The sequence below is a fragment of the Gramella sp. AN32 genome, from assembly GCF_023718305.1.
Classification (GTDB): Bacteria; Bacteroidota; Bacteroidia; order Flavobacteriales; family Flavobacteriaceae; genus Christiangramia; species Christiangramia antarctica.
Genome location: NZ_QEYO01000008.1, coordinates 115,343 through 173,013 on the forward strand (window position 1 = coordinate 115,343; position 57,671 = coordinate 173,013).

Consider the following 57,671-nt stretch of genomic DNA (forward strand, 5'->3'; position numbering starts at 1 on the left):
TTTCAGAAAAGAAAAAAGGGGATACCATCTCCAGAATTACTGCTGATGTAAATGAAGTTCAAAATTCATTTCTTTCCATTCTGGAATTGATTGTACGGGAGCCGCTTACGATTATTTTCACTGTTATCGCCATGTTAACGATGAGTGTAGAGCTCACGGTTTTTGTTTTCGTTTTCCTACCAATTTCTGGCTTTATCATTTCTGTTATCGGGAAACAACTTAAGAAGAAATCTAATTTGGCCCAGGAAGAAAATGGCCATTTTCTTACCATTGTAGAAGAAACCCTTTCCAGTTTAAAGATTATTAAAGGTTTTAATGCCGAAGAAAAATTTTATGCGAGATTTCAGGAATCCACGAATAGGTTAAAAAACATTTTGAACAGTCTGGTAAACCGTCAAAACCTTGCTTCCCCCACCAGTGAATTTCTTGGCATTTTTGTAATTGTAATTATCTTATGGTACGGCGGACATATGGTTTTGGTTGAAGGCACTTTAAATCCTGAAACTTTTATCGCTTTTATGGCTTTGGCCTATAATATTTTGACTCCGGCCAAACAAATTTCCAAAGCCAGTTATAGCATCAAAAAAGGGAATGCCGCTGCGGAAAGAATACTCTCCATTCTGGAAACTGAGCCAACGATTATAGATCAACCCAATGCGGAAGAAAAAGAAAGTTTTGAAGAAAAAATTGAAATCGAAAATATCAACTTTAAATATGAGGATGAAAATGTGCTTAAAAACTTTAGCATAAATGTTCCAAAAGGAAACACGGTTGCTTTGGTGGGTCAATCGGGTTCTGGAAAATCTACTATTGCCAATTTAATCACACGTTTCTATGATGTAAATGAAGGGTTCATCAAAATTGACGGAAAGGATATTAGGGATATTAAGAAGAAGTCCCTTCGAAATTTAATGGGACTGGTAACCCAGGATTCTATTCTCTTCAATGACACGGTACGAAATAATATTGCTCTTGGAAAGACAGATGCTACTGAAGAAGAAATTATTGAAGCTTTAAAAATTGCTAATGCCTGGGAGTTTGTAAAAGATCTACCCAAACAGTTGGAAACCAATATTGGTGACAGCGGGAATAAATTAAGCGGTGGCCAGAAACAGCGATTATCGATCGCCCGGGCGGTACTTAAAAACCCGCCAATTATGATCCTGGACGAAGCAACTTCAGCTTTAGATACAGAAAGTGAAAAGCTCGTACAGAAAGCCCTGGAAAACATGATGCGTAACCGTACATCCATTGTTATCGCGCATAGGCTCTCCACAATTCAAAATGCAGACAATATTATAGTAATGCAAAAAGGAGAAATTGTGGAACAGGGCAGGCATGCAGAATTACTGGCAAAAGATGGTACCTACAGGAAACTGGTTGAAATGCAGTCTTTTGAATAAGCCGGACAGGCTAAGTTTTTTTTAATTCCTCGCTACGCAGGGCCTCCTGATAGTCGGCTTTTATCGAAGCAAAACTACCGAAGAATTTTTTACCATCGGCCCGCTCCAGAACTACTGTGATATTATTTTTTTTGGATCGAACCGCAGTGACCACTACAGATTTCCCAATTAATTGATCATAATTTAAGCGGCCATATTTTTTGATGATAAAATTAGCCTGCGGAAGATCCAGATGTCGGTAACCAAATTGCATAGAATTACCTATGGTTAATTCGTCTCCTATTTTAGGAACGCTTTGCTCCTGGGCTTCAGACGAAAAACACATTATCATTAAAAAAGAAAAAAATTGTAATATTCTCATAACTAACTTAAATAATTATAAATATCGCAAATTTTGACAAATAAAAAAATGGATGATAGTAGGTATCATCCATTTTTTAGTGAAACAATTTACATTTTGGGGCAAACGTAAATTATAAAGATTCAAAAAATTAAGTTTGGGGCAAAAAAAGATTAAATCCTTATTTCTCTGGTAAAGATAAGTCAAAAATTGAATTAACAAAATTATTTATGCTTTTTATCTGTTTTTTATCCTTTTTATCGGATAAATAAAATATTTTGTAATATTTTTCCTTCATGCAAGTTCAATTGAATTAAATTTTATTCGTTTCCGCTTTTAATTACCTTTATCCCATTCATCAATCATGTTTTTACCATAGGAAGTTTGAGTGCAACTGAAAACTTATTTGTTCTTCGATTAAAAGATAAGTCTACTTCCCAGGAAGCCTTCCGGGAGTTGATTGGTATCTACAAGGAGCGTTTGTACTGGCATATTCGAAATATGGTTAAAAACCATGAAGATGCAGATGATGTGCTTCAAAATACATTTATCAAAGTATACAGGAATATCGATAAATTTAAAGGTGACAGTAAATTATATAGCTGGATGTATAGAATCGCCACCAATGAATCTATTACCTTTTTAAATAAAAAAGCGCGACTGTTTCAAATTACATCAGAAGAGCTTCAGGATCAAATTATTAATAATCTAGAGTCTGATGTTTATTTTGAAGGCGACGAAATACAGCTAAAATTGCAAAAGGCGATCGCCACATTACCTGCAAGGCAACAACAGGTTTTCAATATGAAATATTTTCAGGAATTAAAATATCGGGAAATGGCAGAGATTTTGGATACGAGTGAAGGTGCTTTAAAAGCATCTTATCATATCGCTGCCAAGAAAATAGAAGAATACTTAATCACTAATTAAACCTTTTACGGAAAATAGAGTCAAAATATTGTAATGAAAGAGAATAAAAACATATGGCCAGATAAGTCGGGATTTAATATCCCTACAGATTATTTTGCAAATATGGAAGAGCAAATCCTTTCAAAAATTTCTGAAGAAAATTATATTATCACGGAAAAAAATGAATCTGGCTTCAAGGTTCCCGAGGCCTATTTTGACAATATCGAGGATTCTATTTTGCAAAAAATAGGATCGCCAATTCAAGTTGATAATCAGAAAAACGAATATTTATATATGGCTGCGGCTATTGCCGCAGTGGTGCTACTTTATTTTGGCATCAATATTGAAAAGTCCAGTACGAGTTTAATAACCTGGGATTCAGTAGAACTTTCTGCAATTGAAAATTATATCGATGAGGGTTATGATATGGGATATATCGATTTGAATACACCTGAATATTCCGAATTTTTAGATGTTAACAATATTTTAGTTACAGATGAAGATTTCAAAGAGGTGAACGAAGATGTCGCTTTAGATTATATAGAGGGAAATCTTGATAATTCTGATTTCATTTTAGAATAGCATATGAAAAAAACAGTTTTAATATTATTTATTTTCGCACTAATGCCTACCGTGAACGCGCAGGACAAAGACCGTGAAGCACAGTGGGAAAGGATAAAAGCACTTAAAGTAGCATTTTTCACCCAGGAACTTAATTTGACCGAAAAGGTGGCGGAAAAATTCTGGCCGGTTTATAATGCCTATGAAAAGAAACGTTATGAATTGCATGAACGTGAACGTATAGACCCCGAAAAAGTTGAATGCATTAACGAAGCTGAAGCCAATGACCTTCTAGATGAATTTTTGACTGTAGAAAGCGAAGAATATAAATTAAAAAAACAGTTTTTTAAGGATATGAAAGCGATCATTTCTTCTAAAGATATTATCAAACTGCAAAAGCTTGAGGATGACTTTCATAAAAAATTAATTAAAGAGTATAGAAGCAAAAAAGGAAATAGAAATTCTAGTAGTAACTAGTTATTTATTCAAATTTAGTTTTTGGTTGGTTAGTTAAATAAACCGTTTAGAAAATCTAAGCGGTTTATTTTTTATCTAAATCTTATTCTGGCTATTCTCCCCTTCCCTGCCGCATAGGCTGTAGAATCATTCAAAAACCGCATCGTGTAAAATCCTTCATCGCTCATATGTTGCCAGGATTTACCAGCATCCCTGCTATATTCTATTCCAGTAAAACCGGTGGCAATTAAATGTTTTCCACTGGAATTTGGCACATATCGTATACTGCTTTTATAACCCGGATTAATACTATCTGCGACTAATTGCCAGGTTTTTCCCCCATCACTGGTTATAGACTTGTTTGCAATATTTCCGTTGGGTTTTGTATAGTCCCCGCCAATAATAAAACCGTTTTTATCATCATAAAAATCTAAACTATACCCGCCCTGTGTGGGTTCCCCCTGCAAAATAGGAGTATCAAAAACTTCCCAGCTCTTGCCTTTATCTTCCGTATAAAAAATCCTTGACTTCACTCCGCCGGTCAGGACCCACGCTTTATTACCTTTAATTGCGATATTTGAATTACTCGCGGCAAAGGCTGCCTCGCCTTCTGCAGCTTCCGGTAAATTTTCACAGGCAATTTTATTCCATGATTTGCCACCATCACGGGTAATGATGATAGAAATGCAAGTTTCAGTAGGATCACCTATAGCAATTCCTTCTTTATCATTCCAAAAAGCAATAGCATCATAAAAGGCTTTTTCATCATTTTCCTGATAAACCAGTTCCATATTTCCATTATCCCCGGTTTTATATAAAAGTGCAGGACTTCCCACGCTTAGCATAAAAAAATCATTTGCAGTAGAAGCTACTGCTCTAAATTCAGGTGAAAATTCTTCAAATTTTTGGGTATTTATTTTCCAGGTATTATTTGCAGCATTATATAATCCATAAGTTCCATTATTGGCTGCAAAAGCTACATTATTTCCAATGATTTCAATTGCCCGCACGCTTAAAGAATCCATCTCCAGGATAGGTTCAATTTCTATAGTGGAATATTCAGCAACCTGTTTTAGTTCTTCATCAATCACATCAATCTCCTTCTTTTCTTTTTTACAGGAAGAAATGATCAGAAGCACCAAAATCAATACTTTTTTCATATGTAGATATTAATTGTTTTTAATGGTCTTCCCAGCATCAGGAGCAATTTGCAAATTTTTAACGACGTTCATTTCATATTCCTGTTCAGGCAACTCTCATAACTTGAATTTGAATCAAATATAAATTAATCCCGTACAAAAAACCTTAACTTTGCGGCTTTAAAGAACAATATGCGCTTACATAGAAATCTCGTTTTTGCCAGTATCGATGCTTTAGCTGAAATTTTTAACGATGGAAAATATGCCGATAAGACTATTCAAAAAACCTTAAAGCGGGATAAAAGATGGGGCTCGCGAGACCGAAGTTTTGTTGCTGAAACGATTTATGATATTGTTCGATGGAAAAGACTTTATGCTGAAATTGCTGAAGTAAAGCAACCTTTTTCCAGAGAAGACCTATTTAGGCTTTTCGCGGTATGGTGCGTTCTTCGCGGAGTGAAATTACCGGACTGGCCTCAATTAGAAAAAACGCCGGAACGACGTATAAAAGGCCGTTTTGATGAATTGAGCAAGATTAGGAAATATCGGGAATCTATTCCAGACTGGATGGATGAAGTTGGTGTTAAGGAATTGGGGGAAAAAGTCTGGACCAAAGAGATACATGCTTTGAATGAACAGGCTCCGGTTGTAATTAGGACCAATAAACTCAAAACCGATCCAAAATCTTTAGCTGATATTTTAAGGGAAGAAGGGATTGAAACTTCAAATCTTAATAATTACCCCGAAGCTCTTGAATTAAAAGAACGTTCCAATATTTTTAGAACAAAAGCATTTCAGGATGGTTTGTTTGAGGTTCAAGATGCTTCTTCACAACGTGTCGCCGAGCTTTTAGACGTACAACCCGGGATGCGGGTCGTGGACACCTGTGCCGGTGCCGGGGGAAAAGCGCTTCACCTGGCGGCTTTGATGGACAATAAAGGGCAAATTATCGCGCTGGATATTTATGGCAATAAGCTTAAAGAATTAAAGCGACGGGCAAAAAGGGCCGGGGCACATAACATTGAAACCAGGGAGATCGACTCCACGAAGGTGATCAAAAAACTTTATAATTCCGCAGATCGTGTTTTGATCGACGCGCCATGTAGCGGATTGGGAGTTTTAAGTAGAAATCCTGATGCAAAATGGAAACTTCAACCAGAATTTTTAGATAGCATTCGAAAGGAACAGGCTGAAATTCTTGAAAAATACTCCAAAATTTTGAAGTCTAAAGGAAAAATGGTCTACGCGACCTGTTCCATCCTTCCTTCAGAAAATCAACAGCAGGTACAAAAATTTTTAAAAACCGGTGAAGGCGCTAATTTCACATTACTTAAGGAGAAAACTATTCTTTCCAGTGAATCTGGATATGATGGTTTTTACATGGCTTTACTGGAGAAAAAATAGCCGCGAATTAGTGCAAAGGTGCTACCCGTTTTTCAGTTAAAAAATTATAAATTTGTTGCTTTCTTAAACAACACAAACACATCATAATGATCCTTTTCTTCGGAAACCAAACCATGAAAGTTTTTGCAGTGGAAACGCACTCACAACTTTCAGCCCAGGAAATTTCCAAATTAAACTGGCTTTTCGGAAACACTCAACAAATATATAAATCTGCCCTGGCAGATTTTTTTGTTGGTCCGCGTGCCGCCATGATCACTCCCTGGAGTACAAATGCTGTGGAGATCACTCAAAATATGGGAATTCACGGTATTATAAGGATCGAGGAATTTATGCGGGTAGACGAGCATTTTCACGATTACGATTCCATGCTCTCTCAGAAATACAAAACTTTGGATCAGGAGATTTTTGATATTCATGTTCATCCTGAATCTATTATTGAAGTTGATAATATCACAACTTACAATGCTGAAGAAGGCCTTGCCTTAAATGCTGAAGAGATTCAATATCTCGAAGAGCTTTCTGAAAAATTAGGCAGGAAACTAACTGACTCCGAAGTGTTCGGGTTTTCCCAGGTAAATTCTGAACATTGTCGCCATAAAATTTTCAATGGAACCTTTGTGATCGATGGGGAAGAAAAGCCGGTTTCATTATTTAAGTTGATTAGGAAAACTTCAGAAGAAAACCCGAATGATATAGTTTCTGCTTATAAAGATAATGTTGCTTTTGTAAAAGGTCCACGAGTCCAACAATTTGCTCCTAAGTCTCCGGATGTGCCTGATTTTTACGAAAATCAAGATTTCGATTCGGTGATTTCTTTAAAAGCTGAAACCCATAATTTTCCCACTACGGTAGAACCTTTTAACGGAGCAGCGACCGGGAGCGGTGGTGAGATTCGGGACAGGCTTGCCGGTGGAAAAGGTTCACTTCCATTAGCTGGGACTGCAGTATATATGACATCTTATTCTCGTCTCGAGAAAGATAGAAAATGGGAAGAAGGGATGGCAGAAAGAAATTGGCTGTACCAAACCCCCATAGATATTTTGATTAAAGCTTCCAATGGTGCTTCAGATTTTGGAAATAAATTTGGCCAGCCTTTAATCGCCGGGTCTGTGCTCACTTTTGAACATACTGAACATGATCGCAAACTGGGGTTTGATAAAGTGATTATGATGGCCGGTGGGATTGGATATGGCAAAGCGGATCAAGCCTTAAAAGATACCCCTGAAAAAGGTGATAAAATTGTAGTTCTTGGTGGGGAAAACTATAGGATTGGTATGGGCGGTGCAGCGGTTTCTTCAGCAGATACCGGTGAATTAAGTAGCGGGATTGAATTAAACGCGATCCAGCGATCAAATCCTGAAATGCAAAAACGGGCAGCCAATGCCATTCGGGGAATGATTGAAAGCGACGAAAACACCATCGTTTCCATTCATGACCATGGTGCAGGCGGCCATTTAAACTGTCTTAGTGAATTAGTGGAGGAAAAAGGCGGTAAAATTGATCTGGATGCCTTACCGGTTGGGGATCCTACCCTTTCATCAAAAGAAATTATAGGTAATGAATCCCAGGAACGAATGGGATTGGTAATAAGCCCAGAAGATATCCCGAAATTAAAACGTATTGCAGATAGGGAACGCTCGCCAATGTATGAAGTTGGCGATGTAACCGGAGATCATCGCTTTACCTTTGAAGGGAAAAAATCGGGAAAAAAACCCATGGATCTGGAACTTGCCGATATGTTTGGAAGTTCTCCCAAAACGATCATGAATGATGTTAGCATTACCCGGGATTATTCTAATCCTGAATACAACGCTAAAAATCTTCAGGATTATTTAAAACAGGTTTTACAATTGGAAGCAGTTGCCTGTAAAGACTGGTTGACCAACAAAGTTGACCGCTGTGTAACCGGAAGGGTTGCTAAACAGCAAACTGCCGGTCCGCTACAATTACCCCTGAACAACGTTGGGGTGATGGCTCTGGATTATAAGGGAAAGAATGGTGTGGCAACTTCTATAGGCCACTCCCCTATTTCCGGTTTAGTAGATCCGGTAGCTGGTTCAAAAAATTCTATTGCAGAATCATTGTCGAATATTATTTGGGCACCTTTAGAAAAAGGTCTAAAATCTATATCACTATCTGCAAACTGGATGTGGCCATGTAATAACGAAGGTGAGGATGCCAGACTATATGAAGCAGTAAAAGCAGTTTCTGAATTTTCTATTTCTCTGGGGATAAATGTGCCTACCGGAAAGGATTCACTTTCCATGAAGCAAAAATATAAAGATGGTGAGGTGCTTTCACCCGGAACGGTAATAATTTCAGCGGCTGGTCATTGCGATGATATTTCTAAAGTGGTTGAACCCGTATTAAAGAAAAACGGTGGCGACATTTATTATATCAATCTTTCCCAGGATAATTTTAAAATTGGGGGATCTTCTTTCGCACAGATTTTAAATAAAGTTGGAAATGAAGTCCCGTCAATTAAAAATGATGAATTCTTTAAAAATGCTTTTGATACAGTTCAGGAATTAATTCGAAAAGAATTAATAGTTGCCGGGCATGATATCGCTTCTGGCGGATTCATTACCACGCTATTGGAAATGTGTTTTGCCGATAATAATCTTGGGGCAAATCTGGATCTTTCAGCCTTGGGTGAAAGTGACATTATAAAATTATTATTCAATGAAAACTGCGGAATCGTTTTTCAGGCAAAGGATGGTTCAATTGAATCTATTCTGAAAGAAAAGAAGATTGAATTTTTCAACATTGGAAAAGTTACTGAAAGTGATATACTTTCCATAAAAAATAATTCCGAAGAATTTAGTTTCGATATCAGGGAATTAAGGGATACCTGGTATAAAACTTCTTTCCTGCTTGATAAAAAACAAAGCGGAATAGATAAAGCAACCGAGCGTTTTCATAATTATAAAGAACAACCGCTCGAATTCAAATTTCCGGAGCATTTTACCGGTAAACTCCCTGTCATTTCGAATGCAAATGAGAAATCTCAACCCAAGATAAAGGCAGCGATCATTCGGGAAAAAGGATCAAATTCAGAGAGGGAAATGGCCAGGGCCATGCACTTAGCCGGTTTTGATGTAAAAGATGTTCATATGACCGATCTTATTTCAGGTCGTGAGGATTTGGAAGATATCAGGTTTATCGCGGCGGTTGGAGGATTCTCTAACTCAGATGTTTTGGGAAGTGCCAAAGGTTGGGCTGGAGCATTTCTTTACAATGAAAAAGCAAAAAAGGCCCTGGATACATTTTTTCAACGAGAAGATACGCTATCCCTGGGTGTTTGTAATGGCTGCCAGTTATTTATAGAATTAGGCCTGATTAATCCAGATCATGAACAGAAGCCAAAAATGCTTTATAATGAATCCCATAAATTCGAGTGTAATTTTACTTCCGTAGAAATTCAGGAGAATAATTCGGTAATGCTATCAACACTTGCTGGTTCCAAATTGGGTATTTGGGCAGCCCACGGTGAAGGGAAATTTAGTTTTCCATATGAAGAAGAAAAATATAAGATCGTTGGAAAATATGGATATGAAGGTTATCCTGCCAATCCTAACGGATCTCATTTTAATACCGCAATTTTAACTGATGATTCCGGCAGGCATTTGGTGATGATGCCGCATTTGGAACGTTCTACCTTCCAGTGGAACTGGGCTCATTATCCTGAAAATAGGAAAGATGAAGTTTCCCCTTGGTTAGAAGGATTTGTAAATGCCAGAAAATGGCTTGAAAAGAAATAATTCCCTCTAATTTTCTAAAATAGTTGAAGGGATGCTAATAACATCCCTTCTTTTTTGAATTATCCATTTGAAGTAGCCCGCTTTTTTGCTATTTTGCAAGGTATATGCAAACCGGCTACCACAATGAACGATATTAAAAGACTTTTCGATTTTCCCTATTATCAGCTTAAAAATTTTCCTTTAGATAAAGCTTTCGGAACTAAATATAATGGTGTATGGAAAACAATTTCTACCCAGGAATATATAGATCAGGCAAATACAATCAGCCGGGGGCTCTTAAATTTGGGGGTGCAACCCAATGATAAGATCGCGATTATTTCATCATCCAATAGAACTGAATGGAGTATCATGGATATTGGGATCATGCAGTTGGGGGCTCAAAATGTGCCAATTTATCCTACCATTTCTGAAGAAGATTATGAATATGTACTTTCTCATAGCGGGGCGATTTATTGTTTTGTTTCAGATAAGGAAGTATTGGAAAAAGTCAACAAAATAAAGGCGAACACGCAAATGAAGGAAGTGTATTCTTTTGACGAAATACCAGGTTGCAAGAACTGGAAAGAAATTTTGGAGAGTGGAGAAAATAAGTCTAATCAGGCTGAAGTAGATGGTCTAAAAGAAAAGGTAACCAAAGACGATGTTGCTACCATAATATATACTTCAGGAACTACGGGAAGACCAAAAGGGGTGATGCTCTCCCATAATAATATTGTAAGCAATGTTTTAGGAAGTGCTCCCCGGGTTCCTTTTGAGACCGGAACCTATGTGGCACTAAGCTTCTTACCGGTTTGCCACATTTTCGAAAGAATGATCCTTTATTTATACCAATATTATTCTGTATCGGTATATTTTGCTGAATCCATTGAGAGTATCAGCGAAAATCTGAAGGAAGTAAAACCACATGTGATCACTGCTGTTCCTCGTCTCCTGGAAAAAGTATATGAAAAAATTATCGTTAAAGGAACTGCTCTGGAGGGAATAAAAAAGAACTTATTCTTTTGGGCGGTAGAATTGGGCCTAGAATACGAACCCTATGGAGCAAATGGTTTTTGGTATGAATTTAAGCTGAAAATTGCCAGGAAAATTATTTTTTCAAAATGGAAGGAAGGACTTGGTGGTAATATTGAATTGATCGTTTCTGGTAGTGCCGCTTTACAACCAAGGCTTGCCCGGGTTTTTGCCGCTGCTGAAATTCCGGTTATGGAAGGTTATGGGTTAACGGAAACTTCCCCCGTTATCGCGGTGAACGACGAACGCGAAGGAGGATTCAAAATTGGCACTGTAGGCCGTGTTCTGGACAATGTGGAAGTTAAAATTGCTGATGACGGTGAAATTCTGGCCAAAGGTCCCAACATTATGAAAGGATATTATAAAGATGAAGATAAGACAAATGAAGTGATAGATGCCGAAGGTTTTTTCCATACCGGCGATATTGGTGAGCTGGATAGTGATAACTTTCTTAAGATTACCGATCGTAAAAAGGAAATGTTCAAAACATCAGGAGGAAAATATGTGGCACCCCAGTTGCTGGAAAATACGATGAAGCAGTCTCGATTTATTGAACAAATCATGGTGGTAGGTGATGGCGAAAAAATGCCCGCGGCATTAATTCAGCCTAATTTTGATTTTATTAAAGACTGGGCCAGGAAGAAAAAGATTGATCTGGGAGATGATTCTACAAAATCTATTGCCGAAAATAATATGGTTAAAGAGCGTATTCAGCAAGATATTGATTTTTACAACGAAAAATTTGGAAAATGGGAGCGGGTAAAAACCTTTGAACTCACTCCCGAAGTCTGGTCTGTAGAAGAAAATCACCTTACCCCTACCATGAAATTAAAACGCAGAAATATTCGGGAACGATATAAAGAATTATATGAAAAGCTCTACGCACGTTAATAGAGAATTACTTTAATTTTTGAAAGACTCTCCTTTTTCAGGGGAGTTTTTGATTTAGTTGTAAATAATCTTCCCAAAATAATATAAAACATAAAATTTTATTATGCATGCATAATATTTTTTTCTAACTTTGATGAACCTTATGAAGGAAAAGACTATTGATTATGTTTTACGGGCCACCTGGATGGCGGTTTCCAAAATGTACAATGAAGAAGCCGGAAAAGCCGGAAGTACTATGGCGACAGGTTTCGCATTGTTAAGCATTGATCCTGAAGAAGGTACGCCTTCAACCTCATTGGGTCCAAAAATGGGAATGGAAGCGACCAGTTTATCCAGGATCCTAAAAACAATGGAAGAAAAAGGTCTAATCATCCGTAAGAAGAACCCAAAGGATGGCAGAAGTGTTCTAATCTATTTAACCGATTTTGGAAAGGAGATGAGGGATTATTCAAAACGGGTGGTGCTAAGGTTCGACGAGGCAGTGAAAGAATCGGTTTCAGAAAAAGACCTAAAAACCTTTAATGATGTTGCTAATACTATTTTAGCATTAATAAGCGAAAAGAAAATCTACACTGAAGAAATCAGTATTAAATAATTAAATATCAAGAAATGAAAAGAAGGATAAATAAAGTTGCAGTTATCGGCTCCGGAATTATGGGAAGTGGCATTGCCTGTCATTTTGCCAATATTGGGGTTGAAGTACTGTTGCTCGATATTGTGCCTCGAGAGTTGAATGATGTCGAAAAGAAAAAAGGCCTGAGCCTGGAAGACAAAGTGGTTCGCAACAGGATCGTGAACAGTTCATTTCAGGAAGCTGTAAAATCCAAACCCTCACCTATTTATCACAAAGATTTTGTCTCCAGAATTGAAACCGGGAATTTAGAAGATGATTTACATAAAGTCTCCAAAGTTGACTGGATTATAGAGGTGGTTGTAGAAAGACTTGATATTAAAAAACAGGTTTTTGAAAAGCTTGAAAAACACAGAAAACCGGGAACTTTGATCACTACCAATACTTCAGGTATTCCTATTAATTTCATGACTGAAGGTCGTAGTGATGATTTTAAAAAACATTTCTGTGGAACTCACTTCTTCAATCCTCCGCGATATTTAAGGTTATTTGAAATTATTCCGGGAAAGGAAACTTCCCCAGAAGTTTTAGAATTTCTCGAAATGTACGGTGAAAAATTTTTGGGTAAAAAGGCGGTTATTGCAAAAGACACTCCGGCTTTTATAGGAAACAGAATTGGTATTTTTTCAATAATGAGCCTTTTCCATATGGTAAAAGATATGGGGATGAGCATAGAAGAAGTAGATAAACTTACCGGACCGATAATTGGTCGCCAGAAGTCGGCTACCTTTAGAACCGTTGATGTGGTAGGATTAGATACTTTGGTGCATGTTGCCAATGGATTGCATGAAAATGTGCCCAGTGATGAGGCTCACGATCTTTATGCTTTGCCAGATTTCATCAATAATATGATGGAAAAAAAATGGCTGGGAAGTAAAACCGGTCAGGGATTCTACAAAAAAGAAAAAAAAGAAGATGGTTCCAGTGAGATCAAATCTTTAGACCTGGATACTTTAGAATATAGAGAACAAAAAAGAGCTTCTTTTGCAACTCTGGAACAAACCAAATCTATTGATAATGTAATTGACCGTTTTGAAGTACTTATAAATGGTAAAGATAAAGCCGGGGATTTCTATAGAAAAAGTTTCTCTGCACTTTTCGCTTACGTTTCTAATAGAATTCCTGAAATCTCAGACGAACTTTATAAAATTGATGATGCCATGAAAGCCGGTTTCGGCTGGGAACATGGTCCATTCCAGATCTGGGATGCGATTGGGGTGCAGAAAGGTATAGAAATGATGAAAGCTGAAGGTTATGAACCTGCGGCCTGGGTAAATGAAATGCTGGAAAGCGGAAGCGACCGTTTCTACACCGTAAAAGAAGGAAATACCTATTACTATAATATAGACGAGAAAAAACAAACGAAAGTTCCCGGTCAGGATGCCTTTATTATTCTTGATAATATCAGGGAATCCAAAGAAGTTTTCAAAAACAGTGGTGTTGTGGTTGAAGATCTCGGCGACGGTATTCTAAATGTTGAATTCCGAAGTAAAATGAACTCTATTGGCGGTGATGTTCTGGATGGAATGAACAAAGCGATCGATATAGCTGAAAAAGAGTATCAGGGACTGGTTGTGGCCAATAGTGGTAAGAATTTTTCCGTGGGTGCCAATATCGGGATGATCTTTATGATGGCCGTTGAGCAGGAATATGATGAATTGAACCAGGCGATCAAATATTTCCAGGATACCATGATGAGAATGCGCTACTCGGCTATTCCCACAGTCGCTGCGCCACATGCTATGACTTTAGGAGGTGGATGTGAACTGTCACTTCATGCAGATATGGTTGTAGCCGCAGCTGAAACCTATATTGGTTTAGTTGAATTTGGCGTGGGCGTGATCCCAGGTGGTGGCGGGACAAAAGAAATGACCGTAAGGGCTTCTGATACTTTTCAAAAAGATGATGTGGAATTAAACCGACTAAGAGAACACTTCCTTACTATTGGAATGGCGAAAGTATCTACTTCGGCGTATGAAGCTTATGACCTGAATATCCTTCAGAAAGGAAAAGATATCGTGGTGGTGAATCCGGACCGCCAGTTAGCCATAGCAAAGAAGCATGCTTTATTAATGGCAGAAAACGCTTATACCAAACCAATTGAAAGAACAGATATTAAAGTGCTGGGTAAACAGGCATTGGGAGCATTCCTTGTGGGAACCGACCAGATGGCGGCAGGTAAATATATCAGTGAACATGATAAAAAGATCGCTAATAAACTGGCGTATGTAATGGCCGGTGGTGACCTTTCAGAAAACCAGATGGTAAGTGAGCAGTATTTATTAGAACTGGAACGTGAAGCATTCCTGTCGCTTACAGGAGAACGTAAAACTTTAGAAAGGCTTCAGCATATGCTGAAAAAGGGGAAACCACTTAGGAACTAGTAGTTAGTATTGAGTAAAGAGTACTTATAAAATGCACAAATTAGAAGGATTAAAAGTTTGGACGAAGGCAATGAAAGTTGCTGAAGAAATCTATGTTTTAAGTTCAGGTTTTCCACCAGCTGAAAAATACGGTTTAACCAGTCAGATTCGAAGAAGTGCTATCTCTGTCGCATCCAATATTGCTGAAGGTGCCGGTAGAAATACGAAAGGTGAATTCAGAAATTTTTTAAGTATTGCCAGCGGTTCTTCTTATGAGCTTTTTACCCAATTAACATTAGCCTATAAATTGAAACTAACTTCTGAAAATCTAGTACAACCTATTTTAGATGAAGTTGTTGAAATCCAAAAAATGAATTATTCTTTAATAAAATCTTTAATGTAATGTTTACTTAATACTCATTACTAAAATCTTAATACTAAGAATATGAAAACAGCATACATAGTAAAAGCTTACAGGACCGCAGTGGGAAAAGCGCCGAGAGGGGTATTCCGTTTTAAAAGACCAGATGAACTGGCTGCAGAAACCATCCAGTATATGGTGGATAAATTGCCTGATTTCGATAAGAAGCGCATTGACGACGTCATGGTTGGAAATGCCATGCCCGAAGCAGAACAGGGATTGAACGTTGGTCGATTAATTTCTCTTATGGGATTAAAGATCGAAGATGTTCCCGGAATGACGGTGAATAGGTACTGTGCTTCAGGATTGGAAACAATCTCTATCGCCACGGCCAAGATCCAGAACGGGATGGCAGATTGTATCATCGCGGGTGGAGCAGAAAGTATGAGCTATATCCCTATGGGTGGCTATAAACCGGTTCCCGATTATGAAGTAGCTAAAGCCGGAAATGAAGATTATTACTGGGGAATGGGATTAACGGCAGAAGCGGTAGCCAATCAATATAATGTTTCCCGCGAAGATCAGGATGAGTTTGCATACAAGTCGCATCAAAAAGCAATAAAGGCCCAGGCTGAAGATCGTTTTCAGGATCAAATAGTTCCTATCGAAATTGAAGAAACTTATGTGGAAGATGGAGAAAAGAAAACAAAAAAATACATCGTAAACAAGGATGAAGGTCCAAGAAAAGATACTTCCATTGAAGTATTAAACAAACTTAGACCGGTATTTGCTGAAGGGGGAAGTGTAACCGCAGGAAACTCTTCACAAATGAGTGATGGTGCCGCTTTTGTGATGGTAATGAGCGAAGAAATGGTAAAAGAATTAAATCTTGAGCCTATTGCCAGAATGGTTAGTTATACTGCCGTGGGTGTGGAACCACGCATTATGGGAATAGCGCCGGTTTATGCCATTCCCAAGGCTTTAAAACAGGCGGGATTGAAACAGGATGATCTCGAACTAATTGAACTTAACGAAGCTTTTGCCTCCCAGTCTTTGGCTGTAATAAGGGAATTAGGCCTCAATGAAGATAAACTAAATGTGAACGGTGGTGCAATTTCCATGGGGCATCCACTAGGCTGTACAGGAGCCAAACTTTCTGTTCAGATTTTTGACGAAATGCGCAAACGTGAGTTGAAGAATAAGCACTGTATGGTAACCATGTGTGTGGGAACTGGTCAGGGAGCAGCGGGAGTATTTGAAGTATTTTAAATTTTGAATTTTGAATTGAATGGATCTGGCTTGAAAAGGGAAAATTTAATCGCCGAGAAGACCTTCAGTTTCTCATTGCAAATTATTTCTCTCTTCAAAAAATTGAAGTCGGAAAACGAATTTGTTATTTCCAATCAACTAATCAGATCAGCAACGAGTATAGGTGCTAATGTTGAGGAAGCAATTGCGGCACAGTCCCGAAAGGATTTTATTCATAAACTTTCTATAGCTTCTAAAGAGGCAAGGGAAACAAAATACTGGCTTCGTCTATTAAATGAATCACAAATTACTAAAATAGATGTCGCTAAAGAATTAGAAGAAATAAACCACATTATCAATATTCTAACTAAAATTATTATGACCAGTCAAAACAATATTAAATAACGAAGATTGTAAATCAGTTGCAATTCAAAATTTATAATCTATAATTCAAAATATTTCAATGAAAACTACAGAAAAAAAAGAATTACTCCGTGGCGGCCAGTTCCTGGTAAAGGAGACTAAAAGCGAAGATGTTTTTACGCCAGAAGATTTTACTGAAGAGCAAAAAATGATGCGTGATTCCGTTAAGGAATTTGTAGATCGCGAGATTTGGCCGAACAAAGAACGTTTTGAGCATAAAGATTATGCCTTAACTGAAGAGATCATGCAAAAAGCTGGAGAACTTGGTTTTCTTGGAGTTGCTGTTCCTGAAGAATATGATGGTCTTGGAATGGGATTCGTTTCCACCATGCTCGTTTGTGATTATATTTCCGGCGCCACCGGTTCAATCGCAACTGCTTTTGGTGCACATACGGGGATTGGCACTATGCCTATTACTTTATATGGAACTGAAGAACAAAAGAAAAAATATGTTCCAAAATTGGCAACTGGTGAATGGTTTGGGGCTTATTGCTTAACTGAACCTGGTGCGGGGAGCGATGCGAATTCTGGAAAGACTAAAGCTGTTCTCTCTGAAGATGGGAAATATTACAGCATTAGCGGGCAGAAAATGTGGATTTCCAATGCCGGTTTCGCCAAAGTATTCATCGTTTTCGCCAGAATCGAAGATGATAAGAACATTACTGGGTTTATTGTAGAATACGATAAAGATCATCCTAACGGAATGAGTTTCGGCGAGGAAGAGAAAAAATTAGGGATCCACGCCTCTTCTACCCGCCAGGTCTTCTTCAACGAAACCAAAGTACCGGTAGAAAATATGCTTTCTGAAAGAGGCAACGGGTTTAAGATCGCCATGAATGCATTGAATATAGGTCGTATAAAACTTGCTGCTGCTTCTTTAGATGCACAAAGAAGAATTACAGATCTTGCCACAAAATATGCTAATGAGCGAATTCAATTTGATACCCCTATTGCCAAATTTGGTGCTATTAAATCTAAGTTGGCTGAAATGGCAACTTCGGCATATGTGGGTGAAGCTGCTGCATATAGAGCTGCTAAAAATATAGAAGACAGAATCAATATTCGGCTGGAAGGAGGAGCATCACATGCGGAAGCAGAATTGAAAGGTGTTGAAGAGTATGCCATCGAATGCTCAATTTTGAAAGTGGCCTGTTCCGAAGATATTCAGAATTGTAGCGACGAAGGAATCCAGGTGTATGGAGGAATGGGCTTCTCTGCAGATACCCCAATGGAATCTGCCTGGAGGGACGCACGTATTGCCCGTATCTACGAAGGAACGAATGAGATTAACCGAATGTTGGCCGTGGGAATGTTGGTAAAAAAAGCCATGAAAGGACATATTGACCTTTTAGGCCCCGCCATGAAAGTGGCTGACGAACTTACCGGAATCCCGTCTATGGATAAACCTGATTATTCTGAACTTTTAGCGGAAGAAAAAGAGATGATAGCAAAGCTGAAAAAAGTATTTTTAATGGTCGCTGGAAGTGCGGTTCAAAAATATGGACCTCAACTGGAAGATCATCAGCAATTATTATTGGCTGCTTCAGATATTCTTATCGAAGTATATATGGCCGAATCTGGAATATTAAGAGCAGAGAAAAACGCTAAGAAATTAGGTGTGGAAAACCAGAAAATTCAAATCGCCATGGCCAAACTTTATTTATACCATGCGGTTGATACTGTTACCATAAAAGCCAAGGAAGGAATTGGTTCTTTTGCTGAAGGAGATGAACAACGTATGATGTTGATGGGCTTAAAACGATTTACAAAATATTCCAATATGCCAAATGTGGTAGAACTTAGAAATACCATCGCAGAAAAGCTTTCTTCAGAAAATGCTTATAAATTTTAAGCTTCGTTCTTAAATCAAACAGTCACTGAAATTGGTGGCTGTTTTTATTTTATACACTAACTCTTTAGATACAAACTAACATATAAAACCTATTTGTAAATTTATGTAGTTTACCTGATATCTGAGCAATCATAGCGATTTAATAATTCTTTTATTAACATATTCAGCAATAACGTTAAGAATATACTGACATCTTGTTAAAGATTTCAAAAGAATAATGATATATTGCTCTTCTTTAATCACAAAAACATAACATTTATGAAAAAATTGATTACAGGAATGGCAGCTATCGCTTTCCTTTTTGCATCCTGCGAAAAAGATCAAAATGAAGCTGACATTACAAATCAGGAAACAGCTCAGGTGGACATGAGCGATTTCTATCTTTATACCGATGCTGAGGAGGCTGATGGTAAAAGATCAACAACTGCAGAAGAAAAATGTTTTTCTATGCGCAACCTGAATAGGCTTTTAGATGAGAATCCAGGTTTGTACAATAAAATGTACAATATTGAAAAACACACTAGATCCTTTGCCGCTAAAAAACCAGGAGGAACTCCAGGCGGAGGTGGCGGTGGAACTACAGATCCAACACCAACACCTCCTGATAACCTTGGAATAGTGAACATTCCGGTTGTAATTACCGTGGTATATAGTAATTCCCAACAAAATATCTCTGATGCTCAAGTTCAGTCACAAATAGATATTTTGAATGCTGACTTTAGAGCCGCCAATGCAGATAAATCTAAGGCACCTTCAGAATTCGCTGATCTTATAGCAGATTCAGAAGTAAGTTTCACCCTGTTACAAACACGTAGATATTCAAATTCAACTGCTACATGGGGAACTAGTGACGCGGTAAAAAGTCAATATCCTCCAGTTTCTCCATCTAACACCTTGAACATTTGGGTTTGTAATATTGGGGGCGGAATCTTAGGATATGCACAATTCCCGGGTGGACCTGCTTCTACTGATGGAGTTGTTATTTCCCCGCAATATTTTGGGGATTCAGGTTATGTTTCAGCTCCATATGACGGTGGAAGAACTGCTACTCATGAAGTAGGGCATTATTTAAACCTGCGTCATATTTGGGGGGACGGTAGATGTCGCCAGGATGATTTTGTAGCTGATACGCCAGACTCTGATGGACCAAACTACGGTTGTCCTTCTTATCCAACCGTTAATTGCAAATCTACAGATATGACTATGAATTATATGGATTATGTATATGATGAATGTATGTATATGTTCTCTGAAGGTCAAAAAACCCGTATGCGATCAATTTTTGCCAGTGGCGGTCCCAGAGATGGATTCGTGAATTAGTAGAATAAAATACATTTTAAAGAAGCCACTCATTTTGGGTGGCTTTTTTGTTTTCTACGAAATCGGTATAGGTTAAAAAGTTCATAGACTGTCTTTAAGCCATTAAAATAATTTTATTTTTAAGCATGAAATTAGCTGAAATAGATCTAGAAAACTTGGAATTTTCGAGAATCACGTGGTTGATCTTTGGAATTATAGCGCTGATCGTAAGTTTTTCTATTGCCTTTTATATCCTTAAAAGAATAGGAAAAGATCCTCGGAATATTTTACCCCTCAATTTCGCGGAAAAGATTAAAATTCCTCTATTGATATTTCTAGCCTCCCTCATTTGTAAGGTGGCTATAATAAGCAGAATCTTTCACTTTGATATTACCTATGTGATTTTAGGACATTTATCTACAGTGGCTATTATTTTCAGCATTGCCTGGTTTCTGATTCTATTGTTTAAAGTCGTTAAACGTCGAATGCTCTTAAAATATAATGTTGAAGATCAAAATAATCTAAAAGCACGGAAGGTTTACACCCAGTATATGATCCTTGAAAATATTATCATTTTCATCATTGTTGTTTTGGCTTTGGGTATTGCTTTGATGAGCTTCGAAAATATCAGGGCAATTGGTGTGAGCGTTCTAACTTCAGCAGGGATTGCCGGTATTATTATTGGTCTGGCTGCGCAAAAAGCAATAGGAACCTTACTTGCGGGAATTCAAATTGCCCTGACACAGCCCATAAGACTTGAGGATGTTGTTATTGTGGAAGGAGAATGGGGTTGGATCGAGGAGATCAACCTCACTTACGTGGTAGTGCGATTATGGGATAAACGGCGACTGGTAGTTCCAACTACTTATTTTATCGAAAATACTTTTCAAAACTGGACCAGGAATTCGGCAGATATTCTGGGAACCGTTTTCATTTACGCTGATTATGGATTACCATTTGATGCATTAAGAGAAGAAATTACCAGATTGCTTAAATCTACCCATTTATGGGATGGAAAAGTAAATGTACTTCAGGTGACCAACACCACAGAAAAATCTATGGAATTGCGGGTTTTAGTAAGTGCTAAAGATTCTCCAACAGCATGGGACCTTCGGGTCTTTCTTAGGGAAAAACTCGTTGAGTTTATTCAGAAGAATTATGCCCAATACTTACCCAAAACCAGAGTAGCAATGGAAAAGGAATAATTAATCCTGTAAATAAATATTTTCTGAAGCAATACCCATACTAAAATTAGCAGCTGTTTCAATCAACGCTAAATGCGAATAGGCCTGAGGGAAATTTCCCAACAAACGCTTGGTTTTAAAATCAATATCCTCACTAAATAATCCTAAATGATTGCTATAACTAAGCAATTTATCAAACATATCTTTTGCCTTTTCCTTCTCTCCTATTTTATATAAACTATCAATAAGCCAAAAGGTACAAATGGTAAAAGATGAAGTTGGCTTTCCAAAATCATCGTTGTTTTTATATCTATACATAAGCCCATCTTCACAAAGCTCTTCCTCCGTCTTTTGAACTGTGGAAATAAAACGTGGGTCATCAGCATCTATAAAACCATAATTTTGCATTAATAAGGTAGAGGCATCAAGATCTGAAGAGCCATAATATTGGGTATAAGCCTGTTTTTTTTCATTCCAGCCATTCTCATAGATATCCTGATAGATTTTTTCCCGTAAGGCAATCCACTTAGAATCATTTATCCCTTTCCGAAGAATTTCGCCAATTTTAACTGCCCTGTCCACGGCAACCCAACATAAAAGTTTTGAAAATACAAAATGCCGGTCTTCCGTTCTTAATTCCCAAATACCCTTATCTGGTTTTTGCCAGTTTTCTTCAACGATCCTTACAATACCCCGAACAATACTCCACAGCGCTTCAGAATTTTCAAGGGAAGTTTCAAACATTAAAAATTGTTGATAGATCACCTCCATCAAAATCCCGTAAATATCGTTTTGCTTCTGAATATAAGCCGCGTTGCCGGTTCTAACCGGGCTGGAACCTTTGTATCCTTTCAAATGGTTCAGAATATGTTCTGTAAGTTCCTTTTCCCCATTAATCCCATACATGATCTGGATCTTTTCATCCTTGTTCGGAATAATATCAATAATAAATTGAAGGAAATCTTTAGCTGACTTAATATGACCCAGTCCTGCCATAACTTTAATCACCATAGATGCATCACGTATCCAGCAAAAACGGTAATCCCAGTTACGCTCCTCACCGATGGTTTCAGGGAGGGAAGTGGTTACTGCCGCCAGAACCGCACCAGATTTTTTGTAACTAAGTGCCTTTAAAACCAGGGCGCTACGCATGATCTCATTCCCGTAATGCGTATATCGTGTAGATTTGTCACTCCAGTTCATCCAGTAAACTTTGGTTCGCTGGAATTTTAAATAAGACCTGTCCAGGCTTTGTTTTATTAATTTTTCATGATAACCTAATAAACAATAGGCATTACCTTCTAAAGTGATTTCCTTTTGATCATTAATATCATCCAAATCCAGATTAGAATAAAAGAAAAGGGAATCGTACTTGCCTACATTTGTATAGCTTTTAATATAGTCCCCTTTATTTTCGTTAAAGGTTTCCTCCCTCGCAAAATCGAGTTTAGGATCGTATTTTAATTTAAATTTAGGTGTTCCTTTTATCAGCCTAAAAAACCTGATCACATCGGGTGGTGCATAATAAGAACCATCTTCGCGTTCATAACGCGGCATAAAATCGATTACCTGAAAAGCATCTGTGCCGTTATCAAATTGTGTGCTTAGAATATTGGTTTCCCAAAGGTATTCCTGCTTGATATCATAATGCTCATCCACAAGAATTTCAAAGCTCCCTCCTATCTCCTCATCCAGAAGTTTCGCGAAGATCGCTGCGGAATCAAAATTTGGCAAACAACACCATTCCAATGAACCTGTTTTTGATATAAGTGCTGCACTGTGACAATTACTTATTATTCCGTAGTCAAGGTTATCCATATATTCTCTTAAAAATCTTATAAATCAATTGCTGTCTTAAATGATTTTCGGAAATTTAAGAAAAATCGAAAAAGCCACAACCGTATTTTATCAATAATTATGAGCAAAACCATTATCATCTCTAACCGTTTACCATTACAAATTGCCATTGAAAACAATCAGCTTGAGGTGACCCCAAGTGTGGGTGGACTCGCAACAGGTTTAAAATCATTCCATAAGGATGGAGATAGTGTTTGGATTGGATGGTCCGGACTTACCAAAGAAGAAATTCCTGAAGGTTTACTTGATGAAGTTCAGAAAAAGGCGAAAAAAGAAAATTGTGTCGCGGTAAATTTAACGCAACAGGAAATTGATGGTTTTTATTATGGCTTCAGTAATAGAACTATATGGCCTTTGTTCCATTATTTTATGGAATACACCGAATCTGATAGTAATTACTGGGAAAGTTATAAAAAAGTGAATCAGAAATATGCAGATGTGGTACTCGAACACTATAAAGAGGGGGATGTTATTTGGGTACATGACTACCAGTTATTATTGGTCCCAAAAATGATCCGGGAAAAAGCTCCGGAAGCATTGATAGGATTCTTCAATCATATCCCATTTCCTTCCTATGAAGTGTTTCGTACACTTCCCTGGCGTGATGAAGTACTGGAAGGTGTGCTGGGAGCCGATCTTATTGGTTTTCATACCTATGACTACGAAAGGCATTTTTTAAGTTCAGTGAGTAGGATTTTGAGACATCAAACAGATTTTAATGAAATTACCCTTCCGGACAGGATCGTTAAAGTAGATTCTTTTCCTATGGGTATTGATTATGAAAAATTTGAACAGGCGGCCTTAGATCATTATGAATCAACTGCGGCCGATCAATCTGAACTTCAGAAAAGACTGAACCATCATTTGGAATCTACGCCCGATGCGAAACTGATCTTAAGTATAGACCGGCTTGATTATACTAAAGGTATTGCCCACCGAATTAGAGCCTTTGAGTATTTCCTCGATAACAATCCTGAATTCATTGAAAAAGTGAGACTGGTAATGCTTGCAGTTCCTTCTCGTTCAAATGTTCCACAGTATCGCCGATTAAAACGTGAGATTGATGAACTGGTAGGTCGCATCAATGGAAAATTTTCTACCGTGAGCTGGACCCCAATTTGGTATTTCTACAGGTCGATGCCTTTTGAGAACTTAATAGATCTTTACACTACCTGCGGAATTGCCCTGCTTACTCCTATTCGAGACGGGATGAATTTGGTGGCCAAGGAATATATCGCCACTCGTACAGACCATACCGGAGTTTTAATTTTGAGTGAAATGGCCGGTGCGGCGCATGAAATGAATGAAGCACTTATCATTAATCCAAATAATTTTGATCAGGTTGCGCAGGCCCTTAAAACGGCTTTCGAAATGCCCAAAGAAGAGCAAATCGAAAGAAACAAAATGCTTCAGAAGCGCTTAAGGAGATATAGCGTTGAAAAATGGGCGCAGGATTTTATGAAATCTCTAAAGGCTATGAAAGAAAATCGGGATTCTTTTAAAAGTATTCGGGTATCATCCCAAATATCAGATGATATTATTACAGAATTTAAGAAGGCTAAAAAAAGAATATTATTTATTGATTACGACGGTACCCTTGTAGGTTTTACAGATAAACCTGAAAACGCGAAACCAGATGAAGATCTTAAAGAATTGATACGGGAATTGAACAAATCTGAAGATACCGATGTGATCCTTATTAGCGGGCGCGATAAAAATACTTTAGGGACTTGGTGGAAAGATGTGCCCGTGGAGCTTATTTCTGAACATGGAGTGTGGATGAGACAAATAGATGGTGATTGGGAACTAGCAGAAAATGTAAAAAGTGAATGGATGGAAGTAGTTCGTCCTGTGATCGAAAACTTTGTAGACCGTACCCCGGGTACTTTTATAGAAGAAAAAAATTATTCTCTGGCATGGCATTATCGCAAAGCCGATCCTGAATTAGGGGAAATGAGGGCTAATGAATTAAGTAATGTGTTGAAAGAACTTATTTCCAATCGCGGTTTGAGCGTCCTGGAGGGCAACAAAGTTTTAGAGGTCAAAAGCAGTGATGTGAACAAGGGAAAAGCATCCACTAAAAAATTAATGGGTACTAATTATGACTTTATCTTTGCAATTGGTGATGATTGGACAGATGAATATATGTTCCAGGAATTGCCAGATACTTCCTATACTGTAAAAGTGGGGATAAAGAAAACCAGTGCGAAATATTATGTGGAAGGCACTAAAAAAGTAAGGGATCTCCTTGAAAAATTTAGAGATAACCTATAATTATTTTGGCTTGTTAAATTATTTGGGAATTCTAATAAAAGTTTAATTATACATTAACTGATAGAACTTTACATCAATTAGGATTCTTTCTAATTTAGCAGCTTAAAGTTGAATTAAAAAATAAAAAATACCATGAAATCAAGTAAATTATTATTAGGATTATTTTCAGGAGCAGCTGCAGGTGCAGTAATAGGAATGCTTTTTGCTCCTAAAAAAGGAACAGAAACTAGAAAACAAATCAGCACTAAAGGAGACGAATACTGGAAAGAAGCTGGAAAAAGTTTTAACGAAATTGGTGATTCTTTAAACCATAAAGTTGAAGCTCTTAAATCAAAAACGAAAGCTAATTTTTCAAATAACAAAGCTGAAGAGAAAATGAATAAAGCAAAAGCTGAAATGCATGATATGCAAGCTTAATCTTTATTAATAAGATTTTAGTAAAACCTCGGAAAATTCCGAGGTTTTCTATTTTTTAATATCACCGAAACTTCCGTATTTTAGAATTCAAAAAAATAAACATGGTCAAATATTTACCTTTTACTCTTTTATTAGCATTCTTCTTAATTCCAAATCAAAATTCTGCCCAGGCTACCGATCCACAGATCTATAAAATAATTGACAGCATTTCTGCTGATAGGATCGAAAGTGATATTCGCAAATTAGCTGGTTTTGGTACCAGGAACACCTTTAGTGATACAGTTTCTCAAACTCGTGGAATTGGCGCGGCTAGAAGATGGATTAAATCTGAATTTGAGAGTATTTCAAAAGATTGTAAAGCTTGTTTGGATGTGTTTTATCAAAAAAAATTGGTGACACCTGAAGATGGTTCCCGAATTCCCAAAGAAGCTTATGTGGTGAATGTTGTTGCTATTCAAAAAGGCACAAAATACCCAAACCGATATATAATAATGAGTGGCGATATAGATTCCCGGGCAAGCAACACCATGGATTTTGAAACCGATGCTCCCGGTGCAAATGATAATGCCAGCGGTATGGCCGGTACTATAGAGGCCGCAAGGGTGCTTTCAAATTACAAATTTGAGAATAGTATTGTTTATCTGGGACTATCTGGTGAAGAACAAGGCCTTTTCGGTGGTGAAGGAATGGCCCAATATGCCAAAGATAAGGGCTGGGAAATCATTGGAATTTTAAATAATGATATGATAGGCAATATCGAGGGTGTTGATGGAATAATTGACAATCGAAGCTTTAGAATCTTTTCTGAACCTACTCCACCAAACGAAACGGAGCAGGAAAGAAATATGCGAAGGTTTTATGGGGGTGAAGTCGATGGGATTTCCAGGCAACTTGCCCGTTATATCCACAAACAGGTTGAAACCTATATGCCCGAAATGAATCCCATGATGATTTATAGATTAGATCGTTTTGGTCGTGGTGGCCACCATAGACCTTTTAACGATCTCGGCTTTGCCGGAGTAAGGATCATGGAAGCCCACGAAAATTATAATAGGCAACATCAGGATATCCGAACAGAAGATGGTGTTGAATATGGAGATGTTGTGGAAGGAGTCAATTTTAAATATGCTGAAAAGTTAACCGCGGTAAATGCCATTAATCTTGCCTCACTGGCCTGGGCGCCTCCTGCTCCAACCAACGTGGAAATTGGTGGAATTGTGGAAGCAAACGTAAGATTAAAATGGGAGAAAACTAAAGATGACATTGCCGGGTATAAGATCTACTGGAGGGATACAACAGCTCCACAATGGCAATATTCCAGATTTGTAGGGAATGTTTCAGAATTTATGTTAGAGGGGATTGTGATAGACAACTACTTTTTTGGGGTAGCCGCAATTGGAAAAAACGGACATGAGAGTGTGGTAGTTTTTCCATCAGGTACTTTCAGAAAATAAAAGAAGATTTCATTGTTATAATACTATTCATGTTGTCGCTCTGGATTTAGTAAATCTTCCTTCCTATAATAATTGAATGTGATTTAGATCCCCAAAAAATAGAGGCGATAACCAGGGATAGCAAACATTAAGAATAAATTGATGAAGAAATTAATCTTGATTTTTTTGATGATTCATTCAGTTGATGGTATTTGTCAAAATAAAGCCTACAAATTTTATAATGGCGAAGGCGATGAAATAAGTAGAAAACACTTTTATGAGGAAAAATTAAATTACAAAAATTTTCCACTCTATTTCGAAAGTGATACAGTGAGGTTTGCAGTATTATTCAGGAGAGAAAAAGAAGGTATTTTAAACGATTCAACATTCCAATCACTTAAAAATTATCTAAACACATTTAAAAATGAGCAAATTGATTCAAAAGATGTAATTGTGATAAATTATCTTACCGGAGTTCCTAAAGATGAACAGAATAGAAATTATAATACTACATGGAACATTTTTGATCGGGATTATATAAGGAAGTTAAATAGAATAGGCGATATTTCTCATTTTTGGATATCTTCTTTGGATAAAAAAAATTTGAAACACTTCTATAGTAACAGGATAGACTGGAAAAAAGATTCAGAAGATGTTATTCCAAAATTATTCTTCCCATACGAAACAACATATGGTTATTATATAATAATAAATTCTGAAGGTAAATATTACTACGCTTTGGGTGAATATGGAAAATATAATGTTTGGGAAAAAGCTGAAGAAATGTGGCATTAATGGGTACTACATCATTGCATTGAAATTATTATGTTTTGTGTAAATAATCCATTTTATAGACTACTATCTACTTAAAAGTACAACAAGTTCTCATCAGTATTCCACTAACCTGTGATAGCTGTAGATAATACAGAATGATGTTAGTTCTACTTTTATAACGTTTCAGAGTAACCAAAATGTAGATGTAATTTACATTAAATTCAGTAGTGATTTAATATCAATAATATTCTAAACCGAAGGCTGCTTCGGTTTTTTGTGTTTTTGTATTAACAATTATTTACCTAATTCTTAAAGAAAATTAGGACTGCCCCGCATTAACTTAGAGGTAAGAACCAAAAAATCAATAATATGGCAGAAATTAAAGTAGAAAAGAAAAAACCGGTATGGCCGTGGATATTACTAATACTGATTATTATAATCGCAGCAGCCTTATACTTTGTGGGACAGGCCGAGGATGATTCAATTGATGACGCTATGGAGGAGATGGAAGAAGTCTCATTTAATATCACCACAAATCAATTAACGCATATTGCTTAATTAATACCAAAAAAATTAAAAAACTATGAGTACGAAAAATGAAAAACATTTATACTATTTCAATGAATTAAGCGGATATAAGATCAGCAGTGGTGATCACGATATTCGTGGTTGGGCAGTAAAAGATCTTGAAAATAGAATTATTGGTAAAGTAGATAATTTATTGGTAAATAAAGATCTTGGAAAAGTAGTTTATATCGATGTAGAAGTAGATAAAACAATTATAGACGCAAATCATGATCCCTATTCTGAACCGGCAAATCCAAATGTTCGGGAATTTATAAACAAGGAAGGCGAAAATCATTTAATAATTCCTATAGGCCTGGTAAGTCTCAATCCTGAAAGCAAATATGTTTACACTGAAACTATAGACTATCAAACATTTGCGGGAACGAAAAGATACCGGGCAGGAAATACTATAGATCGCGATTATGAAAGAGCGGTGTTAACTTCATACAATCGGAAAAACCGAAAAAGCAATATTGATAATGACCGTTACGAAGTTGAAAGAGATAGCAAAAGCGATATTACCAGAAGGAATGATGAATTAACTCAAGAGGAAATTGCCCAAGAGCGTTTAAGATTGGAGCGCGAAAAACTTGAACTTGACCGGTTAGCTGAACAACGAAGAAATCAGGATCACGAAAGAACGCATGATGAAAATCTTAGAAATGAATCTACAGAGGAAAGGATCCAGCGGGAAAAAGCAAATATGAAGTATAAATCAGATAATCTTGACAATACTCGTCTAGATGAACCGGTCGTAGATCGTGATCATAAAGATTATGATGATACCTGGAAAAAGAATACGGGAAGTACAACTGAGGATTTTAAAAACTATAAAAGGGAAAATACAGATACATCATGGAAAGAGGAAGGTGTGGAAAGACCCATAAGAACTCATGATGAAGATAAGAACTGGTCACGTGAGGAGACCAATCTTGACAGAGATGAAGCCAATAGAAAACGAAATAGAACTGAAACCGAAAGGGACGATGATTTTTATGACAGAAATGAATTTCGGAACAGGAATTACTAAGTTCTCTTAATCCAGGAAAAAGTGGGTACAGAAATGTTCCACTTTTTTTATGTCCAATTCCAATATTTCAGAAAATTGTATCTTCCGGAATCTATTTTCAAATCTAATTCATGCGTAACTTTTTCTTATTTTTTCTCTTTACATTTTTAAGTATATCGGTATTTTCTCAGAGTGTTGACCTTAGTTTACTGAAGAATAAAACACCAAGAAATATAGGCCCGGCTGGAATGAGTGGCCGAGTAACCTCAATTGATGTGGTGACGAGTGATCCAAACGTCATGTATGTAGGAACTGCTTCCGGTGGATTGTGGAAGTCAGTTAGTGGCGGAATCAAATGGGAACCCGTCTTCGATGACCAGGTTACCGCTTCAATTGGTTCAGTAGCCATTCAACAATCGAATCCTTCCGTTATTTGGGTAGGTACCGGTGAAGGTAATCCAAGAAACAGTTTGAATGGCGGTTACGGAATTTTCAAATCATTAGATGGAGGCCGTTCCTGGAAAAATATGGGACTTGAAAAAACACGGCATATTCACCGAGTGGTAATCGACCCTACCAATCCCAATATAGTATATGCCGCAGCCATTGGATCCCCCTGGGGCGAACACGAGGAGCGTGGTGTTTACCGAACAAAAGATGGTGGAAAAACCTGGGAAAAGATTTTATATAACAATAAGAGGACCGGAGCTGCAGATTTAGTGATGGATCCTAAGAATCCCAACAAGTTAATCACTGCCATGTGGGAACATAAACGTGACCCTTGGTTCTTTAATTCCGGTGGGGAAGGTTCAGGAATGTATATCACCTACGATGGAGGAGATACCTGGCAAGAAAGAACTTCAAAAGATGGTCTTCCGGAAGGTGAACTGGGACGAATTGGTTTGGCTATAGCACCGAGCAATCCTGAAATTATCTATGCTCTCGTAGAATCGAAGAAAAATGCTTTATATAAAACTGAAGATGGCGGTTTTAACTGGAAAATGGTAAACAGCGATGAAAATGAAATTGGCAACAGGCCATTTTACTACAGCGATATTTTTGTTGATCCCCAAAATCCTAACCGCTTATATTCAGTTTTTACCTATATCAATGTTTCCGATGATGGCGGTAAAAGTTTTGAAGAATTAATGCCCGCATACGGAGTGAGTAATGGAGTTCATCCAGATCATCATGCGTGGTGGATCCATCCCGAAGATGGTGATTTTATGATGGATGGTAATGACGGAGGTTTAAATATCACCCGTGATCGCGGTAAAACCTGGCGGTTCGTGGCTAATCTACCGGTGGCACAATTTTATCATATAGCCGTGGATAATGAGTTTCCCTATAATGTTTATGGCGGAATGCAGGATAATGGCAGCTGGAGAGGTCCCGCTTATATCTGGAAAGATCAGGGGATTAGAAATTCCTATTGGCAGGAGATTTCTTTTGGGGATGGTTTTGATGTCGTGCCAGACAGGGATGACAGTCGATATGGGTGGAGTATGAGTCAGCAGGGATATGTAAGCAGGTATGATCATATCACCGGAAATAATTATCTGGTAAGGCCAACACATCCAAATCCTGAAGTTGAACTTCGCTTCAATTGGAACTCGGCCATCAATATTGATCCTTTCGATAATAACACCATTTACTTCGGAAGTCAGTTCGTGCATAAAAGCACAGATAAAGGTTTAACCTGGAAAATAATTTCACCAGATCTTACTACCAATGATCCGGAGAAACAGAAACAACAGGATAGCGGCGGATTGACCATTGACGCCACAGGGGCAGAAAATTATACTACGATTTTAGTCATTGAACCCTCCCCGGTAGAAGAAAATGTGATCTGGGTGGGAACAGATGACGGGAAAGTTCACATCACCAAAAATGGTGGGAATTCCTGGGAAGATATTTCAAATATATCAGGCCTGCCTAGGGGTAGTTGGGTCACACAAATAAAAGCATCTACAAAAAATAAAGGTGAAGCTCTTCTGGTGGCTAATGATTACAGAAGGTTTAATTATAAAGCCTATGCTTTCAAAACGAGCAATTATGGTAAAACATGGACACGTATTGTTGATGAAAATGATACAAAAAGCTATGCTTTAAGTATTCTTCAGGATCCTGTAGAAAAGAAATTAATGTTCCTGGGTACAGACGACGGACTTTATATTTCATTCGATGCAGCCAAAAACTGGCAAAAATACACCAATGGTTTTCCTACGGTTTCTGTAAAAGATATGGTAATTCATCCCCGGGAAAATGATTTGGTGCTGGGAACTTTTGGAAGGGCTGCCTGGGTTTTGGATGATGTGAAACCTTTTCGGGAAATTGCCAAAGATCCTTCCGTTTTAAATAAAAAACTCGAACTCTTCGAACCGCCAACAGCTTATCATACTGCCAATCAGCAACCCACAGGAAGCCGCTTTGGGGCCGATGCTACTTACCATGGAGAAAACCGTGAAGGCGGCGCCAGGATTTCATATTTTATTCAAATTCCAGAGAAGAAAGAAAAAGACACTCTTGAAGAAGTTTCAGCAAAAAAGAAATTTAAAAAAAATACCCCACTTAGAGATCAGGAAGGGGAGTCTCCAAATGTGCAAGAAATAGGGAAAGATAGTTTGGCTGAAATCGAGAAAAATGAAACCAAATGGGATAGTATTCACCTGAAAATTTATGAGGATAATAGACAAATTCGCCATTTAAAAGAGAAAGCACCAGATTCTACCGGAATGTATGTGATGAAATGGAACCTGGATGAAAAAGGAGTGCAAAATCCTTCCAGAACAATTAATGAACTTAAAAATGAACCCGGCGGAATTAAAGTCTTGCCGGGAGCATATCGATTAGTCATGGAATTTGGGGATCAAACTTCAGAAGAAATAATCAAGGTTGAGCCCGATCCCCGTTTAGATAATTCCATGGAAAATAGCCGGGAAATATATAATAGCCTGAAAGGTTTAAATGATATGACCCAACTCGCAGCAAATGCTGTGGAACAATTAGTTCAAAGTAAAAATACTGCGGAAGGTTTAAAGGAAAAGATCAACAAGACTGAAAGCCTAAAAGAGCAATATAAAGAACAGATGACGGAAACGGATACTATCGTTAAGAAAATAGATGAACTTCTTGCCCTATACCTTGGTGAAATTGATAAAAGACAGGGCATTACCCGAAATAGGGAAATGACCGTTATGAATAGGATTTACCTAGCTTCAGGATATATAAGTAGCAGGCAGAATGGAATTACTGAAACTGAAGAAATCTTGATGAAACAGGCAAAAGACGAATTAAATTCAGCTTTGGAAAAAACCAACGTATTTTTTAATAAAGACTGGCCGGAATACAGAGTTGAAATGGAAAAAATTGATATTCCGGTTTTTAAAGAAATCAAACAATTTAGGTTAGAATGATGTTTAAAAGACGTTTTTGTTTGACCTTTCGTCTGCGCTCAAGGTGACAAAAACTTATGTTAGGTGCCTAAACGGATAAACTATAAAAAATTTCTTGAAACCGACTATCCCCGAGGCTGAGCCGCCGGAGAATTTTAGAGATTAAAATAATCTATGATTTAAATGATCCCAATTTTTTCAGAATGCTCAATTGCTTTCTGACTGAATTGAAAATAGCAGGTTTCAACATGCATGCTTTCAATATTTTGTAAAACTTCCTGCACTTCAGGTTTTTGTCTTTTTGATGTTTGCCGGATGTAAATCGCTTTTATATTTCTGGGGAAAGTTTTTACGATGCGCTCATATAAATAGGGATCATGTTGTGAATCATCGCCTATAAGCACGTATTCCATATAGGGGTAAAAGGAAATAATATCCTTTATCTTAACGAATTTATGGTCATGATCCCCCCTACCCGTTTTTAAAAAATCCTTTAAACCGGTTTTTATTTGTTTCAGTTTAATAACCGCCTTGGGCAATTCATGAAGCCGGGCAAACTCATCGATAAAATCATATAAATTCCATTCACTACTGGAAACATAAAAAAAAGCATTTGCAACCGCCTTATCTTCCTGTCCCGCTGTACTTAAACGTTGATAATGTTTTACTACATCATCAAATATCTTCCGCTTATTGATATTTTTGGATAACATCACATAAAGCTTTTTAAATGGCCGATTGCTGTGTGATATAAGGAAAGTGTCATCAATATCAGAAATTATCCCCAATTTACTTTTAAAAGGCTTTAAAAGCTCTCCCCGCTGTACAATCCCAAACTTTTCAAGACTGCATATAACAAAATATTCGTGCCAGCCACTTTCCAGAGGTTTTGTATATGGAATCGTAAATCGAAAATAACCATCATCCATTGTTTTTGTAGTGATTTCAAGATCCTTAAACCTTAAAATAATTTCACGATTCGGAATAGGCTCTATCCTGAATTTATGGAGGATTGCATACGCATGTTTAATTCCCCTGCGATCTAATTCGTATTTATCTGGCGCCCAGGACTGGAAAACATGACCAAAAACAATCAATTCCGAATCATTTACATATCCTCTGTAGAGCTTAAGATCAAGTTTCACAATCTTTAGATAATTTTAATTTCACTTTATTTCAAATTACCTAATTTTAAACCAATCTATGCAGATATATGGAAGAATTTAAGGAAGTTTTATTGGTAGTTAACCCAATTTCAGGAGATCTCAATAAAGAAGAAATGATTGAGACGGTTCAAAGAGAGGTCGCTACCAAAGGGGGAATTACGCATGTTTTTGAAACCACCGGGAAAAATGATCAGGAGAAAATAAATAAATATGTGGAAGACTTTACTATCGATCGTATTTTAGTGGCTGGAGGCGATGGAACTATAAATCTGGTAGCGGAAGCAGTAAAAGATAGTGATCTAACCATTGGGATCATTCCTGCAGGTTCAGCGAACGGACTCGCTTTCAACCTGAATATCCCACGTGTTTTAAAAGATCAAATTGAAGTTGCTTTGGGAAAAACAAGCATGGATTTGGATATTTTGTGCCTGAACAATACCATCTGTTTGCATATGAGTGATCTTGGGATCAATGCTGAACTCATTCAAAATTATGAGAATTCTGATCTTCGCGGGAAATTCGGTTACCTTTTACAATCTATTCCCACCCTTATAAAAAGTGAATTTCCTTTTCAGTTTTCTATAAAAACAAAAAATATTGAAGTTGAAAAAGAAGGGATTTTACTTTGTTTTGCCAATGCTAAAAAATATGGGACCGGGGCTAATATTAATCCTTTGGGTGAGCCGAATGATGGCATTTTTGAGATCCTTGTCTTTAAGAAATTTGATATTATTGAAATCCTGAAAACGCTAAGGAATGAGGTAGAATCTGATGCTGAATTTGTTGAAGTGATCCAGACGACGGAAGCTAAGGTAATTTGCAAAAAACCCATTGCCTTTCAAATTGATGGGGAATTTATTGGAAAAGAAACTGAAATTGATATAAAAATTTTACCACAGAAGCTTCGTGTGGCTGTGCCACCTTCGGCTATTCCAACGGCATAAAAATATCAGCCTTCCATTTTAAAGGTTCTGTATCTGTATTGGGATTATTATAAAATACTTCCATAGGTTTTAACTTTAAAACTTTTTCTGATTTGCTTGCCTCATAAAGCATTTCCTGCCAGGCCAAATGGGACATCCTATAATTTCCATTAAAAATTGCCTTCATCGCATTTTCAGTTTTAAATTGTTTCAGTTGGACATTTGGATCTTTGGGAAGAGAATCTTTTGGTTTTACCGGATAGCAAAAATCAAAATCAATAAGATCTGTAGAGCGGTCCCAGAAAGTAACTTTTACAAAAGGATAGCCATCTCTTTCCAGATTATTGTTTAAAAAATAATCTTCCAGAATATCAATAGTACTAACCATTTCTAGAGCCTTTTGACTTGCTGGAATCGCTTTGGATGTATTACAAATGCAGAACTGGGAAGGAGTTTGAGCGACTCCCTCGTTAATTTCTATTTTATAAGTTGCTTTCTTGTTTTTAACTGATTTTACAAACGTGGTTATATACAATTTAACCGAATCTACCAGTTTATTATCCTGGAAAGGATTTAAAATCTGGAGACGATTTTTTAGCTTATTCCTTTCAGAAGTAAAATTTAAGGAGATCGCTGTTTTCGAAGTGTCAATAGGGTCGAATTGCCAATTCAGAAGAATTGCTGGCTGTTGATTTTGCAGAATTTTCTGATCTAAAGATTTATATTCTTTCGCAGCAATCCTGGAAATTTTATCTTTTTGAGGTTCCAGACCAAAATTCCTTAGATCCCCGGTTTCATAAAAAACCTGGGAAACACTATTGTTTACCGTAAAATTGAGAGTGTAATCGTATTTTTTAATAAAAAGGTACCAGCCTGTTATTCCTATAGCGAGGATAAACAGGAAAAGAATAATTTTTTTGAGCATAAAGTTATTTTGCAGCCACCTGATCTGAAGACGTAGTCATTTTAAGCTGACTAATCACATAATTTCCAAGTTTTTGTCCCTGATCCAAACCTACTTCAATGGCAGATCTATAATGAATGCCACCATACAATCTACTGTTTGCCGCTTCTAAAGACGCCTCATTAAAAGATTTATAAGACCTAATGGGTAAACCATAATCAACTTCAGTATCATCATCAAAGCTGAAATCTTCACCAAAAATATCGGTTAAAGCGATGGCAGCAGCTCCGGAAATAACGGAATGTCCACTGGTATACTCTGGAAAAGGAGGGGTTTGAAGAACAGAGGTCCAGTTCTCATCAATATATTTATTGATCAAAGTTTCCGGCCTAACCAGGTTACTTCTATATTTTTCATCCCAACAGCTAATAAAACCATCAGCAAGGGCTACAGAAACTTTCGCGTAGGCGTAAACAGATCTATCAAAATCTGCTTTATCCTTTTGGCAGGCAATTTTTGTAATTCCAATCCAATGTCCTCCGGGAGTGATTTTTTTCGCCGCGAACATCAAATGTCCTCGCATGATCGATACATATGGATTACAATCCCAGAATTTAGCAATAGCCATTTTTTCACTGTTCTCTTCATTCTGGGCGATTTCCTGACGAATATTATAAACTTCCATAAGTTCGTCATGGAATTTTGAGCCTTCTTCCATAGAAAAAGCTGGTGGTGGTATCGGTTTAAACTGGTTTGCTTCTTCTATAACGAATGGTCTAATCTTGCTCCAATGTGGTTCAATCCCATCCATATAAGCGGGAGGAGTTGGCTGCCATCTTCCTTCTTCACCTGTAGCAATGGAAAATTTAGGCATTGTACGCGTTTGGGCATAATTATCCTTTTTCATCCAGTCTTTAATGTGCTGCGCAACCTGAAGCCCGTAAGCTTCAGAGACCTTAAACGTTCTTTCATCCTGATCTTTCCATTTCTGAAATAAGCTATCGCGTTGGGCAATTAACTTATCTTCAGAAAAAACCAAACTTATGGCAAGGTCATAAAAGGCCACAATAGAAGCAACTTCAGGATTTGTAATATCTGAAGTTGATTTTGGGGCAGGTTCTAGATCGGTTAAAAAATTGGAAAGGCTTTTATATTCAGGGTCAAACTGTGACATGACTTCATAAGCTGCAATGTTTGAGTAGGCATATACCCTACTTGCAACTGGTGGGGCAAAAATATCATGAACCATCACTTTGGTGACATGATCGTTTGCAGCATGGTAATCGTCTGGAGAAACAATTATAGCCTCAGGTTCCTTGTCGCACGAAGCAAACAAAGCAGTAAATAACAACAACATAAAAATCTTCTTCATAACATTATTTAATTTTATATAACTCTGTTTTTGCATTATTCAGAGTTACTAAAAGATATTTGATATTATTTAATTTTATAACTGAAAAATCTTTAACAGATTTTTGGGATAAATTTAAACCAATTTCTACGGAATTCAGAATATTATCCTCATTAATTATGATTGCTCCACCAAAAGCGTCAAACTTGCCATGATATGGGGTAATCCCGAAATAATTTCCCCCAATTAGCAATTCTTCTTTTCCATCTTTGTTGAAGTCGTAAACCAACATGCTTCTAATCGGGGCAACCTGTAATTCTCTTTCAAACGGGATAAACCTAAATTGACCTTCTTCATTTTTGAGATACCCTGAAGATAATTCGTTGATTTCAAACTTTATAGCGCTATTCAATTCGTCTTTGCTGAAAATTTCGTCAGCTTTCTGGCCGGCAAAATCTTTATAATTTGAATATTTTTTCCTGATCTTTTCACTCAATTGTGATGCCAATTCATCTTTGCCATAAAGAAAATAATAATTCCCATTTTTTTCTGAAGCGATCAGCGTCTCTGTAAGACCATTTTTGTCGAAATCTTTGTAATACATTAAAAGCGGATATTTTTCCGAAGCTTTTAATTTTGTATTTAAGCCCCAGTTACCCAGCATATAATCATTATCCCCGTCACCATCAATATCGAATTCACTTATACTCTGCCACATTCCATTCAAGGAACCTGAAACATGGTTTTTGGTAACATCGGTGAATTTTCCATTTTCATTCTGTATAAATTTTGGGGACATCCACTCACCTACGACTACCAGATCCAGATCTGAATCATTATCAAAATCTGTCCAAATCGCATCGTTCACCATGCCCAGACCTTCAAATAATCCCTCATTTTGGACAATAGAGAACTTCCCTTCATGATTGTTTAATAAATATGATGTGGGCTGCGCGCCATAATCATAATTCACCGAATTACTTCCTATAAAAATATCCCCATCCCCATCATCATCATAATCGGCCAGTTTTACCACGGAAGAATTTGAATACATTTTGGGAAATAAACTATCGCGTACAAAGCCTCTCTCTTTATTTCCCAAATATAACCTGTCCAGTAAATATTCATTTTGGTGCACCGATTCACCACCACCTGATGCGATAAAGATATCCATAATCCCATCCTGGTTAAAATCGGCAACGGCGGCACTCACATCTTCGGTTAAAGAATCTTTTGAGATTTCCGGTGTTTTCGTTTTCTGAAATTTTCCATTTTTCTGAAGATAGATTTCTGCAGGATGAAATCTGGAACCGCCAAAAATAACATCATCGCTACCATCAGCATTAAGATCGGCTACTTTAACCGCAGGTCCTAAATCTGAAATTTGATGCGGTATAAGCTTTTGCACATTAAAATCTACAAAAGGATTTTCTTCATGTTTGTAAGACAATCCAAGATCATTTTCGGCTTTTTCAAACCAATTTTTTACAGGTTTTTTAAAAATATTATCAATTGAAATTGAATTACTTGCATATAACTCATTTAAAGTGATAGTTGAATTCAATCTAAGATTTCTAACCACTTCAGTTTTTTGTCCGGGCCAGATCAAAATTAAGGAGTCTACTACATTCCCTTTTTCAATTCCAAAATGTATAACCGGTTCTGAAGATGACTGAAAGGATTTTGTAGTATACAATTGCCTGGTTTGTTTTTGTCCTTCGCTAAAGAGTACTGCCCTGGCTCCAATTCCGAAGGTATTTTTCCCAGATCCCTTTAATCTAAGCTTTAAATAATTCCCTTTTGCCTCATCGTTAATGTAAATACTTGCCTGATCGTTAATATTATTGGTAACAATATCCAGATCGCCATCATTATCGAGATCGCCGTAAGCCAGACCTGTTGAAATTACAGAATCATTCTTAAACCATTGTTTTGAAACGTCTTTAAAATTTCCATTTCCGATTCCCGAAAACACATAATTAGTCACTTTTCCTGAAGGCATTTTGTTTAATGCCTCTTCGTCAATCAACGTACTTTGATCAAGTTTTTTCTGAATTTCCTCGTTAGAAGTATACTTTACATAATCAAGATCATTCGGCCTTTTTGGTATCCCATTAGTAATAAAAAGATCCTGATTTCCATCCTGATCCAGATCTGCGAAAATTGGTCCCCAACTCCAATCTGTTGCGGCGACACCGTTCATTAAAGCCGTTTCAGAAAAGAATTCCCCACCCTGGTTCATTTGCAGCATATTACGGGTAAACTGTGGATGATATCCCAGTGTTTCGATACGCATAGCATGAAGGTTTACATTATCATCCCCGGCGGAAGACTTTAAAACCTTTTCATCTTCCGGCAACATATCTAAGGTAATAAGATCTACAAAGCCATCATTATTGATATCTGCAGCGTCATTTCCCATGGAAAACCTGGAAACATGGCCAAACATTACTTTTAGCTTTTCAGTAAAAGTCCCATCGCCATTATTTATATAATAATAATCGTCTTCATGAAAATCATTGCCTACATAGATATCCGTAAAACCATCATTATTGAAATCGGCAGTGGTTAAACCAAGTCCGTAGCTATTAGGCCCGCCATAAATACCCGCCGCTTCGCTAACATCAATAAATTTATTATTATCGTTTCTAAAAAGCTTATCGCCGCTTTCGTAGTTTCGATTATTTCGAATCTCTGCGGGACCAAAGGAATCTGCAGTATGCACCGCATGATTCAGAATATAAACATCCAAATCCCCGTCATTATCCATGTCGAAAAAAGCCGCCTGGGAGGAATAATTTTCAAGATCCAAACCGTATTCTTTGCTGCTCTCAGTAAATGTTAGATCTCCATTATTAATAAAAAGTTCGTTATAACCGTTAAATCCATTTACACCTACTACTGCAGAAACGTACATGTCAAGAAATCCGTCCCCATTTACATCAGCCATAGTACAGCCGGTATTCCAGGTAGAGTTCCCTGTAACTCCGGCAGATTCAGAAATATCTTTAAATTTCAGGTCTCCTTCGTTCAGATATAATTTATTTTTTACCTGGTTCCCGGTAAAATAGATATCGGGAAGTCCGTCATTATTAATATCCCCAATACTCACTCCTCCTCCATTATAAAAATACAGGTAGTCAAGAATATTTTGATCACGGGAATTGGTAAGGATGTTGGTAAAATCTACGCCGGTTTGTTCACTTTTGGGATTGCTGAAAAATAGCGGAGCCTCTTCTTTCTTCTCATCCTTTTTGCAACTTAGAATGAGAAAAAGAATAAAAATAAAAACTGGATACCTACTTTTAATTGACCTCAAAAATCCTCGGTTTTTGGTTATTGATCGCGGCGATAATATATTTTTTTCCATCCTTATCCTTAAAGGTTTTTAAGAACTTCACTTCATCCCGAATACTAAAGCCGCTATCCTTATAATCCTGCCATTCAAAGTTCATTTTCCCGTCACCAAGAAGCACATTACCATAACTGGCATCAAGTCTGGAAAATTGCGGTTTAAATTCGTAATTATTCCCGGCCATTACCAAATCCAGGTTGCCATCGTTATTAACATCTTCACAGGTGATCCCACAAACACAACTAAACTGGACACGATTGGGTAAATTTTGAACCTTAAAATTCCCTTTCCCATCATTAATGGCGATCACACTTTCTGAAATCACCGCTTCCTTCACCAGGGCGTTTTCCGTTTTATCTTTAGGCAGCAATTCATCAATAGGTCGTCTGGCATATTCTGAAGCTTTTAAATTTTCTTTCTTTAAAACAACCAGCTGGCTGGTTAATTCCTTTTTCATATGAATAGGATAATCTTTGCCATTTTTTTGCTTGGTCATGATTTGTTCAATCGTTCCATTATTGTCAAAATCATTCACCCACATTTTTACGGGATTTTCCAGACTTGTTTTATACGGAATATTTGAACCTTTATTTCCAATAATAAGGTCCATATCACCATCATTATCCAAATCTGCCGACTGGACCGTGTTCCACCACCCGGTATACGCATCCAGATTGGTCTTTAAAACTGACAATCTTCGCCCGGAATTATGATAGATCTTTGGAGAACCCCAATCTGAAACGGTTATAAGATCTGCGATATCGTCGCCATCCACATCCTGCCAGATGGCATCGGTGATCATGCCGGCATATTTGGTATCATAGGCAATTCTTTCTGTAGCATTCACAAATTCGCCATTGCCTTTGTTTTCCAAAAATAAATGCTGGGGATCCAGCCCATAATTCACGGAAACACTTCGGCTTCCAATAAAAATATCTATATCACCATCCGCATCAAAATCATAAGGAGCGATTACAGCGATGTTCTGGTTTACTGTAGGTAGAATATTTGTTGATGGTGAAAAGTTTCCTCTTCCATCGTTTAGATACAACCTGGAGCGATAATTCTCTTCCTCACGCACCTCATTCCCACCTGAACCTACGATCAAATCCTGATCTCCATCTGAATCGGCATCAAAAAATGAGGCCGCAGTGTCTTCAAAAAGATAATCTGTATCCAAAGAAGTCTGCTTCAGTTTTTGCAATTTTCCTCCTCCTCTATTCAGATATATAATTCCCGGTTGACCCTTTGCCCCCCCAATAAAAATATCTTCATTTCCATCAGCATTCACATCGCCAATTGCCATTGCGGGACCTTCCTGGGAGAGTTTCTGCGAGATCAAACCTTCAAAATCAAAATCGGTATAATCATTTTCCTCATGCTCCACCATAAACGAATTGTCGAGTTCTTTTAAGAGGACATCTGTTTTCTGCGGTTTAGGCAACGAATACTCTTCCGTAGCGTCTTTAATATTCAACTCCAAAGTCTGGTTTACGGCAACTTCTTTTAACAGCTGGGTTCGATCATTTGGCCAGATCACTCGCAGGGAATCGATCTTGTCCATCTCCCCCAAACCAATGTTCATGGTATAGTCCATTGAAGACTGGAATCCTCTGGAAGGATTAAGATCCTGGACGATAATGGTATTGCCGCTATAAAGTTTTATTATGCTCCCAATGGCAAATTTATTCTTTTGTTCCCCAATTAGTTTTAGCCGCAGGTAATGATGCCCGTTCATTTCGGTTGAATTATTCCTGTAGATAAAAGATTGCATATTCACGTTATTCACCACGAGATCGAGATCACCATCATTATCCAAATCCCCATAGGCGCAGCCATTGGAAAGACTGGGCGTCCCTAATCCCCAGGCTTTTGCCACGTCTTCAAAGCTAAGGTCATGTTTATTCTTAAAGGCATAATTAGGTAATGGGGTAACCGGCATTTTTTTAATTATGGAATCGATAGATTCTTTTTTACCGGTAAGGGCCATATTTTGAATAATATCATTCGCAAAGAATTCAACAAAATCAAGATCGGTAAGATCGTGATTGATCCCATTGGTCACGAAAATGTCCCGAAAACCATCATTATCCATATCGAAGATCAAGCCGGCCCAGCTCCAGTCGGTACTTTCTACACCGCTAAAATTCGCGATTTCTGAAAAAGTGCTGTTTCCATTATTCAGTTGCAGTGTATTTTGAATGTATTGCTGAAAAAAATCTTTGCTCTGCTTCAATTTAAAAACATTATAGCCTTCAAATTCCATGACAGATTTGGTCCTTTCTTCAGAATCTGGCAACATATCTGTAATAAAAATATCATTATAACCATCATTATTAATATCTGCCATATCTATTCCCATCGCAGATAAACTCAGGTGGTTTGTCCAGTTTTCAATATCCTCGGTAAAAGTTCCATCCTGATTGTTGATGTATAAATAGTCCCTTTCGTAAAAATCGTTGGAAACATAAATATCAGGATAGAGATCATTATTAAAATCCTGCACCATTACCCCAAGCCCAAATCCTATCAAACTTCCATAAATCCCGGCCTCTTCACTCACATCTACAAATTTCCCATCATCATTTCGCAACAACATATCGCCTACTCCGCGAAAAATTTCAGGAACCCCTTCCCAATCCTGCGCACGCACGTGTCTTTGTTCAGCATAACCTAAACTGCTCACAGGAATATTGCTGTTGTTCAAAATATACGCATCAAGATCCCCATCTTTGTCATAGTCGAAAAAAGAAGCGTGGGTGGAAAATCCTGTTTTCGCCAGATTATATTCTGCAGCTTTTTCAGTAAAGGTTAAATCCCCATTGTTGATGTAGAGGTCATTATCGTGATTGTTGCCTTCCATATTCCCTGCATTGCTCACATAAATATCCAGCAAACCATCCTGGTTAATATCCACCATATTTACACCGGTAGACCAGGGTTTATTCCCTGAAATACCTGCAGATTCTGAAATATCCTCGAATTTAAAATCACCTTTATTCAGAAAAAGTTTATTGGGTTTCATGTTAGCGGACATATAAATATCTGGTAGACCATCATTATTGATGTCCCCAATGGCCACACCACCTCCATTATAAAAATTTCGGTATTTGAAAATATTAAAGTCTTTCTGGTTCTTTACCTCATTAAGAAAATCGATTCCGGTTTCTTCCGAAGATAAGAGGGTATACAATGTAGGTTCTGTTGATTCTTGATTTTCAGTTCCATCACTTTCTTTGTCATCATTTTTGCAGGAAGAAAATATAATTATCCCTATTAAAAATATCGATTTATAATTGCACCAATTCCTGAACATATTAATTTTGGCTTTTAAGAATTTTTAATGTGTTGTTATTCCTTGTGATCACAAAATAAGTTTCTCCATCTACGCACAACTTCTGAATATCTCGGGAAGCTCCCGGAACATCAGGGATTTTAGCCCTGTAGTTTTTAAAAAAACCATTTTGATCGTTTAATAGCAAAGTCCCGTGCGAGGCATCTAATCTACCTAATTGTGTACTGATTTCATAGTTGTTTCCAACAATATAAAGGTCATCAAAACCATCATTATCGAAGTCATTCACCTCTATATCAAAAATCTGGGAGATTTGGGCTTCAAATGGCAATTTTCGTACCTTAAAATTAGTTGACCCGGTATTTTCAAGATAAACAGATCCCAATTCGTAGACTTGTTTTACGGTCGCATTTTTCAATTTATCTGAAGGAAAAATAGCTGTAAATTTAGCCTTTGCAAAATCTGAATAATTATTGAATTTTTTCTTTAAGTAAGGTAACTGCCCGTCCAGTTCATCTTTTGAAGAAAATACAGTTTCAGTTCCTTTATAGAAATAAGTCAATATTGGGTCGATGGAACCATTGTCGTCGAAATCATTTAAATATAATTGCAAAGGTTCTTCCGTACTTGCCTTCAGCCTTGTATTTAATCCCCAGTTGCCGGCTACGATATCTATATCTCCGTCATGATCGAAGTCTGTAGCCTTGACTGAATTATACCAGCCATTCGTTTTATCAAGATTGGCTGATTTCTTTACTAAGCTGCCCTTTTCATTCATAAAAATAGTCACCGGCATATAGTATCCTACCACAATGGCATCTTCCCAACCATCAGCGTTAAGATCGATCCAAAACAGATCCTGAACCTGACCTACATTTTGAAAGTCTGAATATTTCTTAGGGTTCATCTGCTTAAATTCTCCTATCCCATTATTCAGGTAGATAAATTGCCTGGGGACGGCCTGATAGTTTCCCGGAATTAAATTCGAAATGAAGACCACATCAAGGTCGCCATCATGATCTATATCGGTAGTGGAGATGCCGGAAGCATTTATCTCGAGATCCTGAAACTGGTTTGATTTTATAAAATTTCCCTTCTGGTTCAAATATAAAATGGGTTTTAAAGCATTGCCGCGGGTAAACTCATTCCCACCACTGGCCACAATAATATCTTTAAAATGATCATTATCAACATCTACCATAAGAACCGCGGTATTTTCTGAAATTCTATTTTCATCGAAGACCGGAAAATATTGTAAATCAAATTGTCCATTTTTATCCTGAAAAAAGACCTGTAAAGCCTGTGATTTTCCGCCTCCAATAACCAGATCTTCCAAACCGTCATTATTGATATCCCCCACAGTAGAAGTTGGGCCAAAATTACTATAAGCAAAAGGGGTTAAGGGATCTTTATTGAATTCCAGTGTTTGTTGTTCAATATGCCTGTAATTAATTAAGGAATCATTTTCTAGCAAGATTTGGCTTTGTGCTATAACTGAACTGGAATCATTTTGAGCAGCGTCTTTATAATCTAAAACTACTTCAGAATTTATGCTGATGTCTTTTCTTAGTTGTTGTTTCCCACCCGGCCAGATAATTTTAAGTGAATCAATTTTCTTTGCCGTTCCCACACCAAAGATCATTTCGGGGGAAACGGAAGATAAAAATCCCTGATTTAAATAGAGTTCCTGCATTTGAGTTTTTTCATTCGCATATAAATAAACCCTGGCGCCAACCCCAAATTTGTTGTTTTTAGCACCTTTCAATTTGATCTTTATTGAATTTGTCGCTCCCATTTCGTTTCGGAACAAAAAAGCTGGCGTGTCGGTATTATTTACGACAAGATCCAAATCCCCATCATTATCAAAATCGGCATAGGCAGCACCCTGACTAAAGGACGGCTCATTTTTAAACCATTTTAAACCTAATTCTTCAAAAGTCTGGTTGCCGGAATTATGGAAAAAATAGTTTCTAAGTTTCTTTTTGGGCAAGGCTTTGGTTAGCGCGGGTAAATTTTCAAGCTTTTTCTCACTGAGTTGTTTCTGTATTTTCTCATTGGAAATAAATTTGATAAAATCCATGTCATTCGTAGCGCCTTTAATCCCATTGGTAACATAAATATCTTTAAAACCATCGAGGTCAAAATCTGCAATAAGCGGACTCCAGGACCATTCAGAAGCGGCAATGCCGCTGGCAAAAGCGGTTTCAGAAAAACTTAAATCCCCGCGATTATAATGCAGGGTATTTTGCATGTATTGAGGAGAAAAACCATTTTTGAGATAGTTAGAATAGGTTTGGAAAGGATATTCCAAACCCGATGTTTTATAAGTCTTAAGATCTTCCGGGAGCATGTCTAAAGCGACAATATCGGGATTCAGGTCATTGTCAAGATCGGCAATACTATTCCCCATGGAAAAGTGTGCGGTATGTCCCAAACTCTCAGACTGATGGTTTAATTCTTTAAAAGTTTTATCCTGCTGGTTGATATAGATGTAATCATTTTCGAAAAAATCGTTCCCAATATAAATATCCGGATAGCCGTCATTATTGAGGTCTCCAATACTAATGCCCAATCCATAACCAATAATGCCCTGAAATATTTCAGTTTGCGCAGAGACATCTTTAAACTTACCGTCGATATTTTCAAAAAAACGATCTCCGGATTTTGAATCATAGCTTTCCCTTTTTTTACCTTTTCCGTAATTAAGATTTGGATATACCGAATGATTGAGAAGGTACATATCCAGGTCTCCATCTAAATCATAGTCCAGAAATGAAGCCTGGGTAGAAAACCCTGAAAAATCCAGGCCATATTCTTTAGACATTTCTGAAAAGATGGGGATTCCATTTTTGTCATTTCCCTGGTTTACCAACAGTAGATTGTGTCCTTTCAAATGAAGAAAGCCGGATACTTTACAGATATAGATATCCATCAGGCCGTCGTTATTAATATCTACATTAGAAATTCCTGTACTCCAGCCAGTACTATTATCAAATCCATAATTATCAATTTTGATAAATTTAAATTCCCCCTGATTGAGATAAAGTTCATCCTGAGCTTCATTAGAAACAAAATAAATATCGATAAGGCCATCATTGTTATAATCGGCAGTGGCTACACCTGCACCGTTGTAATAGTAGAGGTAATTTAAAATATGAAGATCTTCTCCAGATTTTAAGGTATTCTGAAATGAAATATTGGAAATGGAAACTGGAATATTTTCAAACCGATAATTTGCCTCCTCCTTCCCGCATGATTGCAAAAGGAGCAAAGAGTAAATGCTTAATATGGATTTATAAAATCTTTTGTTCATCGCTTATGAGGCTGCGAGGATAAGACGGTTAACAAATTTAAAGAAAAAAATAAGAGGGCTAAAAGCCCTCTTATCAATAAAATTTACATCTTTTTTAATATCCTGGATTTTGAGTCAGGTTTGGATTTAGGATTAACTGGCTTGATGGAATTGGGAATAAATTTTTGGTCTCATCACCAATTGCGGCATCAGCCTTAAGGGTCCAGTCTCTGGTATATTCACCAAAACGGATCATATCGTTCCTTCTCCAGAATTCATTATAAAGTTCACGTCCCCTTTCATCCAAAATATCCTGTTCAGAAACACTTGCCAAAGGCGTCGCTTTTCTAAGCGTCCTTAATTCATTGATCATTGCGGTTGCATCTCCACCAGATCTCATCATGGCTTCAGCTTTCATTAAATAAGCATCAGCGAATCTGAAGAAAATCTCATGTTCAGTAAACGCCCCATATCGTGGGTTATACTTGATAACACGAATTCCTGAAGTTTCACTGTTGTTAATTAAGCTAACATTCCCGTTATTATCAGTGAATTGTCTTTTGAAAGTTAGTGGGTTACCCCCACGATCTTGTAACGCAGAACCATCATAATCATATTGTTGATTAATTAGGAAACCAAAACCAATATTTGAACCATCGGCAATCCCATCATCATTCGCATCTATTGAACCAGCAAAGGAACCTGCGGGTAAACCGGAAGGTGGAACATATCCCCTTCTTTCTTCCTGTCCGTCTAAAGGTTCACCGTCTTTAGTACCTCGGTTCATGTCTGGATCTCCTTCAAAAGTATCGTAAAAATCAGCTAAGGTGGCAAAACCATTCCAGCCACCACCTGCTTGGTCCGGAGCCTGGTTGTAATGTAATCCATTCCAGATCCTGTTTCCAACAGATGTTGGAATAAACCAGATAGTTTCATTATCTAAAGTATTTTTGAAAATATCAAAATAACCATTTTCTAGCGCATAACCTTCAGCAGCGATTTGATCTACCAGGCTAATTACTTCAGCCATATCTGCGCTATTGGCTTCACCTCCAAGATAAATATGTTTATTAAGCAAAACCTTTGCCAATAAATATCTTGCCGCAGCTTTACTAGCTCTGGCATTTGGTGAGGTTGAATTACCTACACCACTTCCGGGGCCTACTGCAGGTAAATTGGCAATAGATGCATTTAAATCTGATACAATTTGATCTACCGCTTCCTGTCCACTCAATACAACTGGATCATCAAAAACCGGAGCCTGGGGATCACGTACGGGAATCTGTCCAAAATTATCAAGTATCACCCACATTCCCAGAGCCCTTAAAAAGTAAGCATCAGCTTCCTGAGCAGGAGTAGCATCAGTTAAATCTGAAAGAATCTGAGCTGCCTGATAGTGTAAAGTATTCCATTGGTTCCAGGTATTTAGAATATACTGGTGGTCCGGTCTCCATTCGTGCTGATGCAGTTGTCTCCAGATACCGTTATCCCCCCAGTCTGAGCCTCTGGTAGGTACCAAAGCTTCATCTGTAGTTACTTCACTTAATGCATATAAATTCGCCTGGTCACCTATATAACCATTTAAGCTGTTATAGGCATTGCCAACAAAGGATGTTGGATCACTTACCCCCTGAAATCCTGCTTCAGTGGCATCGATAATAATCGAGTCAGTGCCCTCTATCTCTAAATCTGTACAGGACAGGAGCGTGGTTGCCAATATGAGCGAACCTGATAGCAACCTGGCTGTAGTTTTAAAAATTCTTTTATTTTTCATTGTCATATTTTTTATTAAAATGTTGCATTCACACCAAAAGATATGGTACGCGGTCTTGGATAAGCAGCATAATCTATACCTACGGTTGGAATTCCTGAATCATTTAGGTTACCTGTATTTGTAGAAACTTCCGGATCTAAACCACTATAACCTGTTATCAGGAACAAGTTTTGACCGGTCACACTAAATCTTAAGGAATTAACAAAACTACCGTCGTTCAATGGAAGGTTGTATCCCAAAGAAGCTGAAGATAGTCTAACAAAATCCCCTTTTTCTAAAAATCTGGTAGAAACAGCTACAGATGAAGCCGGATTTTCGTTGGTACTCAAAACATCCTGAGTAACGTTTTTACCAATCAACAATGCACTTTTTGTAAAAAATGCAGTACTAGTTGCATTGTATACATAAAAGTCGAACTGACCATTAAAGTATGTAGAAAGATCAAAATTCTTATATCGTGCATTTAAAGATAAACCAGCATTCCAATCGGCCTGGGCATCTTTGCCTACGAAAAACTTATCTGCATCTGGATCACCTACTCCGTTCCCATCGGCATCAAAATAGGTAGGATTCCCATCCTGGTCAAAACCGGTAAATTCAGCCATATAGTATGAAAATAAAGGTTGTCCCGCCTGTAATTGCTGGGCGAACGCGTTACTTAAACCATTCCCTCTAATTGCACCGGTTGGAATAGTAAATGGGGTGTCCTGCACCTCATTGTTATTATAAGCGATATTGAAGTTACCAGAAAAAGTAAAATCTTCTGTATCAACGACGTCATAATCTAAAGACAATTCCACACCTTCGTTAATTACTTTACCATCTAATAAATTACTAAAAATTACAGTACCATTGGATGGCGCAGCAGATTGTCTTGCCAATAACAAATCATTCGTAGTCTTACGGTAAAGGTTTACCGTACCACTAAACCTGTCATTATTTACTCCAAAATCTACCCCAAGGTTTAAATCTGTAGTTTCCTCCCACTTAAGGTCTGCGTTTGGATCCCCATCTATAAAAGTTCCCGGTACAGGAAGTACATTCAGCTCATTGCTAATTCCACCTCCCGCAGCACGCTGGCGCTGTACAAAACGACCATAACCTAAACCTTCCTGGCTACCAACAATACCGGCACCAAGACGTAGTTTTAAAGTGGAGAAGGTATCTCCCATAAAATCTTCTTTATGGATTTGCCATGCTACTGCCCCGGAAGGGAAATAACCATATCTATTATTTTCACCAAATGTTGAAGAACCATCAGCCCTAAAAGTACCGGTGAAAAGATATTTTTCAGCAAGGGTATAGTTTGCCCTCATAAAATATGACTGTAATTCGTCATAGTTATCAAAGGTATAGTTTAATACATATGCTGGAATTGGCCTGTCAAAACCTCCTGGCAATTCTCCCGTGGTAAAAGAAGGAAGAAGATTATTCAGGTAAGTTCCATCATTTCCATATCCAAAAACAGTATAAGGACCGCTAATTGCTCCGGTTACACTACCATAAGCATCCCTAAGCTGATCTGCCATCATTCCCAGATTGGCTGTATCAAAACCTGCACCTTCAGACCCAAAACCATCTCTGTCAAATTTCTGATAAGAATATCCACCCACTACATCCAGCACAGAGTTATCAAATTCTTTTACATAATTCAAAGTAGCCTCTAAAAGCGAGTTTACCTGGTTAAAGGTATCATATCGACCTCTACCAATATTAGAAATTCCATTTAAACCAATTACATCAGATCCAAAGACTGAAGTGGTTTCAGTATCTGCTTTTTCGTAACCAACAGTCAATTTCGCACTAAGTTCGTTAGTAACAGCATATTCAGCGGAAGCATTTCCTAAAAATCTTTCCACTTCGGAAAGTCCCTGAAAACTGTTAAGTAAGCTCACGGGATTTAAAACGTTTCCTCCTGGATTAAATGTAGGATCTATAGGTGCTGTTGGATTTTGCGTAATAGATGCCCCAATAAGGTCACCAGTTGAACCGGCATTACCGTTAATAGGAGCACTCTCCTGATCTACTTTAGACAGGGAAGCCTGAACGCTAAGCGTTAATTTATCGTCAAATAAACGCTGGCTGATATTCAATCTTCCCGATAATCTTTCCAAAGAAGAGTTCTTTACGACGCCTTCCTGGTCATTATACCCAATTGAAGCTCGTACATTACCTCCCGTATAACTCTTTGAATAACTTAAGTCAACATTTTCAGAAATTGCCGTACGGGTATAAAAGTCCTGAAAATCAGAATCAAATTCAAAGTCCAATGCATCAGGATCGTTCCCAACGGAAGCAATAGCATCTAAATATTGCTCAGCATTTAATAAATCATATTTACTTGCAGGTGTACCCACACTTATAGTGGAGTTAAGTTCGAACCTACCTTTAGAAGCACCTCTACCACCTTTAGTTTGAATTATCACAACCCCGTTTGCACCTCTGGAGCCATAAATGGCTGTAGCGGAAGCATCTTTTAATATCGAAATGCTCTCAATATCATTAGGGTTAAGGAAGCTTAATGGGTTTTGCCCACCAGCAGTACCAATCCCTCCAACACTGGAGGAAGGAGCCCCACCTGAACCAAGTGGCACACCATCTACTACAAATAAAGGATTGTTCCCTGAACGAATAGAGTTAGATCCCCTAATACGCACATTGATCCCTGCTCCAGGTGCACCAGAAGTTTCTGAAATTTGAACTCCGGCAGATTTACCCTGAATTAATTGTTCCGGAGTGGCTATCACCCCTTTATTAAATTCTTCTGATGTTACCGAAGAAACAGAACCGGTGGCGTCCTTAATCGTTGTAGTTCCATATCCAATCAATACAACTTCTTCAAGCTCTGAAGCATTCGTAGCCATATTAACATCGATCGTAGCTCTACCCGCAACACCAATTTCCTGGGTTGTATAGCCTACAAAACTAAAAATAAGCACCGCATCTGCGGGCACATTATTCAAAGTGTAATTACCATCAAAATCTGTAGTTGTACCATTAGAGGTATCTTTTACCAGTACCGTAGCACCTGGTAAAGGTCCGGTTTCATCTGTAACCGTTCCAGAAACAGACTGCGCTTTTGCCATACTGAAGCATAAAAATGCCAGAGAGAACAAAAGGCTTCTGAAAATAGTTTTTTTCATAAAAATAGTTTTAGTTGGAATGTTAATTAATCTCCTTAATTATTTATAAAATTAGAGAATATTCTGTTAATAAATCAGCCCATTATCATTAGAAATCACGCAAACGATTTCGCAGTAGTTTAAAAAATAATTGCCTATTTCATAAAAAATTCAAGAATAAAGAAGAATCTTTCGAAATAGGCAATCAGAATTTAATTATTATCTGTCTATTTAAAATTTTAACAAGAATAATTCAAAATTAATCATTCATATAAAATTTTTTCATTGTTAATAACTTCTTTCGTTTTAGCACAATTATTATGCATTTGCGATACGAGACGTCTAAAACCTATAAAGACATCGCCTTACCACCACCAAGTTCACTTACGGGCCCACATGGTATATATTGACCTGGAATGGGATCATACCAAAGAACATTTTCACCAACCTCCTCACTGTTTTTCCATGCCCAAATGGCCATACCGCGAACTGAAGTTAGATAGTTATATGCCCCCTCATCTTTTCCCATAGTGGGACTAGTAGTATTTTCGACCTCTCCTTCTTCTTTTTGCTCCTGTGCATCCTGAGTTTCAGTATTGCGTTTCATGAAGGCTTCACGTTCTGCAGGTGTAGCTTTTAAATACTTCTTAATGATAGTATCAAAATCTTCGTCGGAACCTTCCTCATGGACTTTATCGAAATCACGATTAAAAGATTCAGCAAATCTTTCTGATGCTTCTTCAAAACGATTTCGGTTATCCTCATCGGCCACCTCATTCATATAACTATCAATGAATTGGGCAATATTAAGATCTGAAGCTCCCGGAGTATCTGTCTTGGGAATGATAACATTCAGCACACGTTTCAAAGCAAATCCATGGGATGCACTTAAAAAAGTGGGTTTCCAGTCATATTCCGGTTCGTTCTTACAACTTTGTAATAAACTTAAAGCAGAAGGTCCCATCACCAAAATTCCAGCACCTAATCCTATATTCTTTAATGCTTGTCTTCTTTTCATTATTCTAAAATTTTAAGCGTTGGATTTTTTGAAATTTTTCGATGCATGATCTGCAGCTCTAGCAGTAAGGGCCATATAGGTCAAGGATGGATTTTGGCATCCAGCAGAGGTCATGGCAGCCCCATCGGTCACATAAACATTGGTACATTCATGTACCTGATTATTACCATTTAAGATAGAAGTTTTAGGATCCCTTCCCATTCTGGCCATACCCATTTCGTGGATTCCCAAACCAGGTGCTCCTATATCATCATATCCATGAACATTCTTGAAGCCGCCTTTCTCAAGCATATCTACCGCTTGAGAAACCATATCTTTTCGCATTTTCAATTCATTCTCTTTGAATTCTGCATCAAAAGTTACGGTTGGTAAGCCCCATTCATCAGTCTTGTCATAATCAAGGGTCATTTTATTCTCATGATAAGGCAAAGTTTCACCAAAGCCCATGAGTCCCATATTCCAGCCACCTGGAGCACTAATTGCTTTTTTAAGATCTTCGCCATAAGCAGCTTCAGCAATATCGGCTGACCAGTCTCCACGACTTGCGCCTCCCTGATATCCATAACCTCTAAGGAAATCAACGTCTTTGTCATTTCCATTTAAGTTCCTGAACCTGGGAAGATAAATTCCGTTAGGCTTACGCCCCTTATAATACATATCTTCAAAACCGTCATAACTTCCGGATGCTCCTGCTTTAAAGTGGTGGTCCATTACATTATGACCTAATTCACCACTGCCATTTCCAAGTCCTTCAGGAAAACGATCAGATTTTGATTGCATCAGAATACTGGTAGAAGCCACGGCAGATGCGCATAAGAAAATGACATTAGCCGTAAATTCCATCGTTTCTTTAGTTTCAGTATCAATAACTTTAACACCCGTGGCCTGTTTTGTGTCTGGATCATACATTACCTCACTTACCACTGAATTTGGCCTTAAGGTCATATTCCCAGTTCTCTCTGCAGCAGGTAAAGTTGAAGCATTACTACTAAAGTACCCTCCATAAGGACAACCTCTAACGCATCTATTTCTAAACTGGCAATTAGAGCGTCCTTCAAATTTTTTATCGCCGGTAAGATGGGCAACCCTACCACAGGTCATTACCCTTCCATCAAAATTTTCAGCAATGCTTTTTCTAAGGTGATCTTCCACACAGTTAAGTTCCATAGGCGGGAGAAAATTCCCATCAGGTAATTGACTCAAGCCCAGTTTTTCCCCGGAAACCCCTATATACGATTCAACATAATCATACCATGGAGAAACATCTCTATAGCGTATTGGCCAGTCTACGGCAATCCCGTCACGTTGGTTCGCCCCGAAATCCAAATCACTTAAACGGTAACTGTGCCTACCCCACATAATCGATCTTCCCCCAACGTGGTAACCACGCATCCAGTCGAATCGTTTTGTTTCATTATAGGGATGTTTAATGTCATCTACGAACCAGTGTTTACTGGCATCTGAAACGGTATAACCGGTTCTTGCCTGCTTCTCCTGGCGCTTTTTTTCCTCCCGGGTTACCTGTCCTTTAAATTTATAATCCCATGGATCATCATTCATCGTGGGATAATCTTTTACATGTTCCACCATTCGTCCCCTTTCAAGAACCAATGTTTTAAAGCCTTTCTCGGTAAGTTCTTTAGCAGCCCAACCGCCACTTATACCGGTTCCAACAACTATAGCGTCATAATTGTCATTTTGGTAAATGTTACTCACAATAATTATATTTATTAATGAAAAAATCAATTGAAGTCCCTCAAATATATAAATTTATCCTTATTATTTTACATCTTTAAAAAAAAGGCTACATTTAAATTTCATATTTCACTTAATTTATTCTTTTAATTCTAAATTTCACAATGATCAATCAAAAAATTAATTTCACCAGGTGGTCGCTTGTACTGATTTTCCTAGTGTCAACCTCTTTTTTATCCTGTAAAAATGACAAAAAAGACGCCCTCAAAAATTCCCAGACTGAAGTAGATTCCACCAGTCAGGATTCCGTATTTTTTAAATTATCCTTAGCGCAATGGTCTCTTCATCAACCTATTATGAGCGGGAAAATGAACCCTATGGATTTTGCTCAAAAAGCCAGTGAAATGGGCTTTGAAGGGCTGGAATATGTTACAACTTTTTATGGCGAGCGGGTTAAATCTGCCAAAGATCCGGCAGCAGAGATGAAAATTGTCCTGGATTCTATAAAATTAATGAGTGATAAATACGGAATGCGCAATGTTTTGTTGATGGTTGATGGTGAAGGGGATCTTGCTGCAAATGATAGCGGGGCCAGAAACCAGGCCGTAGAAAATCATAAGAAATGGGTAGATGCTGCACAATTTTTAGGATGTCATTCTATTAGGGTGAATCTCTTCGGAAGCGAAGATCCAACCGAATGGAAAAATAATTCAGCAGATGCTCTATCAAAACTTTCAGGATATGCTGCTGAAAAGAATATAAATGTAATCGTAGAAAACCATGGCTATCTGTCTTCTAATATTGATCTTTTAGTAGAGGTGATGAAGCAGGTTGGAAAAGATAATTGTGGTACATTGCCAGATTTTGGCAATTTTTGTCTAAAAAGGGAAAATGGAGAGCGATGGGAAGCTGCATGTATCGAAGAATACCCTCGATATGAAGGAATCGAAAAAATGATGCCTTATGCAAAAGCAGTAAGTGCTAAATCCTATGATTTTGATGAATCTGGCGAGGAAACCATTATGAGTTATGAGAAAATCCTCAAAATTGTAAAGGATGCAGGATATACCGGATTTATTGGTGTTGAATATGAAGGAAGCAGGCTTTCTCCGGAAGAAGGTATTAATGCAACAAAAGAATTGTTATTAACTTCAGCCGAAAAATTATAAAGCCTACTCAACATGACAAAATTTATACGTTTTCAACTCTCCTTAATGATGTTCCTGGAATTCTTCATTTGGGGAGGATGGTTTGTAACCCTGGGAACTTTTCTCGACTATAACCTTGAGGCCACCGGGGCACAAACTGCAACAGCATTTTCAACCCAATCCTGGGGCGCCATTATTGCTCCTTTTATTGTTGGTTTAATCGCTGATAGATTTTTTAATGCGGAAAAAATTCTTGGTATTTTACATTTGGTAGGAGCTGTATTGATGTATATGATGTACCTAAGTACAGATTTCGCTGAATTTTATCCGTTGGTATTAGGATATATGATTGCATACATGCCTACACTTGCGCTGGTAAATTCTGTAAGTTTTAATCAAATGGTAGATCCTGCCAAAGAATTTAGTTTTATCAGGGTTTTTGGAACTATTGGATGGATCGTGGCAGGGCTGGTCATCAGCTATGTGTTTTTCTGGGATTCCCCGGGAGGAAGACAAGAGGGGATGCTTGCCAACACTTTTTTAATGGTCGCTATCGCTTCAGCATTTTTAGGCTTATTCAGTTTTACCTTACCTAAAACTCCGCCAACGGTAGATCGATCTAAAAAAGTGAGTATTGTAGAAACGCTTGGTCTCGACGCACTTAGTTTGTTAAAAGACAGGAATTTCTTAATGTTTTTCCTTGCTTCAGTTTTAATCTGTATTCCTTTAGCATTCTATTACCAGTACACTAATTTATTTTTATCTGAAATAGGAACGGAAAACCCAACGGGATTAATGACCATTGGTCAGGTTTCAGAAGTTTTGTTTATGCTGCTCCTCCCCTTTTTCTTTAAAAGATTTGGATTTAAAATTACCATTATCGCGGGGATGCTTGCCTGGACGGTGCGTTATTTGTTGTTCGCTTATGGGGATACCGGTGACCTTATTTTTATGCTGATCATTGGTATCGCCCTACACGGGATTTGCTATGACTTCTTCTTTGTTTCCGGACAAATTTATACAAACTTTAAAGCAGGAAATAGATTCAAAAGTTCTGCCCAGGGCTTAATCACCCTGGCAACTTATGGAGTGGGAATGCTGGTTGGTTTTTACATCGCGGGCTTAATTGCAGATGCTAACATACTTCCAGATAATTTACACGATTGGGAGTCTATCTGGATTTTTCCGGCAGCCTTTGCCCTTGGGGTCATGTTACTGTTTGCTATTTTCTTCAAGAATGAAGAAATTGATAATAAAAATATTGAAATTTAAATGCAAAATTTAGCTGAATTTTGCATAACCCCTTACCCGGAACTGCAAATAAAGAGTTCCGGTCTTTCCCGATTGGGGAGGTATAAAAAGGGAAAACCGAAGCAAAAGCATCGGAAAATTATTTAATTTGTAATTTATGAGTAAAATAAGACTAGGTATACTTGGTGGCGGAGCCGATTCTCTAATTGGTATCCTTCATCGGGTGGCAGCCAACATGTTCGATCATTATGAAATTACTGGTGGGGCATTTGATATAGATTTTGAAAAAAGTAAAAATTTTGGTGAAAAATTAGGCCTTGACCAGGATCGTATTTATAAAGATATCGATGCGATGATTGAAGCTGAATCTAATCTTCCTAAAGACAAAAGGATTCAGGTTGTTTCGGTGTTGACC

The 57,671-nt window shown here is 37.6% G+C and carries 39 protein-coding genes (2 of these 39 running past the window's edge); 26 read left to right on the top strand and 13 right to left on the bottom strand.

The annotated features are described in order from the left end of the window. Positions 1–1,403 carry the 3' portion of an ABC transporter ATP-binding protein gene (locus DHD80_RS10940; protein ID WP_251741214.1) on the top strand. It extends 424 nt beyond the left edge of the window, so 1,403 of the gene's 1,827 nt are visible here — the last part of the coding sequence; its start codon lies beyond the left edge, outside the window; it ends in the stop codon at positions 1,401–1,403. Positions 1,404–1,413: 10 nt separating this feature from the next. On the opposite strand, the gene DHD80_RS10945 is transcribed toward DHD80_RS10940, so the two are convergent. Continuing rightward, positions 1,414–1,734, bottom strand: coding sequence for a hypothetical protein (locus tag DHD80_RS10945; protein ID WP_251741215.1), 321 nt, complete (start codon positions 1,732–1,734; stop codon positions 1,414–1,416). Between the two features lie 393 nt (positions 1,735–2,127). Between DHD80_RS10945 and DHD80_RS10950 the strand changes: the two genes are divergently transcribed. Genes DHD80_RS10950 through DHD80_RS10960 form a run of 3 tightly spaced genes read left to right on the top strand, consistent with a single transcriptional unit; the run spans position 2,128 to position 3,690 of the window. Next, positions 2,128–2,673, top strand: a complete 546-nt coding sequence (locus DHD80_RS10950; RefSeq protein ID WP_251741216.1) for an RNA polymerase sigma factor — start codon at positions 2,128–2,130, stop codon at positions 2,671–2,673. A 33-nt stretch (positions 2,674–2,706) separates the two neighbouring features. After that, a complete protein-coding gene (locus DHD80_RS10955; RefSeq protein WP_251741217.1) occupies positions 2,707–3,234 on the top strand; it encodes a hypothetical protein in 528 nt (175 codons plus the stop codon). Positions 3,235–3,237: 3 nt separating this feature from the next. Further along, a complete protein-coding gene (locus tag DHD80_RS10960) occupies positions 3,238–3,690 on the top strand; it encodes a hypothetical protein (RefSeq protein ID WP_251741218.1) in 453 nt (150 codons plus the stop codon). 71 nt (positions 3,691–3,761) lie between these two features. On the opposite strand, the gene DHD80_RS10965 is transcribed toward DHD80_RS10960, so the two are convergent. Then, positions 3,762–4,829, bottom strand: coding sequence for an oxidoreductase (locus DHD80_RS10965; RefSeq protein WP_251741219.1), 1,068 nt, complete (start codon positions 4,827–4,829; stop codon positions 3,762–3,764). Positions 4,830–5,000: 171 nt separating this feature from the next. Between DHD80_RS10965 and DHD80_RS10970 the strand changes: the two genes are divergently transcribed. The 11 genes from DHD80_RS10970 to DHD80_RS11020 all read left to right on the top strand — a co-directional run bounded on the left by DHD80_RS10970 (position 5,001) and on the right by DHD80_RS11020 (position 21,257). After that, a complete protein-coding gene (locus DHD80_RS10970; protein WP_251741220.1) occupies positions 5,001–6,212 on the top strand; it encodes a methyltransferase domain-containing protein in 1,212 nt (403 codons plus the stop codon). Between the two features lie 86 nt (positions 6,213–6,298). Next, positions 6,299–9,973: a phosphoribosylformylglycinamidine synthase gene (gene purL / locus DHD80_RS10975; protein WP_251741221.1), complete on the top strand. Its 3,675-nt coding sequence runs from the start codon at positions 6,299–6,301 to the stop codon at positions 9,971–9,973. 123 nt (positions 9,974–10,096) lie between these two features. Further along, positions 10,097–11,875, top strand: a complete 1,779-nt coding sequence (locus DHD80_RS10980; protein ID WP_251741222.1) for an AMP-dependent synthetase/ligase — start codon at positions 10,097–10,099, stop codon at positions 11,873–11,875. 142 nt (positions 11,876–12,017) lie between these two features. Next, a complete protein-coding gene (locus tag DHD80_RS10985) occupies positions 12,018–12,470 on the top strand; it encodes a MarR family transcriptional regulator (RefSeq protein ID WP_251741223.1) in 453 nt (150 codons plus the stop codon). Positions 12,471–12,484: 14 nt separating this feature from the next. Continuing rightward, positions 12,485–14,890 (top strand): 3-hydroxyacyl-CoA dehydrogenase/enoyl-CoA hydratase family protein, encoded by a 2,406-nt coding sequence (locus tag DHD80_RS10990; RefSeq protein WP_251741224.1) that lies wholly within the window; start codon positions 12,485–12,487, stop codon positions 14,888–14,890. A 31-nt stretch (positions 14,891–14,921) separates the two neighbouring features. Continuing rightward, complete coding sequence (locus DHD80_RS10995; protein WP_251741225.1) at positions 14,922–15,272, top strand: four helix bundle protein; 351 nt, start codon at positions 14,922–14,924, stop codon at positions 15,270–15,272. A 42-nt stretch (positions 15,273–15,314) separates the two neighbouring features. Next, entirely contained in the window at positions 15,315–16,499 is a 1,185-nt protein-coding gene (locus tag DHD80_RS11000) for an acetyl-CoA C-acyltransferase (protein ID WP_251741226.1), read from the top strand. 30 nt (positions 16,500–16,529) lie between these two features. Continuing rightward, positions 16,530–16,883: a four helix bundle protein gene (locus tag DHD80_RS11005; RefSeq protein ID WP_251741227.1), complete on the top strand. Its 354-nt coding sequence runs from the start codon at positions 16,530–16,532 to the stop codon at positions 16,881–16,883. A gap of 58 nt (positions 16,884–16,941) precedes the next feature. After that, positions 16,942–18,753 (top strand): acyl-CoA dehydrogenase family protein, encoded by a 1,812-nt coding sequence (locus DHD80_RS11010; protein ID WP_251741228.1) that lies wholly within the window; start codon positions 16,942–16,944, stop codon positions 18,751–18,753. 258 nt (positions 18,754–19,011) lie between these two features. After that, positions 19,012–20,073, top strand: a complete 1,062-nt coding sequence (locus DHD80_RS11015) for a zinc metalloprotease (protein ID WP_251741229.1) — start codon at positions 19,012–19,014, stop codon at positions 20,071–20,073. A gap of 125 nt (positions 20,074–20,198) precedes the next feature. Further along, positions 20,199–21,257: a mechanosensitive ion channel domain-containing protein gene (locus tag DHD80_RS11020; protein ID WP_251741230.1), complete on the top strand. Its 1,059-nt coding sequence runs from the start codon at positions 20,199–20,201 to the stop codon at positions 21,255–21,257. Here the strand turns inward: DHD80_RS11020 and DHD80_RS11025 are convergent, their stop codons facing one another. After that, on the bottom strand, positions 21,258–23,054 hold the full coding sequence (locus tag DHD80_RS11025; RefSeq protein ID WP_251741231.1) for a glycoside hydrolase family 15 protein: 1,797 nt from the start codon (positions 23,052–23,054) through the stop codon (positions 21,258–21,260). It abuts the gene before it with no gap. A gap of 99 nt (positions 23,055–23,153) precedes the next feature. Between DHD80_RS11025 and DHD80_RS11030 the strand changes: the two genes are divergently transcribed. The 7 genes from DHD80_RS11030 (at position 23,154) to DHD80_RS11060 (ending at position 32,983) form a co-directional block, all read left to right on the top strand. After that, positions 23,154–25,367, top strand: a complete 2,214-nt coding sequence (locus DHD80_RS11030) for a bifunctional alpha,alpha-trehalose-phosphate synthase (UDP-forming)/trehalose-phosphatase (protein WP_251741232.1) — start codon at positions 23,154–23,156, stop codon at positions 25,365–25,367. Positions 25,368–25,499: 132 nt separating this feature from the next. Continuing rightward, entirely contained in the window at positions 25,500–25,784 is a 285-nt protein-coding gene (locus DHD80_RS11035; RefSeq protein ID WP_251741233.1) for a YtxH domain-containing protein, read from the top strand. Between the two features lie 101 nt (positions 25,785–25,885). Beyond that, positions 25,886–27,238, top strand: coding sequence for a M28 family metallopeptidase (locus DHD80_RS11040; RefSeq protein ID WP_251741234.1), 1,353 nt, complete (start codon positions 25,886–25,888; stop codon positions 27,236–27,238). A 141-nt stretch (positions 27,239–27,379) separates the two neighbouring features. After that, on the top strand, positions 27,380–28,012 hold the full coding sequence (locus tag DHD80_RS11045) for a hypothetical protein (protein ID WP_251741235.1): 633 nt from the start codon (positions 27,380–27,382) through the stop codon (positions 28,010–28,012). 348 nt (positions 28,013–28,360) lie between these two features. Continuing rightward, on the top strand, positions 28,361–28,549 hold the full coding sequence (locus DHD80_RS11050) for a hypothetical protein (protein WP_251741236.1): 189 nt from the start codon (positions 28,361–28,363) through the stop codon (positions 28,547–28,549). A 25-nt stretch (positions 28,550–28,574) separates the two neighbouring features. Then, positions 28,575–29,588, top strand: coding sequence for a hypothetical protein (locus DHD80_RS11055; protein ID WP_251741237.1), 1,014 nt, complete (start codon positions 28,575–28,577; stop codon positions 29,586–29,588). Between the two features lie 110 nt (positions 29,589–29,698). Beyond that, complete coding sequence (locus DHD80_RS11060; RefSeq protein ID WP_251741238.1) at positions 29,699–32,983, top strand: hypothetical protein; 3,285 nt, start codon at positions 29,699–29,701, stop codon at positions 32,981–32,983. 158 nt (positions 32,984–33,141) lie between these two features. Here DHD80_RS11060 and DHD80_RS11065 read toward each other — a convergent pair whose 3' ends face one another. After that, positions 33,142–34,107 carry an App1 family protein gene (locus tag DHD80_RS11065; protein ID WP_251741239.1) on the bottom strand — a complete coding sequence of 322 codons (966 nt, stop codon included), beginning with the start codon at positions 34,105–34,107 and terminating at the stop codon, positions 33,142–33,144. A gap of 68 nt (positions 34,108–34,175) precedes the next feature. Here DHD80_RS11065 and DHD80_RS11070 point away from each other — a divergent pair, with 68 nt between their 5' ends. Beyond that, entirely contained in the window at positions 34,176–35,072 is an 897-nt protein-coding gene (locus tag DHD80_RS11070; protein WP_251741240.1) for a YegS/Rv2252/BmrU family lipid kinase, read from the top strand. Here the strand turns inward: DHD80_RS11070 and DHD80_RS11075 are convergent. From DHD80_RS11075 to DHD80_RS11115, 9 genes are all read right to left on the bottom strand, one after another. Continuing rightward, the gene (locus DHD80_RS11075) at positions 35,056–35,976 is read right to left on the bottom strand and encodes a hypothetical protein (protein ID WP_251741241.1); all 921 of its coding nucleotides are present in this window, start codon (positions 35,974–35,976) and stop codon (positions 35,056–35,058) included. The two genes, DHD80_RS11070 and DHD80_RS11075, sit on opposite strands and share 17 nt — an antisense overlap. A 4-nt stretch (positions 35,977–35,980) precedes the next feature. After that, positions 35,981–37,327 carry a vanadium-dependent haloperoxidase gene (locus DHD80_RS11080; protein ID WP_251741242.1) on the bottom strand — a complete coding sequence of 449 codons (1,347 nt, stop codon included), beginning with the start codon at positions 37,325–37,327 and terminating at the stop codon, positions 35,981–35,983. A 4-nt stretch (positions 37,328–37,331) separates the two neighbouring features. Further along, positions 37,332–40,625, bottom strand: a complete 3,294-nt coding sequence (locus tag DHD80_RS11085) for a VCBS repeat-containing protein (protein WP_347709969.1) — start codon at positions 40,623–40,625, stop codon at positions 37,332–37,334. Further along, positions 40,612–43,977 carry a VCBS repeat-containing protein gene (locus tag DHD80_RS11090; RefSeq protein ID WP_251741244.1) on the bottom strand — a complete coding sequence of 1,122 codons (3,366 nt, stop codon included), beginning with the start codon at positions 43,975–43,977 and terminating at the stop codon, positions 40,612–40,614. Before DHD80_RS11090 ends, DHD80_RS11085 begins: the two co-directional genes overlap by 14 nt. A 1-nt stretch (position 43,978) precedes the next feature. Continuing rightward, positions 43,979–47,269 (bottom strand): VCBS repeat-containing protein, encoded by a 3,291-nt coding sequence (locus DHD80_RS11095; protein ID WP_251741245.1) that lies wholly within the window; start codon positions 47,267–47,269, stop codon positions 43,979–43,981. A gap of 94 nt (positions 47,270–47,363) precedes the next feature. Continuing rightward, positions 47,364–49,022 (bottom strand): RagB/SusD family nutrient uptake outer membrane protein, encoded by a 1,659-nt coding sequence (locus tag DHD80_RS11100; RefSeq protein WP_251741246.1) that lies wholly within the window; start codon positions 49,020–49,022, stop codon positions 47,364–47,366. Between the two features lie 14 nt (positions 49,023–49,036). Further along, positions 49,037–52,165 (bottom strand): SusC/RagA family TonB-linked outer membrane protein, encoded by a 3,129-nt coding sequence (locus DHD80_RS11105; RefSeq protein WP_251741247.1) that lies wholly within the window; start codon positions 52,163–52,165, stop codon positions 49,037–49,039. Between the two features lie 328 nt (positions 52,166–52,493). Then, positions 52,494–53,162, bottom strand: coding sequence for a gluconate 2-dehydrogenase subunit 3 family protein (locus DHD80_RS11110; RefSeq protein WP_251741248.1), 669 nt, complete (start codon positions 53,160–53,162; stop codon positions 52,494–52,496). Positions 53,163–53,174: 12 nt separating this feature from the next. Further along, positions 53,175–54,878, bottom strand: a complete 1,704-nt coding sequence (locus tag DHD80_RS11115; protein WP_251741249.1) for a GMC family oxidoreductase — start codon at positions 54,876–54,878, stop codon at positions 53,175–53,177. Between the two features lie 143 nt (positions 54,879–55,021). Here DHD80_RS11115 and DHD80_RS11120 point away from each other — a divergent pair, with 143 nt between their 5' ends. The 3 genes from DHD80_RS11120 to DHD80_RS11130 form a co-directional block, all read left to right on the top strand. Then, entirely contained in the window at positions 55,022–56,026 is a 1,005-nt protein-coding gene (locus DHD80_RS11120) for a sugar phosphate isomerase/epimerase family protein (RefSeq protein WP_251741250.1), read from the top strand. Between the two features lie 12 nt (positions 56,027–56,038). Then, positions 56,039–57,277 (top strand): MFS transporter, encoded by a 1,239-nt coding sequence (locus tag DHD80_RS11125; protein WP_251741251.1) that lies wholly within the window; start codon positions 56,039–56,041, stop codon positions 57,275–57,277. Between the two features lie 136 nt (positions 57,278–57,413). Continuing rightward, positions 57,414–57,671, top strand: the beginning of a protein-coding gene (locus DHD80_RS11130) for a Gfo/Idh/MocA family oxidoreductase (RefSeq protein WP_251741252.1). Its footprint extends 879 nt past the window's final position; the window shows 258 of its 1,137 coding nt (coding positions 1–258); it begins with the start codon at positions 57,414–57,416; the stop codon falls past the right edge of the window.

Coding starts and splice junctions, on each gene's coding strand:
- DHD80_RS10945 (WP_251741215.1), bottom strand. CDS start 1,734: ATGATAATGTGTTTTTCGTCTGAAGCCCAGGAGCAAAGCGTTCCTAAA.
- DHD80_RS10955 (WP_251741217.1), top strand. CDS start 2,707: ATGAAAGAGAATAAAAACATATGGCCAGATAAGTCGGGATTTAATATC.
- DHD80_RS10960 (WP_251741218.1), top strand. CDS start 3,238: ATGAAAAAAACAGTTTTAATATTATTTATTTTCGCACTAATGCCTACC.
- DHD80_RS10965 (WP_251741219.1), bottom strand. CDS start 4,829: ATGAAAAAAGTATTGATTTTGGTGCTTCTGATCATTTCTTCCTGTAAA.
- DHD80_RS10970 (WP_251741220.1), top strand. CDS start 5,001: ATGCGCTTACATAGAAATCTCGTTTTTGCCAGTATCGATGCTTTAGCT.
- purL (WP_251741221.1), top strand. CDS start 6,299: ATGATCCTTTTCTTCGGAAACCAAACCATGAAAGTTTTTGCAGTGGAA.
- DHD80_RS10980 (WP_251741222.1), top strand. CDS start 10,097: ATGAACGATATTAAAAGACTTTTCGATTTTCCCTATTATCAGCTTAAA.
- DHD80_RS10985 (WP_251741223.1), top strand. CDS start 12,018: ATGAAGGAAAAGACTATTGATTATGTTTTACGGGCCACCTGGATGGCG.
- DHD80_RS10990 (WP_251741224.1), top strand. CDS start 12,485: ATGAAAAGAAGGATAAATAAAGTTGCAGTTATCGGCTCCGGAATTATG.
- DHD80_RS10995 (WP_251741225.1), top strand. CDS start 14,922: ATGCACAAATTAGAAGGATTAAAAGTTTGGACGAAGGCAATGAAAGTT.
- DHD80_RS11000 (WP_251741226.1), top strand. CDS start 15,315: ATGAAAACAGCATACATAGTAAAAGCTTACAGGACCGCAGTGGGAAAA.
- DHD80_RS11010 (WP_251741228.1), top strand. CDS start 16,942: ATGAAAACTACAGAAAAAAAAGAATTACTCCGTGGCGGCCAGTTCCTG.
- DHD80_RS11015 (WP_251741229.1), top strand. CDS start 19,012: ATGAAAAAATTGATTACAGGAATGGCAGCTATCGCTTTCCTTTTTGCA.
- DHD80_RS11020 (WP_251741230.1), top strand. CDS start 20,199: ATGAAATTAGCTGAAATAGATCTAGAAAACTTGGAATTTTCGAGAATC.
- DHD80_RS11025 (WP_251741231.1), bottom strand. CDS start 23,054: ATGGATAACCTTGACTACGGAATAATAAGTAATTGTCACAGTGCAGCA.
- DHD80_RS11030 (WP_251741232.1), top strand. CDS start 23,154: ATGAGCAAAACCATTATCATCTCTAACCGTTTACCATTACAAATTGCC.
- DHD80_RS11035 (WP_251741233.1), top strand. CDS start 25,500: ATGAAATCAAGTAAATTATTATTAGGATTATTTTCAGGAGCAGCTGCA.
- DHD80_RS11040 (WP_251741234.1), top strand. CDS start 25,886: ATGGTCAAATATTTACCTTTTACTCTTTTATTAGCATTCTTCTTAATT.
- DHD80_RS11045 (WP_251741235.1), top strand. CDS start 27,380: ATGAAGAAATTAATCTTGATTTTTTTGATGATTCATTCAGTTGATGGT.
- DHD80_RS11050 (WP_251741236.1), top strand. CDS start 28,361: ATGGCAGAAATTAAAGTAGAAAAGAAAAAACCGGTATGGCCGTGGATA.
- DHD80_RS11055 (WP_251741237.1), top strand. CDS start 28,575: ATGAGTACGAAAAATGAAAAACATTTATACTATTTCAATGAATTAAGC.
- DHD80_RS11060 (WP_251741238.1), top strand. CDS start 29,699: ATGCGTAACTTTTTCTTATTTTTTCTCTTTACATTTTTAAGTATATCG.
- DHD80_RS11070 (WP_251741240.1), top strand. CDS start 34,176: ATGGAAGAATTTAAGGAAGTTTTATTGGTAGTTAACCCAATTTCAGGA.
- DHD80_RS11075 (WP_251741241.1), bottom strand. CDS start 35,976: ATGCTCAAAAAAATTATTCTTTTCCTGTTTATCCTCGCTATAGGAATA.
- DHD80_RS11080 (WP_251741242.1), bottom strand. CDS start 37,327: ATGAAGAAGATTTTTATGTTGTTGTTATTTACTGCTTTGTTTGCTTCG.
- DHD80_RS11090 (WP_251741244.1), bottom strand. CDS start 43,977: ATGTTCAGGAATTGGTGCAATTATAAATCGATATTTTTAATAGGGATA.
- DHD80_RS11095 (WP_251741245.1), bottom strand. CDS start 47,269: ATGAACAAAAGATTTTATAAATCCATATTAAGCATTTACTCTTTGCTC.
- DHD80_RS11100 (WP_251741246.1), bottom strand. CDS start 49,022: ATGAAAAATAAAAGAATTTTTAAAACTACAGCCAGGTTGCTATCAGGT.
- DHD80_RS11105 (WP_251741247.1), bottom strand. CDS start 52,165: ATGAAAAAAACTATTTTCAGAAGCCTTTTGTTCTCTCTGGCATTTTTA.
- DHD80_RS11110 (WP_251741248.1), bottom strand. CDS start 53,162: ATGAAAAGAAGACAAGCATTAAAGAATATAGGATTAGGTGCTGGAATT.
- DHD80_RS11120 (WP_251741250.1), top strand. CDS start 55,022: ATGATCAATCAAAAAATTAATTTCACCAGGTGGTCGCTTGTACTGATT.
- DHD80_RS11125 (WP_251741251.1), top strand. CDS start 56,039: ATGACAAAATTTATACGTTTTCAACTCTCCTTAATGATGTTCCTGGAA.